The organism is Acidaminococcus sp. BV3L6 (genome assembly GCF_000468835.1).
Taxonomy (GTDB): domain Bacteria; phylum Bacillota; class Negativicutes; order Acidaminococcales; family Acidaminococcaceae; genus Acidaminococcus; species Acidaminococcus intestini.
The window spans coordinates 1-48,948 of the sequence record NZ_AWUR01000053.1 but is presented as its reverse complement, the minus strand read 5'-3'; the positions used below and the strand labels follow the sequence as shown (position 1 = coordinate 48,948).

The following is a 48,948-nucleotide window of genomic DNA, read 5'->3' as shown; positions in this document are numbered from 1 at the left end:
GAGTGCATATGCCTATTTTTTTATTGAAAAAAAGTAGGCGCTGAGAGGACACGCATCTGGACGGTCACTTTAGCGCCCCAAAATAAATTATAGAACCTTTTTTATGCTTTATACCATTTTCTTACCCCCATTCCCACCTTGGTCCGTCACCCCCTCAAAATATGCTACAATATGGGAAAAAGCTCCTTCAGGAACATAAGAAAAAGGAAGGTGATACTCCATGATCCTTGCAGCCTACGCGGTTCCCCATCCGCCCATCATTGTCCCTGAAATTGGAAAAGGGGAAGAAAAGAAGATTGCCCGCACGAGCGCCGCCTATGATGCGGTCATGGCGGAAGCCGCGGCCCTTCATGCCGATACACTCGTTATTACAAGTCCTCATGCTGATGCCTATGTGGACTACTTTGCCATTTCCCCAGGAACGGAGGCCGAAGGCAGCTTTGGACAGTTTGGTGCCCCTCAGGTACGCATCAAGGTAAGCTATGACAAAGCCCTGGCGGCTGCAATCAGTGAAAGGGCAGAGGATAAGGGCCTTGCAGCAGGGCTTCTGGGAACTCATCACCCAGAGCTTGATCATGGAACCCTCCTGCCGCTTTACTTTTACCAAAAGCATGGCGATGTAAACACCCTCAAGATTGTCCGTATCGGTCTATCCGGCCTTTCTCCGGAAGCCCACTATGCTCTGGGAAAGACCATCGCCGAAGCCGCGTCCTCCCTGAAACGCCGGATCATTTTCATTGCCAGCGGGGATTTATCCCACAAACTCCGGGAAGATGGCCCTTACGGCTATGCCCCTGAAGGTCCCCTTTGGGACAGGGACTGCTTGTCTTTTCTTGAAAGGGCGGATTTTGTCTCCCTACTCACCATGGACCCCACTTTTTCAAGGAAAGCCGCCGAATGCGGGCTCCATTCTTTTTGGATCATGGCAGGCGCCTTGGATGGCCTTACCGTTTCCACGACGCGCCGCTCCTACGAGGACATTTTTGGTGTCGGCTACGGCATTGTGAGCTTTTCCGTCACAGGGGCTAATCCCGAGCGCCAACTGGCAGGCGTCCTGCATCAGCAGCTTGCAGAAAAGCGAAAGACCCAAAAGCAGCAAGAAGACCCCTATGTGACCCTTGCCCGCAGAAGCGTTGAAACAATTGTCACAACGGGGCGCCCCCTGCCTTTGCCGGAGCATCTCCCAAAATCACTGACAGGAAGCCGTCACGGCGTTTTTGTGTCCCTCCACCTTTACGGAAATCTTAGGGGCTGCATTGGGACCATTGCCCCGACGAAGAAAAGCACGGCCCTTGAAATCATAGCCAATGGCATCAGCGCAGCCCTGCACGATTCCCGCTTTCCGGCAGTGCGCAAAGAGGAACTGCCGGACCTTGTCTATTCCGTCGATATTCTTGGCGTCCCAGAACGCATAGCAGATGAATCCAGCCTTGACCCCAAACGCTATGGCGTCATCACCGAAAGTCTAGATGGAACGCGGCGGGGGCTCCTCCTTCCCGATCTTGACGGTGTGGAAAGTGTGTCCCAGCAAATCCAGATTGCCCGTCAAAAAGGCGGCATCGGGGCCGATGAACCGATCTTACTCTACCGCTTCACAGTGACGCGCCACGCCTAGGCTCCCATCCTTCAGGGAAGGGAAGCCAGCCTTTTTCCCTACGCGTCCCGCCTTTCCAAATGGGTGCGCCGCTTTCCAAAAGGAACCCCCTAAGGACCCGGAACAAAAGGGGCCATCTTTCAGAAGCATTTTTCTGTTATGCCGTCCCTCAAAATGCTTTATAAGCTTTTTTTCTTTTTATGCGAACCATTTATCATATTTCTTCTTTGCACGCCTTAAAAATGAAATATGAGCCTTTAGGAGCCATTTCAAAGGAGGTGTGTTCGTGATGTCTCCCATCCTGACCTGCCTGCTTTGTCATCATCACTGCTGCCTTGCTGACGGTGAAATCGGCTTTTGCCGCGCACGGCAGCACCAACAGGGACGACTGGTAAGCCTGTCCTATGGAAAGCTCACCAGTCTTGCCCTTGACCCCATCGAGAAGAAACCCCTCTATCACTTCCACCCGGGAACGCACATCCTTTCTGCCGGCAGTTTTGGCTGCAATCTTGCCTGCCCGTTCTGCCAGAATCACGAAATTTCCCAACATGGCAGGGAAGCCACCCGCTTTGTCCTTCCCCCGGAAAAACTTGCTGCCCTTGCGGGAAAGATGCATAAAGAAACAGGCTGCATCGGCCTTGCTTTTACCTATAACGAACCCCTCATAAACATTGAATATGTGCTGGATACCTTTCGGCTCATCAAGGAAACAGGCCTTGCAACGGTCCTTGTTACCAATGGCAGCCTCGCCCCCGCTCGCTTCCATGATCTGCTGCCCCTTACAGACGCCATGAACATCGACCTCAAATGCTTTACTGAAAGGCTGCCGCAGCCTTTCAGTAAACCTTGCGGAAACGAAAGAAAACATCGTCCAAGCCGTCCGTTTCGGGACCCATGTGGAGCTGACGACCCTCATTGTTCCCGGGTTAAACGATCGTCTTCTTGAGATGCGAGACGAAGCCCAATGGATTGCTTCCCTTTCCCCAGAAATTCCCCTTCATCTGACCCGCTATTTTCCCCGCTATCACGCCTGCCGCCCAGAGACCTCCCTATCCTGTCTTGCGGCGCTTTCCCGTGAGGCCAAACAATACCTCACATGGGTCCACCTAGGAAATGTATAGCCGTCCCCAAAACCAAAAAGACTGCACAGGATCCTTCCTGTACAGTCTTTTTTACTGCCCTATCTCTTAAAAACAAGATAAAAGGTGCTTCCCACACCAGGCGTGCTTTCAGCATAGGCCCGGCAGTCCAGGAGCTTTGCCGCCGCAGCCACAAAGGATAAGCCAAGCCCCAATCCAGCATTCAACTTCCGGCTGCGCGACGCGTCCGCTTGATAGAGACGGTCCCAGATTTTTTTCAAGGTGGATTCATCCATCCCCGCCCCATCATCGGATACGGTCAAATAGACCTCGTTTCCCTTTCCATATAGGCAGACCTTAACCCGCGAACGGGTAAACTTCATGGCATTATCCAGATAATTGATAAAGATCCTCATGAAAAGTGATTGATCCGTAGGCACCGTAATATTCGGTTCAATCTGGATATCCCACGTAATGTCCCTGCTTTCCGGAAGTTTCTGGTAGTCCGTTACGATATCTGCCACATAGGCTGAGATATCAAGGGGCGAGAGGGGAACAGACCGCTTGTTGCCGAGTCGGGTCAGTTCGAGGAGCTGCCCAATCATGCGGTTCATGTGACGGGCCTGGTCAAAGATCCTGCCCATTTCCTTTTTCGCTTCTTCTACGTTTTCCGCGTAATCCTTACCGAATTCACTTTCTGCCATAATGACAGCAATGGGCGTCCTGAGCTCATGGGAAACATCGGAGGTGAAGCGTTTTTCACGGCCCATGAGATCCTCAATCTGATCAAGCATGTGGTTCATGGTGCGTCCCATCTGATGGATTTCATCACTTCCTTCGCCAACGGGAAGCCGCTGGGATAGGTCCCCCGTTTCCCCAATGGCCCGGGCTGCCTTGCTCATGGAGGCCACAGGTGCAAAAGAACGGCGGACAATCCGGTAGCCCCCGACGATAACAAGAATCAAAAAGAGAGGAAAGAACACCAGATAGGTCACAATCAGGGTCCGCCATCTGCTGGAAGCAGCTTCCCCGGACATAATGCCCCGAACCCACAGATGATGTCCATATTTTTCTCCCGACACAAACGGTCCCTGACGCGGCTGCTGGAGATCAAGCCCCATGCCCGTCAAGGAAGTATCCGTCCTATCACCCCGCAGCTCCCGCGGAGGCCGAACTGGAATATCCACATAGCGGTATTCCACACCTCCAACCTTAATAGATTGGGGGCCTTCCCCAAAATGGGGGCGCTCCTGAGGAAACCCTTCCGGCATGCCGCCGTAGACAATCTTATCTTCATGATTGTGGATGGAAAGATAGACATTTCGATCATAGACATCAAAAGCTTTTTCGTTGCGCGAGGCCCGGACCGTCACCTCTAGGAGCACTTTGTCCATTTCCTTGATTTCAAGGTACTTAGCCATTTGAAACCCGCTCATGGTCACAAGCAGAAGCAATAACCCCAAAAACAGGGTATAGTAGGCCGTGACCTTGATGGAAACGGGCATATCCTTCAAAAAATGCATGACAGAAGCAGAAAAGGAAACCAGCTTATTCCTTAAGGACATAACCGGCACCTCGTACGGTGTGAAGGAGCTTAGGCTCAAAATCATGGTCGATTTTCTTTCGTAAGGTCTTGATGTATACATCTACCATGTTAGAAGCTCCTTCATAGGAAAAATCCCAGGCATGTTCCAGGATCTTATCCCGGGACAGAACAATCCCTTGGTTCCGAAGCAGGTATTCGAGCACAGAAAATTCTTTGGGGGTCAACGCGATTGGCTTCCCGCCGCGGGTAACCGTATGGGCACTCTCCGACAGGACAAGATCGGACAGCTGCAATTCATTCTTGGGCACCGCCGTCCCCCCAGAGCGGCGCAAGAGGGCCCGAACCCGGGCAAGGAGCTCTGAAAATTCAAAGGGTTTGACCAAATAATCATCCCCTCCGGCATCAAGGCCCTTGACCTTATCTTCCGTCCCATCAAGGGCCGTAAGGAAAAGAACCGGTACGGTCACATTCTTTTCCCGCAGCGTGTGGACAAGGGTCAGACCATCCATTTCGGGCATAAGGATGTCCACGATGAGCAGGTCGTATTCGGCCAGCGCCACAAACTCCAAGGCATCACGGCCATTTTCTGCTTGATCGACGGAGTAGCCTTCGATCTTGAGCCTCTTGGCAATAATCTGGTTTAAGGAAGGTTCATCTTCTACAACGAGGATTTTCATGGAATTCCTCCTTTCCGATATAGGAAACCTGCAAAAAGAAATCTGTTATGATGGGATAAACCACTTGAGTGACGTCTTATTTTACACCTTTTTCGTGAAAAAAGAATGAAAATCATCGCGATGATATAAACCATCAAAAAAAAATGAGCCCCCAACATGGGGACTCCGGATATGGGGATGGTAATCCGAGCGGGGAAGCTCTGGACTACCTGGGGAAAAATAGAGGCTTGCATGACAAGAAAAGAAACGCCGGAGAGGAGTCACCAACGGATCCATGCTGCAGGGTCTGGAGTCACCCTGCTTTCTTGCCTTCCTCTAGGGCTTATTATAAAAAAAGAAAATGAAAGTTTCATGAATAAGTGGGTACAAACAGAAAAAATCATAAAATAGTATAAACAATCAGTATCATTTCCCTATGTGGGAAATCCCCAGCCAATGCACCTCCAGCGACTATTTTTCCGCAAATTGGGCCAGAACCTTTTCCCACTGCTCGTTGACCGCTTCTGCCATCAGTTTCTTACCGGGCGGATCGAGATGAATGCCATCAAGGCCGAGTTCCGTCGGAAGGTCCACCCCTTCGGGGATTTTTCCCGCAAGATCGATATGGATCTGGGTCCTGATATAAGCATTGACAGCAGCAAAGCGCTCCTTCCAATCCTCAGCCGTCGGTTCATTGAAGGCCCGGGCAATATTCTGGGGATTGATTGGTGGCAAGGTCATAAAAATTGGGCAGATCCCGTTTTGTTCACATTTTTCCTTGATGGCGGCAAGGTCGGAAATGACATCATCTGGATCCACGCCAGCCCGCAGACTGTTGGTTCCCGTCATGATGATGAGATAGTGGGGATGGAAAGGCAGGACATCATCATCAAAGCGGGCCAAGGTGGCCCCGCTCGTATCCCCGCTTTGGGCCAGGTTAATGGAATCAAACTTCAAATAGTGCTGGAAGCTGTATTCCCAATCACTCGGTGAATAGGAAAGGTTCCCGCCGCCATGGTAAATACTGTCGCCCAAAGTCGCAACCTCCCAGTGGTCAGATGGATTTATTACCATTTTCTGGGGCTCAGAAAATACGCCAATGGGCTGACCTTCGTCATCAAGGGCGCGGACCCGCCAATAAAGGGGATAAGAAGCCACGCGCTTTGTATCGTCATACCAATCAAAGCCAGTCGCCTTGCCCCGTCCTAGGGTAATCGCCGCGTCTGCCCGCTGATCTGGACGCTCCGGCAAGCGGCTGAGAATCTCCACTTCGTAGTTTCGGGCCCCGTGGACAGGAATCCAGTTATAAACAGGATAAAGAAGGGTCGTCCCTATGCCTTCATTGAAGCGGTTGGTCGGGACAGGACGCTGGAGGGAAGGCATTTGGGGATCTACATAGACCGTTTCCCACGCGGAAAAGGGAGTCATCGGGACACGGTCCAAATTAAGGGCGCGGACCCGGAATTCAAAATGGTCAGCCGCATAGTCGTCAGGAAGGACGGCATGATAGCCGTTAATAAAGACATAGCCATCAGTCTGAAATACAGTTCCATCCTTAGCAAGCTGGACCTCATAGACTACGGCATCATCCGCCTTTTCCCATCGCAGGACCGGTTTCAATGAACTGGGATGGTCCTTGGGAAAATGGCTCAGGATATGGGGGGCTTCGCCGTAGGGCGTAGTCACTTGGTTTGACACGGCAATCTCTCCTGTACCTGAGCTCCGGATGGTTTCCGGACTTGGCAGGACGACAAGTTTTGATGAGGCCTCACCGATGGCGCCTTTGGGTTCACTTCCGGCTTCTGCACAATTTTCATAAGGCTCCCTCCCAGAGATAAAAACCTCCTTGAAGCAAGGCAGATACCGGTAGACACCTGATACAGCGACAAACATCATGATGACGACTAGTAGGATCTGCTGGGTACGTTTCATCGCAAACGCGAGCTGGCATTCCTTTCATAGGGAAAAGATGGCTCGCCTCACCTCTCTTTCCAAAATGATTGTCAAGGTCAATCCGACCCACAGGCTGATTTACGTTCTTAGTCCAAGCCAAAAACCCCATTTCTGTCATGGTGAAGTGGCGTCAGCGAAAAAACGCTGATCTTTCAGGAAGGTAGAAAAAAGGGAATTGACAGATTGGGTAAAAAATCCCTGCCTGAAATCCTTAGGATACCGGCAAGAAGACTGGCAGCTGCCACTGTCTTTCAGCTTCCCTAGATTGGATAATTCCATTGTAGCGGGTTCCATAGGTTCCGTCCAATACTTCCTCCTGCCGGGTTTCCATACGGGTAAGGCATAAGAAAAGAAGGACCCCTGCTGCCTGCAGGGGTCCCTCCTTATTTGGCCATGATTTCCTTGGCTTTCATGAGGCGTACCGTACTGGCACGTTCATTTTCCGAAAGCTTCATGGTAATATACTTGATATTTTCCTGCATTTCCGGAATCATGACATATTCCAGGGCGTTGACGCGCCGCCGAGTCTTTTCGATTTCATCGGCGAGCATATTGCAGGTCTTTTCCACCTCAGCAAGCTCCAACAGATCGGGCAGGTACGAGGTAAGATTTACGACGGCATTATCAAGTTCTGCCGACGTAAAGGTAAAGGCATAGGGCACGCGGGTCTCATCATCCGTTGTCGCGCCCGTGTATTTGATGGTCGGGACGTCAACGCTCATGACGTTTTTCGTCCCTACTTCAAATTCAGCGCTCCGTGCCGGATAGAGAAGGGCTTCACTCATATAGAGGGACCCCATCTGAGCCTTTGCCTGGACAAAATGCTGGGATACATCGGACAGAGCTTTTTCCATCTTCTGTCTGAGTTCGTGGTTGCGCCGGATGTAAAGCATAAACTGGCGCACCATTTCATCCCGTTTGTCCTTTAGGAGCTTATGCCCCCGCACTGCCGTCGCGAGCCGCTTCTTGAGGCGGGTCAGCTCCATTCGTGTCGGGTTCACAGTTGTAGCCATGGGTTATTCCCCCTCAGAGCCATCCGCAGGTTTGTAGTACTTATCCAAGTATTCGTCACGGATACGTTTCAGTTCGCCCTTCGGCAGGATGCCCAAAAGCTTCCATCCGATGTCGAGGGTCTCCTCGATGGAGCGGTTGGTTTCATACCCCTGGGAAACATATTCCCGTTCAAAAGCGTCGGCAAATTTTGCATAAAGCTTATCTACGCGGCTCAGGGCAGAATCACCAAGGATCGTGGCCAATTCTTTTGCCGATTTCCCACGGGAATAGGCAGCAAAGAGCTGGTTCATCGTATCCGCATGATCTTCACGGGTCTTTCCCTTACCAACGCCCTTATCCTTCAGTCGGGACAGGGATGGCAGGACGTCAATCGGCGGTTTGAGTCCTTTCCGATACAGCTCGCGGGAAAGGATGATCTGACCTTCCGTAATATATCCCGTAAGGTCAGGGATTGGATGGGTCTTATCATCTTCCGGCATGGACAGGATTGGGATCATCGTAATGGAGCCCTTCTTGCCGCGGATCTTCCCTGCCCGTTCGTACATGGTGGCAAGGTCCGTATAAAGGTAGCCAGGGTAGCCGCGGCGGCCCGGAACTTCCTTACGGGCAGCAGAGACTTCACGCAGGGCATCGGCATAGTTGGTAATGTCCGTAATGATGACAAGCACATGCATGTCCATTTCAAAAGCCAGATATTCGGCTGCCGTAATGGCCATACGCGGCGTGGAAATACGTTCGACAGCCGGGTCATTGGCAAGGTTGATGAACATAACGGCACGGCTCAGGGCACCGGTACGGTTGAAGTCTTCCATGAAGAAGTTGGCTTCTTCGAAGGTAATCCCGACAGCCGCAAAGACAACGGCAAATTTTTCATCCTTGCCGAGGACCTTGGCCTGACGGGCAATTTGGGCAGCCAGCTGGGCATGGGGCAGACCGGAACCGGAGAAAACCGGCAGTTTTTGGCCGCGTACCAGCGTGTTCAGGCCATCGATGGCACTGACGCCGGTTTGGATAAATTCGGCAGGATAGTCACGGGCAGCCGGGTTCATCGGAGCCCCATTGATATCGAGATATTCCTGGGGAATGATCTTGGGCCCACCATCAATGGGGTTGCCCATACCGTCGAAGACGCGGCCCAGCATATCCGGAGAAACACCGAGCTGGATCCCGTGTCCTACGAAACGAGCCTTGGCCGTGGAAGCCTGCAGACCCTGAGAACTTTCAAACAGCTGGACCAAGGCACGGTCCCCATCAATCACAAGGACACGGCCGCTGCGGACTTCGCCGTTAGCCTGATGGATTTCCACCAGCTCGTCATATTTCACGCCAGCTACATGATCCACCGTCATCAGGGGGCCGACGACTTCCCGGATTGTCTTATAATCTTTACGCATTGTCGCCACCCTCTTCCGTCAGATCGGCAAAGGCCTGATCCAAATCTTTGAACAGCTGGGCAAACTTCTCATCCCGTTCACTTTCAGGAATATACTTGGCACGGCCAATCTGTTCCCGGACGGGCATATCGATGATACGGTCCAGCGCAATATGTTTGCCAGAAAGGTCCAAGGCCTTCTGGTACCACGTAATGATCAGTTTCAGCATATCGTACTGTTTTTCCAAGGAAGTGTAGGTATCCACTTCATGGAAAGAGTTCTGGTGAAGGAAATCTTCACGGATGGAACGCGCACATTCCATGGTGATGCGGTCCTTGAAGCCCAAGGCATCGATACCAACCAAGCGGACAATTTCATTGAGGTTGGCTTCTTCCTGAAGGATTTCCATGGTGGTTCCAACAAGCTTTGACCAGTCAGGAGCTACTTTGGCATCGTAATACTTACGCAGGCGGTCCGAATAAAGGGAATAGCTCTGCAGCCAGTCAATGGCCGGGAAGTGACGCGCATAGGCAAGGGCCGAAGACAGGCACCAGAAAACCTTGACAATGCGAAGCGTCGCCTGGGAAACCGGTTCAGAAATATCACCGCCCGGAGGAGATACAGCGCCAATGGCCGATACGGCCCCCACACGCTCATCCTTACCCATACATTCCACTTCACCTGCCCGTTCATAGAATTCAGCTAAACGGGAGGCAAGGTAAGCCGGGTAACCTTCTTCGCCCGGCATTTCTTCCAGACGGGAGGACATTTCGCGAAGAGCTTCTGCCCAACGGGACGTGGAGTCAGCCATAATGGCGACTTTATAGCCCATGTCACGGAAATATTCCGCCAGCGTAATGCCCGTGTAGATGGAAGCTTCACGCGCGGCAACAGGCATATCGGACGTATTGGCAATAAGGACCGTTCGCTTCATCAAGGGAAGGCCCGTTCTCGGGTCATTTAGTTCCGGGAATTCGTTCAGTACGTCCGTCATTTCGTTGCCTCGTTCACCGCAGCCGACGTAAATGATGATATCGGCATCAGCCCACTTGGCAAGCTGGTGCTGCGTAACGGTCTTGCCCGAACCAAAAGGCCCCGGAATGGCGGCCACACCGCCCTTTGCAATCGGGAACAGTGTATCGATGACGCGCTGGCCCGTGACCATCGGTTCATCAGGAGCCAGTTTCGACTTATAAGGGCGGGCCTTACGGACAGGCCAGGTCTGGAGCATAGGATATTCCTTGACAGTTCCATCTGCTTCCTTTAATTTATAGACCGGTTCCGTAATGGTAGCTTCACCGCTAAAGACCCATTCCACAACGCCGCTCTTACCAGGCGGCACCATGATCTTATGAAGGACGGCCGGGGTTTCCTGGACCGTACCGATGACATCACCGCCGGAAACTTCGTCGCCTACCTTGGCCACGGGGACAAAAGCCCATTTCTTTTCCCGGTTCAGTTTCGGCACATCAATGCCGCGGGTAATGCGGTCGCCTTCTGATTGATAAATGACTTCCAGCGGGCGCTGGATGCCGTCAAAAATACTTTCGATCAGGCCTGGGGCCAGTTCCACGGACAGCGGGGAACCTGTCGATTCCACCGGTTCGCCCGGACCAAGGCCGGCCGTTTCTTCATAGACTTCGATGGAAGCCTTATCGTCTCTTAATTCGATGACCTCGCCGATCAGTCGCTTTTCACTGACGCGGACCACATCATACAGTTCCACGTCCTTCATGCCTTCAGCAACGATCAACGGGCCGGATACTTTAACGATCCTTCCGCTCATCGGTTATCTCCCTACCCTTCTTTGAATAGAATATCGGCACCAACGGCTTTTTCCACATTTTCCTTGACCCGCTTCATCCCAAGTCCCAAGGACTTGCTGCCAGCAGGAATCGGAATAATAGCCGGGAAAGTCGCCGTCGCATATTCATCGATGACATCAGCCGCAAGACTTGCTGCCATTTCCGTAATGTAAATGACGACATACCCTTCATCAGCCAGTGTGTGGAGCCGTCGTTTGATCTGGTCCGGCTCTTGTTCATAAAATACATCAAAGCCTACTGCCTTGAAGATCATAACGGAGCTGGGATCACCGACAACAGCAATCTTATTCTTATCCATATCTTTCCTCCCAAGCTTCGCGATCTTATGTGTAGATTTCAGGCAGCTCTGCTTCAAAGCCGCCGGCAAGGGCCCCAAAAATCAGGCGCAGGGCCTCGGCTTCAACCTCGCGGGCATATAGGTACCCTACAATAGGCCCTAAGGAGTCCGTCTCCCATTTGGCAAGGCGGATGATCTGCATCTTGCCTTCCTGCATACGGCGGGCAATGATGCCGAGGTCTCCGGTCTGGGCAAATTCGTTGATAGCCTGGACGAGATCCGCACCATGGGCGCCCTGATTGAGGCGCGCCCCAAGCTGTTCAGGCGGCGTATCAAGGCATTCTTCAAAGACAGTCCGGGGAATCTCGCCGGCGTCGACGAGGACGAGGCGGAGCTGACTGAGCTCCCAATGGAGATTCTGGGCCCGGATCAGGCTCAGTGTATTTTGGAAATCGGCCCACAGGGAGAAATATGCTCGAATGAATCCTTTTTCGTGCTTTGCGTCCATGATTGCCTTGGCATGGCGGAACATCGCCCCATCCACCATAGCGCTGAAAACAAGGGGATCGGCCTCACGGCCGAGTTCCGACTCGATTTCATTCAGTGTATCGCGGTAGACTGGGGGCATGTCCTCGTAATACTTGGTCTGGATCATATCCTTTAGCGTATCAAGGGGGAAGTTTCCTCCATCACGAAGGATCTCGTCGGCACTTGTCCCCAAAAGGCGGGCCTTCAAAAGGGCCTTGATATTATGGGTATCGACGGGCAGGAGAAAAAGTCCTGTCAGTTCCGGATCGGGCGTCAGTTCCTTAATTCGTTTCCTCGTCAGCTGAAGCTGACCGCGGATGATGAGATCGATCTCGCCCGTGGCCAGTTCCTGCTCCGTTGCCGCATTTTCACCGTAACCGGTTTCCAAAAGCAGTTTCTGTGCTTCCTTAGTGGAACCGGCTTCGGCAATGCGGCGAAGCTGGGACGCCGATAACAAATGCGTGGAAAGGACGCTGATCCGGCCCAGGGCAAATTCAAAACTGGGCTGGGCCATGTTACTTCACCTCCGCGTCAAACAGGATCCCTGCTACGCGATATTCCTCCTCGCTGCGTACATCTCTCAGGAGCGTGGCGAAAGAGCCATCGTAGTCACAATCCTTCCCTCGGATGAGGATCCCTTCCTTGAAGGAAGCCGTCTCGCTGTCCAAGGTCATTTCACCTTTCTTTCCCTGGTCCACAAGGGTCTTGTTGATCTTAGAAAGAAAACCATTTTCATAGACTGCGCGGTCCTTAGCGGGTACAACCAGCGTTTCCGTCCCTTCCACATCACTTTGGGTGACGATGGCAAGGATCAGCTTTTCCCAGGTTTCTTGGGGAAGCTGGGACAAGCGGAGCGCTGCTTGGTCAAAGGCCTCCTGGATAACGGCCCGCTGAGCGGCAAGGCTGTCCTTGCGGCTCTTGAGGTCAGCAATCAGCATGAGACGGCCGGCCGCTTCCTTGGCATCTGCCTGGGCCTTTGCTTCAATCTCCGCTGCGGATTCCTTTGCTTTCCCGAGGATACGGCTCTTTTCCGCTTCCGCTTTTTGCTTTGCTTCCGCTTCAATCGCCGCCGCGCCCTGTCTAGCTTCTTCTTCTATCTTTTCAATGATTTTGTTGCCTGCCACGACGCGTCCACCTCTCTTTACAGTTTCACACCGTTGACCATGATGAAGGAAATCAGAAGGCTCAATACGGCGTACGTTTCAACCATAGCGGTCAAAATGATGCCTTTACCGGTTTCTTCCGGACGTTTTGCCGTCAGGTAGATACCGGAAGCAGCTACCTTGCCCTGATAGATACCAGAAAGCAGGCCGCCAATACCCATCGGCAGACCAGCAAAGAGAAGGGACAGGCCCTGATAAAGGGTGAGGTCCTTCGGAGCTCCGCTGACAAGACCAATATTCATGATGATGACAAACCCAATCAATAGACCGTAAATGCCCTGCGTACCAGGAAGGGCCTGAAGCACGAGAACCTTACCAAACTTATCCGGATCTTCACTGACAACGCCGCTGGCAGCCTGGCCGGCAATCCCGACACCCATGGCGCTGCCAACGCCGGCAAGGGCAGCCGCAATGGCGGCGCCGCAGATAGCAAGAGCTGTTCCTAAACTAATCATGATTCATATCCTCCTTAAATTGGCTTATTTCACGATATCCGTGTATTTGGTGCGAAGCGCCAGCGGAACAAACGCGCGGCCGCCTGCTTCATAGAACTTACCAAAGAATTCAATGTACTGCAGCCGGGAGCTGTGAACAAAAGCACCCAGGATGTTGATGATGATATTGAAGAAATGACCGCCTACAAGAACGACCACAGCGGCGGCTGTTCCCACAGGTCCAGCCGCAATGAGCATCTGGGCAACCGTATTGATGACCATGGCGATGACGCCCGTTGCTAGACCTAAGGCAAAGATACGGGAATAGCTCAAGAGGTCACTGAGGTAGCCACTGATGTTATAAAGGCTCAGGACACCGCCAATCAGGCGGCTCACGATTCCCTTCTTATCCCGTCCCCCAAATAGGACGATGATGGCAGCGCCCAAAAGGGCGATATCTTTTCCGATACTGCCTGGTACAAACGGCATGAGGAAAAGACCGGTAAAGAGGATGAGCCAGCTGAACTGGTCGCAGACAGCCCCCATGATGTCGCCATCGCGAATCAGGAGATAGGCCTTGGTCAGCATCCCCAGCGCCAGATGAAGGATGCCAAGGCCAAAGCAGAGGGCAAGCATCTTCAGTGGTTCATTCATAGGGACAAAAAGCAGCGGATGCCATTCCAGGCCAAACCAGCCGCCAAAAAGTGCCCCCCAGATAATGGTTGAGATACTGCCAAAGAGGCAGACCATAACGAGCTGACCGCCCAATCCCTGGGGTTTTACTTTCTTCATGACAAGATAAAGCAAGATCGTCAGGACAAGACCGTAGCCTGCATCAGAAAGCATCATTCCAAAGAAGATGAAATGGAACGGTGCCATTAAAAAATCAGGGTCGAGGGTCCCGGCCTTAGGAAGGGAGTAAAGCCCAATGACGGATTCATAAGGTGCCACAAGCTTGTTGTTTTCAAGGACCGTCGGTGGGATTTCCCCTTCGTTAGGATTCCGGAAGGTCAGCTGGTAAGCATCCGTTACCCCGCTGATGACCTGTTCCACATGTGACTGCCTATCCCCGCGGATCCAGCCTGTTAGGACAAAGGCACGTTCTGTTTCGATGCCGGCATCGGCAAGGCGGTCCTTTTCCGCACTTAGCTGATCATAATAGAGCTCAACGGAGGCTTTTTCCTTAGCCGCTTCCTTTGCTTCAAAGCGCAGTTTTTCGGCTTCGATTTCCCTGCCCTTCGCCTCTTCCGCCAGTTCTTTTGCCACGCACCGGGCAAGGCCGCTGCGCTTAGGAAGAACGGCTTCCGTAAATTCATGGTCCTTGAGGAGGTGTTTGACCCCTTCTTCCGCATCCTTGTGAGCAAGGACAACGAGGGCCTGTCCATCGGGAGCAAGGCCATAGGTCTTCATTTCCGCAAGAAGCGGTTCAAGGCCTTCCCGAACAGCGTCCACTTCCTTATCGGGCACAAAGCCTACAAACAGGCGGGTATCTTCCGTAAAACTCAGCTGTTCCAAGGGAATATCAAGGTCCAGCCAAGGATTCAGGCTCTCTATTTGGGTACGGAGGGCGGCTGCTTCACTGTCAAGAGAGGCCACCCGATTAGCCAAGGTATCCACCCGTTCCGTGACCTTCTCACCCGTTTGACTGGGCGTTAGGAAAGCATCATAGGACAGTTCCGTCCGCTTGGGAAAGAGACCTCCCTTGGCCCCGTTCTGCGCCATAAAACGCAGGACCTGACCGGTCTTTTCCAATTGGGCGCTCACTTCTTCCGCGCCTTCAAGGCCTTTTTTCTCCCCTTCGGATTCAATCATGACACTGCCATCTTTCTGCAGGGCCATGAGCAGGGCGTCGCGATCTTGCTTGAGCGCATAAAGCGTCCATTTTTTCATTTTGACTAGCATTCGATCACGACCTTTTCCATAATGTACTTCACCGCATTGTCAAGACGGGCGCGGGCGGCCTCCGCCTTTTGCCGGTCTTCTTCGGCCTTTCGGGCGACAAAGGCATCAGCTTCCTTATGGGCCTTTGCTTCTGCTTCCGAAACGGTCTTCTGCGCTGCCTCCCGGGCCTTTGCCACGAGGGCGTCCGCTTCCTTCCGGGCTTCTTCCTGGGCATCGCGCAAAAGCGTGCGGGCAGCTGCCGTCTTTTCTTTCTTCAGTTCATCAGCAGCCTTTTCTGCAGCTTTGATATCTTCTAACATGGACATGGTCTCACCACCTTTGCTCCATTAATGTGCAGCGTAAAACTGTACATTTTCCCCTACTTCCTCGCAAAAAGAAGATGAAAAACATAACAGCTTATTTCATTATACAATATTTCAGTCAAGAATTGTCAAAAATTCTTCGGATTTTTTAAAATAATTCTATTTTAAGAACTTATGTTATTTCCCTTTATGACCTGCCATCGCGATAAGGTCCGGAAAACAGTGGGAAAAGTGCTGAAACCCCGCATTCCTCCTTATTTTTTAAAGCGAATTGTTCACAAAAAATCCATAAAAAAACTGCCGCTTCACGCAGCAGTTTTTATCCACAAAGAAACGAACCCTGTTTTAGCAGAGGTCAAAGACCTACACGATGGCTCCACAGCGGATAAGCACACAGGAGCACGGTCACAAGGAGCATGAAATAATCCCACACGCCAAGTTTCATAGGCCGGCGATTGCGGTACGTATTGGGCCCAAAGCCCTTAAGTTCCATAGAAAGGGCAAGCGTGTCCGACTTGGCGACAGCCCGCATGACAAGGGGTTTGACAACAGCCAGATAGGCAAATAGACGTTTCAAGGCATTGCCGCGGTTGGAATACCCCCGACAGGACTGGGCGTCAAGGGTGATGGCGCTGTCTGACAGGAAATCCGGTACAAAGCGCAGGGCAGTCGTGAGCATAAAAGCATACTCATAGGGCATATGGAACTTTTCTACAAGAGCCTGGGCAATATCCTGGATCTTCGTCGATGCCAAAAGGCAGAGGAAGGCCGTTGTCATAACAAACATCCGCAGGCCGCCCGTCAGGGCCACTTCAAGACTCGAGCCAAAAAGCATCTGGAAGATGATCATGAGAGCCGTAAAGACCGTCAAGGTTCCGATGGCCGCCATGGTAGCGCGGTCCCGTTTAATATAAAGAAGGATGACAAGTTCCAAGGCAAGGATCATGGCAACAGCCGGGATGGGAAGCAAAAAGACCCAGGCTGTGACAGCAAGGACGAGGACAAGGCGCGTAAACGCGGTCAATTTCATTTTCCCTCGCCTCCTTTCAGCGCAAGCTTGCTGCAGAGCTCTTCCGGCGTCGTCACACCCGTTACTTTCATTTGCGCGCAGATGCGGGAAAGAATAGGCTGTTTCAGTCCCCACGCCTCAATGGGACGCTTGCCGTCAAAAAGCTCCGCTGTAGAGCCATCATAGACGAGGTCCCCATGGGACAGGACGAGGGCCCGTGTTGTATAAATCCGGGCAATATCCATATCATGGGTAATGAGGATGAGTGTCATATGGCGCTCCTGCTGAAGTCTGCCAAGATACGCCATCATATGACGCTTTTCCTGTTCATCCTGCCCGTTGGTGATTTCATCAAGAATCAAGGTCTTAGGCTGAAGCGCAAGGGCCGTCGCAACGCCAAGGCGGCGTTTCTGACCAAAGGAAAGGGCCCGCGGGTAACGGTCCAAAAAAGGCGTCAGTCCCATGGCCTCTACGGCATCCCGCACCTGACGGTCAATGGTGGATCGAGGAAGCTTCTTATTGGCGAGCCCATAGGCCACTTCTTCATAGACCGTATCCCCCAAGATCTGCAGGTCTGGATTCTGGAATACGTAGCCAATCTGATCGGCCAGGTCTGCCGGTTCAAAATTGACAATATCCCGGCCATCGATGAGGACTTGCCCGCTGCGGGGATGATTGAGGGCCATAAAAAGACGGCTCAGGGTTGTTTTGCCGCTTCCATTATGCCCCAAAAGGGCCACCGCCTCCCCATCATGGATGGTACAGCTGATATCGTTCAAGACGGGTATGCCCCGCCGATAGGCAAAGGTTACGGTTTTTGCTTCAATCATGGTCTTTCTCCTTTTCAAAGCGTTCCGCAAGTTCCTGCAGGGCTGCCGCTTCACTGCGCCAATCCTGCAGTGTTACGGGGTACTTTGCTTCAAGGCCCAGTTTGATGCGCCACAGTTCAGGGAGGTTGGCCCGGAGTGATTCCTGGGGAAAGGCCCGGCGGGCGGCTTCCTCAAAGGGACCTTGAACCTTGATCTTTCCTGTTTCCATAAGCACCATATGAGTCATGTAGGGCAGCAGATAATTAAGGTCATGTTCCACAACGACAACGGTCATTCCGTGGGCTTTATGGATCCGGTCCACAAGGGCATACAGGGAACGAGCCCCATCAGGGTCCATGGCCGAAACCGGTTCATCAAGAATAAGGATATCAGGACGTGTCGCAAGGACGGAGGCCAAAAGCAGGCGCTGCCGCTGTCCGCCCGACAGCTCATCAAGCTGGTAGTTTTCCCGGTCCGGCAATCCGACGTCATTTAAGGCCTCTTTGACGCGGGCGTCGACTTCATCAGGACTGAAACCGTGATTCAAAAGGCTGAAACTGATTTCCTCACCTGCCGTGAGGGAGACCATCTGGCTTTCGTAATCATCAAGCATAATGCCAACGCGCATGGCAAGATCCGAAATCTTTTTATCGCGGATATCTTCGCCGAGCACTTCTACCGCCCCGGCATAGCGGCCGCCATAGTAGGTCGGCACAATCCCCGTCATGGCCCGGCAGAGAGTCGTCTTGCCGGCGCCGCTGGGTCCTGCGATGGCCGTAAAGGAACCTTTTTCAACGGAAAGATTGATATCCTTCAAAAGAACATCGCTCTGGGGATAGGCGTAATAAAATCCCGAAAGACGGATGACACTGTCACTCATGGTCTTCACCTCCTGTCGTATGGAATACCTTTTCTACCGGCCTATAAAGGACCTGTGTAATGAGTGCATTGAGGACAGCAACGACAAGCACGACAGGCAGCATGACCTTGAGCCACGTGGAAAAGGGAAGACCCAGGACAATACAGAGGATGTTCGTGAAAACAGAACCACTCACAAGGGTGGCAAAAAAGCCGATGATAAGGGGGCCCAGACGAAATTTTCCCAGATGGAGGGAGACAAAAGCCTTCACAAGAAGGCAGGCTGTCAAGGACCCTGCAATTTCACTGGCAATGTTGCCCAAAGGAAATGCCGATTTGGAAGAAGGCACAATGGTAAGCCCTGCCACAAATCCCGTCCCCAGGGCGCGCAAAAGACCAGGATGAGTCAAATTGGTGGTTATGGAATACATGGCAATGGTCCAGTTGGGCGTCACCCCGCCCACATTGGGACTGATGGTATGCAAAATGACACCAATGGCAAGCAGCAGGGCTGTAATGGCCACCCAGCGGTGACTGTCCCTCGCAGCTTCCACGGTGATGAGTTCCGGTACTTCTTTTTCCATCTCCTATCCTTCCTTTCTTCCGTTGTAATGGATTATCTTCCTAGTGTATTTTTTTCAGATGGCAATGTCAATGGCATTTCCCCCAGATTGGCAAAAATCCACGCAAAAAGGAAGCTGTCTGAAAAAGACAGCCTCCCTTAGCCGCATAAACGGTCTTTCCTGAGTGTCCCGCTTATTATGCATATTTTCTTTTAAGGAACTCCCCACCCACTTGCGGAAAAAGAAGATACGTAAGGATATCTTCCTCACTTTTTGCAATGTCTCGGCTTGCGGAAACGCCCGCCTGCCAGCCCGGTGCAATCAGGTCAGCTGGGCGACAGGAAAGCGGTTCCAACTCCTTACGAAGGACGAGCTTCTTAAGAACTTCCGCAACAGGTCCAGGCGCTTTACCATATTTCCCGAGGACGTAATCCTTCACTTCCTTTAAAAGGACCTTGTAGCGGCCCCCGCTCATGACATTCATCGTAGCCTGGGCGCCGCACATTTGAGAAAAAGGTGTCCCCAACGGGGGATAGCCCAGATCACGGCGAACAGCGACCACTTCCTTAAGGACCTCCGGCAGGTGGGTTTCCGCATTGAGCTGGGCAAGCTGGAATTCCAGGTTGCTCCGCATCCCGCCAGGGATCTGATGACGCACTACGTTGATGTCAACCCCGCGCAGCTTTGATTCATATTCATGATGGGCCTGCCGCACCTTTTGGAGGTGAGCCGTAATGGGCGCTAGCTTCGTATAGTCAAGTCCTGTATCGCGTTCCGTGCCGGCAAGGACGGCAATCAAGCTTTCCGCGCAAGGATGCCCGGTTCCCAAGGCAAAAGCAGCTGTGTCCACATCTACCACATCGACACCGGCACGGATAACTTCCCAGTAGGTAATATCTGTCATCCCGCCTACACAGTGCGCATGATAGTGGACCGGCACATCAAAGGTTGCCTTCAAGGCCTTGACGGTCTCTACCGCTTCCCGGGGCGTCTTCATCCCGCCCATGTCTTCGAGATGAAGGGCCGTGGCACCAATGTCAAGATAGTCCCGCGCCGTCTTTATGAAAGATTCCACCGTGTGGACTGGACTTGACGTAAACTGAAGATTGGCTTCCACCTTCTTCCCGGCTTTAAGGGCAGCTTCGGCAGCGCGGCGCACATTGCGCACATCGTTGAGGCCGTCAAAGATGAGGAAAATGTCAATGCCGTCACGAGCTGCGGCGGCAACAAAATGATCGACCACATCATCCGGGTAAGGAGCATAGCCCAAAAGATTCTGTCCCCGCAGAAGCATACGCAGGGGCGTCTTCTTCACATGAGCCTTGATTATGCGCAGACGCTCCCAGGGATCTTCTCCCAAAAAGCGGATGCACGCGTCAAAGGTCGCACCGCCCCAGACTTCCAGGGCATCAAAGCCAAATTCATCAAGCGGCTTCAGAACGGGAAGCATTTCCTCCGTCGTCATGCGGGTCGCGATGGCGGCCTGCTGGCCATCACGAAGGTCACAGGACACAAGGCGTACAGGACATAACATGTTCATTCTCCTTTTTACATCAAAAGCTGCGCGGGCAGCCAGTTCAGTGGGCATAAGCAACGGCCTTTCTCCCAAGGCCGGCTGCGTTAGAGGGCAAAAGTCACGCAAACGGGACTATGCGTCTTAATGACATGTTCACCATCATGGAGGCGGCCCGTTTGGGGATCGACATCAAAGATACGGATAGACGCGCCCAGTTCATTGGCCGCAACGAGCATAGACCCATCAGGTACCATACCGATGAAGCGGGGCTGTTTGCCTTTTGTAGGGATCCACTGAACCAGGGAAAGTTTTCCCGTTGCAGGGTCTGCAGCAAAAACGCTCACCAAATCTGCCTTGCGATTCGACACATAGACAAAACGGCCGCCGGGAGCAGACACGATACCGCTTGCCCAGCCATCATCAGTGAAGGTATCAGGCAGGGTTGGCACAATCTGGAAGGGGGATAAGGTCCCTTTTTTTGTGTCAAAATGATAGGCCGTGACGGTGTAATCCTTTTCATTGGAACCATAGCAACAGCCCTTGGGACCAGCAAAGGTCAGATGGCGGGGTTCCGCAATCTCGCGGCTGGGCACCCGATCTGTCGGGGTCAGCGTGCCGTCGTGGTTGATCTTGAAAACGTCAACCTGTCCAAAGCCATGTTCCCGACCCTGGCATGAAACAAGCAGATATTCCCGGGACGGATCTTGAAGGACCTGATGGGGATGAGAAAAATAGTCTTTCTCTTTGCCAGGAAGGACATATTGATTGACACAGCTGCCCACCGTTCCATCTTCCCGGCGTTCAATGACAGAAACTGTGCCCGTTGCAAGGTTTGCCACATAGATCCACTTGTTGCAACGGTCCATGGACAGGTGGACCGGGTTCTTTCCTTCTGTACTTGCCGTATGGAGATAGGTCAGGCGCCCCGTCTTCCGGTCCCGTTTGAAAGCACTGATTTCGCTGAAGTCACCGTGGACGGAATAGAGGAAATTCCCGGTTTCGTCAAAGCATTGGAAAGAAGGGTTCACCAAATCCCCCACGACTTGGATGAGCTTCCAGTCATGACCATGTACTTCGTAAACGGAAATTCCTTTTCCCGTGGCATTGCGTTCCTTTGTCGTTCTCGATCCAACGTAAGCAAACATGAGCATTCTCCTTTTCAGCAGTAAATCAATACACAATCAGTTTGGTCCCACCTACAAGGGAAAAGACCACGACAAGCATAACAGCACAAAAAGACAGGAGGAAAAGTTTCAGGAACATCTTCGACAAATCTTCCGACGAAGCCACTTCGTTCTGGGCTACCGTCGCCATGATGAGGCTGCCGCCTGTGGAAAGAGGGCTGATGCCGGCTACCGTTGCGGCCCCGACCACGCTAACAAGCATATCGACAAGGCGTAGCTCGCCGCCTACCTTGGCAATGATTTCAGGCAGGGTCGGAATGAGGGTTGGAAAGACAACGCCGTTGGCCGAGCTGAACCAGCTCATAAAACCGGCCGTAGCAGCAATGAGCCCGGCCGCCGTGCCTTCCGTCATAAGGGAGGCCAAGAGGTCTGCCAAAAGTTTGATCCCGCCTGCTTTTTTGATGACGCTCATAAGAACGCTGATGCCGCAGATAAGAATCAGGACATTCCAAGGAACAAGCTTTACAGGACGCTTTTTGTCCGCCGCTCCGACAAGCATGAGAAGAAACGCAAGGAAGAAAGAGACAAACCCTACATCCATACGGAAGATGACAACCATGACAACAAGGGCAGCAAGGCCAGCAAGGCAGATCTTCTGTTCCCGCGTAAAGGCTTCACCGCCCACGTTCTGAAGATTCGCGTCAAGGGTCATCCGATAACCGCCCAAGACCACATAAAAGATAGCGGCAATAAAGACGTTTGCTGCCGTAACGCCGTAAAAGACAGGAACCGCAATGCCCGGCACATGGAGGGAAGCCGTGAGGTCTTTTACGATGATTCCCGTCAGGGCAATGGGGGATGCCGTCCCACCAACAGCCCCCAAGATGGCCATGACGGCCATAAGGATGGGGTTCGCCTTCATCTGGACTGCAAGGCTGACAGCAAAGATGACCATGACGGACTGGACAGAAATGGCGCCCGGCCCGGCGGCACTCATGACGTAGGAAACCACATAGATCACGACAGGCATGAGAAAGGGCCTCGTTTTAAATAAACTGATAATTTTTCTCGAAAGAAGTTCCAAGGTCTGGTTATCCTGCAGGAGGGCAAAAAAGTACATCGTTCCCAAAAGGGTCAGAAAAAGCTTGGTTGGAAAACCAGCGACAAGGACTTTGACGCTTATCCCCATTGCGGCCGTCAAGATAAAGCCCAGGGCCAGGGATACGATTCCTACATTGATGTTTTTCCAAAAGCCAATGGCGATGGCTACAATCAGGACCAGCAGTGAAATGGTTTGCATCAGTTCTCCTCTTTTCCATCAAATCATGAAGAAAGAGGAAACAGGACCTTTATCTGGCCTGTTCTGTCCTCGTTTCCTCTTGATAGCGCGTTTAAGGTTTCTTCCTGATAGCTGGGTTTATTTCCCCAGTTTGTAGAAGTTGATGAGACTACCGGCAAGAAGGACTTGCTTTTCTGCTTCCGTCACATCAGGAAGGTTCAGCTTCATCACTCTCGTCTTCCCATCTTCAGAAATGACCGTAGCCTCCACTTCTGTCAAACCTTTTTCCACAGAATTGCGTATGTTCGACAGGTAGATGTATTCACCGGGCTGAAGGTCGATAGGATCGGTTCCGTAGGTGAAAGGCAGGATGCCCCAGTTAACACAGTTGGAGCGATACCGTTTCGTTGCGTATTCGATACAGATATTGGCAAAGCCGCCTAGGACTTTTTGGCAGCTTGCTGCATATTCACGGGCACTGCCGTCACCAGGCCGTTTTGCATAAAGAACGCTGCCAATGCCCGTATGGTTCATGAGGCGGTCCTTAGGCACGAAAATACCGGCCTTTTCCAAGATGGAGAAGTATTCCATGGCCGTTTTCTCATCACCCTTAAGCCGAGCCCGTTCAAATTCGCGGACTGTCTTGGCACGGCCCACGTATTTCGGGTCCTTACGGATCAAGGTGAATGCGGAAATTTTTTCCGGATTGGAACGATAGGATGCCGTTTCACCGGAAGGAATGAGTTCATCCGTCGTCGTGACTTCATCATGGATGACGCTTGCCACCTTAAGCAGAAGGTCATCTGCCAGTTCCGTCATATCAGGCCAGTCGCGGATATCCGGACCATAGACCATTTCCACATCCTTTTCGGCTTTCTTGAAGCCGTTATAGACCGTATTTTCATAGATCTGGCTGTTGAAGTGGTACTTTGGATAGGTAATATCCTGCCATACGTCTTCCGCACTCGTCAGTTTACCGCCGTTAAAGCTCGTTGCAGCAATGCTGCGGGAATCCATGAGGGCAACACAGGAGAACTGGTTCATGGCTGGGTTAGAGCCTTCGCGGTTCGGGAAGTTGCGCGTTGTGTGGCGAATGGAGAATTCGTTGTTGGCAGGTGTATCGCCGGCGCCAAAGCAAGGTCCGCAAAAAGCACTCTTTACGCGGACCCCGTAGTCCATGAGGGTCTTGATGGTCCCGGCTTCCATGAGGGCTGTCATGATCGGCTGACTGGCAGGATAAACGTTGAAGTTGAAGCTACCGACGCCGTGATTCATATATTCAGCCATCTTGCCGACGGCATAGAGGTTTTCAAAAGAACCAGAACAGCAGCCTGCGATGACGCCCTGGTCAACATAGAGCTTGCCGTCGTCATGGATCTTTCCGGCAAGGTTCCAATGGACGTTAGGGTTATTTTCAAAGGTGCGCTTGGCATTTTTGTCGATGATGGAAAGGGCTTCCTTCGGATCGGCAATGATTTCCTTCAGGCTGTAGACATTGCTCGGATGGAACGGAAGGGCAATGACCGGTTCAATCGTATCGAGGTTGACTTCAATGACCTTGTCATAAAGTGCGGCATCGTCCGGTTTCATTTCCTTGTAATCTTCAGGACGGCCGTGGATGGCAAAGTATTCTTCCGTCTTTGCGTCCGTCGTCCACAGTGAGGACAGACACGTCGATTCCGTCGTCATCGTATCGATGCCATTGCGAAAATCCATGGACAGGTTCTCAACGCCAGGACCAACAAATTCGAGAACGCAGTTCTTGACAAAACCGTTCTTGAAGACTTCGCCGATGATGGAAAGGATAACGTCCATGGGACCAACCCAAGGTTTCGGCATTCCTGTCATGAATACGGCAACGACTTTCGGGTACTTCAGGGCATAGGACTTACCCAGCATGGCTTTGGCAAGTTCCGGCCCGCCTTCGCCAATGGACAGAGAGCCCAGGGATCCATACCGCGTATGGCTGTCGGAAACGATGGACATATCGCCGGCACTCACGATCATTTCCCGCATGTACTGATGGATGACCGCTTCATGGGGCGGGACAAAGATGCCTCCGTATTTCTTGCACGCCGAAAGGGCGTATTTATGAACGTCTTCGTTGATCGTACCGCCGACAGCGTTCAGACAATTGTGGCAGTTCGTGAAGACGCAGGGCATAGGAAATTCCTTGAGCCCGCTGGCAATGGCCGTCTGCAGGATGCCAACATAGGTGTTGTCATAGACCCCCATGGAATCAAACTTGATGCTGAGGTTTTCCCTATCGTTCGTCTGACAGTGGGCCTTCAGGACCTTGTAGGTCATGGTTCCCTTCCGCGCGGTTTCAGGGGTCGTGCCAACCTTCTCCTTCCCGCTGCGGATTACTTTATTTCTCATGACATAGGTCGGTTCGCCGTATAACTTGATCATGTTCCCTCTCCTTTTTTCAAGAATCTTTTTTAGCTATCCTTACCGGATGTAGACCGTACCATCCATGATGCGGCGGGCTGTCCGGAGAACGCCACCCTTGACGACGCGGTCACCGTCCATTTCCATATCCACATCCGTAACACCGCTGGCGTGTCCCAGCATGAACTGATGCTGGCCTTCCTTCGGCTTTACAATTTCGTTCACAAGAGTTCCCGGAATAAGTGCCGCAGCCCCCGTGCAGACCGTCACTGTCATGGGATAAGCCTTATGGAGAGCGCCGACAGAAATGCCGCGGACACATAGGTCCATAGATTCCTTCTTGACCGTCTCCCCATCCATGTTCACATAATCCTGTGGTTCGGATATGATGGAAACCTTCGGGATTGACGTGCATTTTGTGCGGGCGTCTTCCCAGTTGTCTACAAGACCGCAAGCCTTGGCAGCAAGGCAGCGAACGCGTTCAATATGTTCCATGACGGACTTATTGGCGTTTAGTTCCATAAGTTCCGTCCCTTTGATGCCGAGGTCCTTGGCCCGGATGAAGACAACTGGGTTGGAGCAATCCATGATGGTTACTTCGATAGGGCCATAGTCCGGCACATCAAGGGTATCCCTCTTACTGCCCGTGGGCAGGAGTTTTCCCGTTGCCGCACCGGCAGGATCCATGAAGTACATATCGATTGGGGATCCCGTTCCCGGAACCCCTTTGATGGTAGCGTCACCATAGACATCGGCGTGACCATCCTTGACGCGGACATGTTCTTCGATGATTTTTTTCGTGTTCGTGTTGTAGACCTTGACAACCGTAATCGGTTCGACCGCTTCCACAAGCCCTTCATCTATCGCATAGGGCCCTACCGCTGAGGATATATTGCCGCAGTTGGCATTCCAGCCCAACGTTGGCTGTTTAATATCAACCTGACAGAATGTATAATCTACGTCAGCATCGAGTCTTGTCGATTTGGCAATAATGGCGACCTTGCTCGTCGAAGATACAGTGCCTCCCATACCATCAATCTGTTTGACGTCCGGTGTGCCCATGACTTTCAAAAAAATTTCATCCCAGGCTTTGGGCTCTTCCGGAAGATCCTCTTTATGGAAGAACACCGCTTTGCTCGTCCCGCCCCGCATATAGACACAGGGGAATTTTCTTACCGCCATGATTTTTGCCTCCTTGGTACTTGCTTTGTGATACAATATTCTCTATACGACTTTATATAATAAATTTCCATTCCAGAAAGGAATTGAAAATGGATACGAAAAAACTCGCTTATTTTCTCCGCCTCCACGAAAACGGGAATATCACCCACACAGCCAAAGAAGCCTTTCTAACTCAATCGGCCCTGACGAAGATGATCCAAGGCTGGGAAGAGGAATTCCACTGCAAACTGCTTACCCGTTCCCGCAAAGGGGTCCGCTTTACACGGGAAGGAGAACTGTTTGTCACCTTGTGCCAGCAGGTCCTTGCTCTCGAAAAAACCTTCCGAGAAGATGTATCGTCAGCGGCCGATGAGCTCACAGGATCCATCACCATTGGGGTCTCCTTAAACTACATGAGCCGCCATTTTCCGACCATCCTGCGCCGCTTTACCCAGACGTATCCCCGCGTCCATCTGACCGTCATAGATTCCCACAGTGAAAAACTCTACAGCGATCTATTGAACCACAAACTAGATATTGCCATCGTCCGCGGCGATTACAAATGGTTCGATACGAAAATTCTCCTTGATTCAGAGCCCTTCTGCCTCGTGAGCTGCCACCCCCTCACGGAAGAAACCCTCTGCCAAGAACCCTATGTGGGACACCGAACAGATATGGACACCAAGTTCAGCATTGACCGCTGGTTCTTTGAAAAAAAACTCACCGTTCCTGACGCCGCTCTATGGCTTGGCAGTATCGATGCCTGCCGCGATGTCATCCAAGAAGGTTTTGGCTGGTCCATCCTGCCCAAGATTTGTCTCACGGAGTTCCAAGGAAACCTGGCACCCATGACCTTCCAAGATGGAACTCCATTCCTGCGCCACACCTATGCCCTCATCTCTCATGGAGAATCAACCGCACCCCATGTCCAGGCCTTTCTGGAAGCCTTGATGACTTATCACAAGATTCTGTAATTTTCTTCCTCTCGATTGTACTGCCCCATTTTCATTCTGTAAAATGATGGTTAATGATGATTAACATTCCTAATTAGAATTTTAATTTCAAAGGCACAACGCCTTGACAACCAGGATGGTCTCCCGTATAATAAATTCACTCATCAGAGGGTACGCTGTTCAAAAGAAACAGTACGCCGGATAAGATGACAGGCTGAAATGCCTGTTTTCTTATCCGGCGTTTTTTATTCCCGCTTTCTCTGCAGAAAGGAGCCTTTTCATGTCTTCACGAATCGATTTTACCTCGGGCAGCGTTCCCCGCGCCCTCATCCACTTTGCCCTTCCTGTCATGTTTGCTCTTTTTCTCCAAGCCATGTACGGCACCGTCGATCTTCTTATCGTCGGTCAGTTCGCTTCCAGCACGGACGTTTCCGCTGTGGCTACAGGATCCCAGATTATGCAGACTGTGACGAACCTCATCAGTTCCCTTGCCACGGGAACGACAGTCCTTTTGGGACAGAAGATCGGTCAAAAAAAGCCTTCAGAAGGCGGCAAAATTGCAGGAGCCTCCCTGATCCTTTTTGCCCTCATCGGCATTGCCTTCAGCCTCTTATTGACCCTGGGTGCGGCCCCCTTGAGCCGCGCCATGAATGCTCCGGAAGCCGCTTTTTTGAAGACGGTCCATTATCTATCCATCTGCGGCGGCGGCGCCCTCATCATGATCTTCTATAACCTCATTGGCGGACTCTTCCGCGGTATGGGGGATTCCCGCACCCCCTTTATTGCCGTAGCCATTGCCTGCGTGTCAAACATCGTTCTTGACCTCCTTATGGTCGCCGTCTTTTCTTTTGGTGCCGCCGGCGCGGCCTTGGCAACGGTCCTCTCCCAAGCCATCAGCGTCCTTGTTTCCTATCACCTCATCTCCAACCGGCCCCTGCCCTTTGCAATGACGCGGGCCCATGTCACCTTCCATAAGGAAACAATCAAACGGATCCTTTCCTTGGGAATCCCCCTTGCCGTGCAGGATCTTTTTGTCGGCCTGTCCTTCCTCATCATCCTCGCCATTGCCAACAGCCTCGGGGTTAATGCTTCGGCCGGCGTAGGGGTCTCAGAAAAAATCTGCGGCTTCATCATGCTGGTCTCTGCTGCCTTTATGCAATCCATGGCGGCCTTTACGGCACAAAACAAGGGGGCTGGCCGCATGGACCGTGCCATCAAGGGCCTTCAGTGTGCCATGGGCCTTTCCTGCGGCTGCGGCCTTATCATGGGCTTTTTCACCTTTTTTCACGGCGACATCCTGGCCGGCCTGTTTACCTCTTCCCCATCCGTTATGGCAGCGGCGGCAGACTACCTAAAAGCCTACGCTTTTGATGCTTTTCTTACAAGTTTTCTCTTCTGTTTCATTGGCTTTTACAATGGGCTGGGTCTCACCTCGTTTGTCATGGCTCAAGGGATATTGGGATCCTTTGGGGTCCGCGTTCCCCTTTCCTATCTCCTGAGCCAATTCCAACCGGTGTCCCTTTTCCATATTGGTCTGGCAACACCGTGCTCAACCCTCATCCAGATTGTTCTTTGCCTTGGCTGCTGGTCCTTGCTCAAAAAGCATCACCCGCACCTACAGTAAAAGGGTCTGTGAAGAAATGATTGGTTCTTCCTGCACAGACCCTTTTTCACGTATGATGGCGGAACAAATAGCCCGCAAGGATCAAGGTCACAATAGCGACGACGGTCAGGGGCAATAAATTCCAGGAAAGACTGGTAAGGGGCAGCCCCTCCAGGTAAATGCGCCGGATGAGTTCCAGGCCAAAGCGTAGGGGATCGATATAGGTCACGGTCTGTAGGAAGACCGGCATATTCTGGATTGGCGTAATGATTCCCGAGAGAAGGGCCATAGGGACCATCATGACAATGACGTAAACGAGTACCTGCTGCATATTCTTTGAAATGGCGGAAACGCAGAGCCCAATCCCGGTAGAGCTGAGGACATAGAAGAAAACCGCGGCATAAAAATCAAGAAAGGACCCTGCAAAAGGCACCTTGAACCAGAAAAGACTGATAAAAAGCAGGATCGTACACTGGATGATGCCGACAATCATGGGTGGAACGGCTTTGCCGATGAGGATAATGGGCTCTGAAATGGGCGCCACCAAGATCTGCTCGAACGTTCCTTCTTCCCGTTCCCGGGCGACGGAAAGGCCCGAGAGCAGAAAGACCTGGGAAAAACTCAAGAGTCCAATGATGCCTGGCAGAAAGAACCACCGTGTAATCTGGTTGGGATTGAACCAAGTCCGCATTTCCAAGGCCACGGGGCTTTTGCTTCCGCTCCTTTCCTGATTGTACCGACTGATGATCTGCCCCATATGGCCTATGACCTGGCCAGCAATCACCGTGTTGCGTCCATCGGCAATAACTTGTACGGGGGCTTCCTGAGCGTGGTTCAGTCGCCTGGAAAAATCAGGAGGAATGGAAACAGCCATGACAACCTCGCCCCGGTTGATATAGTCACTGATTTCCTCGGCATTTTGAAGCGTCACAGCCCGCTGGAAAAATCCCGTTCCATCAATACGGGAAATCAGCTCAGCCGATTCCTTGCTGTGACTTAGGTCGATCACAGCATAAGGGGCTTTCTCCAAATTGTAGTTGGCTGCATAGCCAAAGAGGAAACCCAGGATGATACAGGGCACGACAATGATGAGGCGTGTCGCCTTATCCTGCCAGATGGCCAGGATTTCCTTGCGGCAGATGACGGCCAGCTGTTCCAAATAAAGCTGTATGCCTTCCATCATTCCACCTTCTTTCTGGTCATCCCAAAGGCCGCGCCAATAAAGAAGATTCCATATAAGAGCAGCAGGCCGCCCTCCTTAAGGAGAATCCCCCAATGGGTGCCGGAAAGAAAAAGGGCCCGGATGCAGGTCAAATAGTGACTGAAGGGAAGGATGGCACCGATAAGCTGGACCCCTATCGGAGTGGACCGCAAATCAAAGATAAACCCTGAAAGGACAAAGCAGGGAAGGAAGCTGATCAAAAGGGAGGACTGGCAGGCAAGGAACTGATTCTTGGTCACTTCAGAGATGACAAGCCCGATGCCAAGGGCAACCATAAGATAAATCATGGAAATCAAGATCACCATCGCAAGAGAGCCCACAAGGGGCACCTCAAAGAGGAACCGCGAGAAAAAAAGACAAAGAAAAACCCCCACCATAGCCACACAAAAATAAGGGATAATCTTGGCAAGAATCAGTTCCAAAGGACGGACGGGCGTAACAAAAAGGGATTCAAAAGTGCCCCGTTCCCACTCCCGAGCCATGACGATAGCCGTCAACATGATGCCCACAAGGGTTACTATCAGCATAATCAGCCCTGGCAGGAAAAACCAGGTACTGGAATTGGCATCATTGAACCACATGCGGGGTTCAAGGACGACCTGTGCCGATCCTGCCACTCCCTTCTGCCGCCTCAAAAAAGAAGCTATCCCGCTTTCAATATAGGTCTGGGTCGTCATGGCCGTGGCTGTTTCCACCCCATCGAGAGCGACAAAGATTTTTGCCCGGCCCTGAGAAAGCCTGGATGTGAAATCCGGCGGAATATCGATAATGACACTGGCCTTTCGATCGAGCAAGAGGGCTTCGGCTTCCTTGAAAGAGGTGACGTAAGTAGGAGAAAAATAGCGGGATCCATTCAGGAAACTCACCGCATCCTGGGCTTTAGGAGAAGGATCTTCCAAAACAACTGCCGTGGAAATATCCCGGATATCAAGGGAAATGCCATACCCGATAATCAGGATCAACGCAATGGGAAGGACAATCCCCAGCAAAAGGGAACTGGAATCGCGGGAGAGCTGGAGAAACTCTTTTTTGATCAAAGCACCCATCCGCCGCAGGAATCCATTCATCACGAGTTCTCTCCTTTCCTTCGCGCCTGTTCAACAATCGTCATAAAGATTTCATCCATATCCGCCCCCTCCTTATGGAGGGTTTGCCGGATTTCCGCAGGACTTCCAATGGCCAATAGATGGCCATTGTCCTGAATCATGAAACGGTCACAGTATTCAGCCTCTTCCATGAAATGGGTCGTAATGATGATGGTGGTTCCTCGAGCCGCTAGGGCCGTGATCTGCCGCCAAAAATTGCGCCGCGTAAGTGGGTCGATTCCCGATGTCGGTTCATCGAGAAAAAGGATCTTGGGTTCATGAAGGAGTGCGCAAGCCATGGAAAGCCGCTGCTTATATCCGCCCGGGAGGTCACCAGCCTTACGGTCAAGACAATCGGACAAGTAAAATTCATGGGTAACAGCCTCAATCCGCTGAGCCAATTTTTTAGGGCCAAGTCCATAGACGCCCCCAAAAAAGAGCAGGTTTTCCTTGACGCTCATATGGCGATACAGCGAAAATTTCTGCGCGACATACCCAATATGGGCCCTTGCCTGTGTCCGGGCCTGCCGCAGATTGACGCCCGCCACAGAAAGAAAACCGCTTGTTGCTGGCAATAGCCCGCAAAGCATCTTGAAGGTCGTTGTCTTACCCGCCCCGTTCGGCCCCAAAAGTCCAAAGATTTCTCCTTCATGGACTTCAAAGGAAGTATTGGAAACCGCTGTAAAGTCCCCAAATTTGCGGACCAGATTCTTGACAATGATATTCACGTTCCGAGGGCTGGACAGCGCTTCCTGATCAAGGGATCCACCAGCTTGGGAAAGGGGAAGAGAATCTTCTTCCGCTTTTTTCAAAAGGATCATGAAGCCATCTTCCAGCGTGGAAGGAACCGGCTCTGCCTTGATCCCGCGTTTTTCGAGATAAGGAACACCAGTCACGCCTTCCTGGAGGATAAAATGAACCTTCCCGCCGCGGGGCACGGCATCGACCACATGGTCCCGGTCATCGATGAGCTGGGCCTGCAGGAGACGGGTCGGCTGCTTTTTAGGGGATTCAAGGGCATAGCAGCGGCCCCTAGCAACCTCCGCAAGACCGTCTGGAGTCCCGCTAAAAAGAAGCTGTCCCTTGTTAAGGACATAGACCTTTTGACACAGTGCCGCTTCATTCATATAAGCGGTACTGACAAGGACGGATAAATTTTCTTCATGGACAAATTCCTGAAGGATTTCCCACAATTCCCGCCGGCTGAGGGGATCGACACCGACCGTAGGTTCATCTAGGAGCAAAAGTTCCGGCGACCGAACCAAGGTGCAGGACAGACCAAGTTTTTGTTTCATTCCGCCTGACAGATTGCCTGCAAGACGATCGGTAAAACGTTCCAAGCCCATCATGGTCAGCAGTTTATGAAACCGTTCCGGCCTTTTTTCTTTGGGCACGCCATGAAGGTCGGCATAAAGTTCCATGTTTTCCTGTATGGTCAGGTCCTCATAAAGGCCAAATTTTTGCGGCATATAGGAAATGCGGCGCTGGATTGTTTGCGCCTCTTTGACGCTGTCCAGCCCCAATACGCACAGCTTTCCTTTTGTAGGATCCATCAATCCCGCTATAAGCCGCATAAAGGTGGTTTTCCCGGCTCCATCAGGACCAATAATGGCTGTCAGCTCCCCTTTTTTCACAGTAAGATCAAGATCCTTAAGGGCTTCCACACGTTTTCCCCGTTTAAGGGAAAACGTCTTATTCAGTTCTTGGGCACGGATTATGACCTCATCCATGACGCTTCACCCTTTACAGTTTGATTTTGACCGTAGCCGGCATTCCCATGCGAAGCAGATTATCAGGGTCTTCTACATAGACCCGGACTTCATAAAGAAGGGCCGAACGCAGGTCCTTTGTTTCCACATTTTTAGGCGTAAATTCGGCTGTTCCTGAAATATAGCCTACTTGTCCCTGAATCGCGTGATTGGGGAAACTATCGATATAGACGCTGGCCTGACTGCCTTCATGAAGTTTTCCTAAATCAGATTCCTTGACATAAACGCGGACCCATTTTTTTGTGTTGAGGGAAATTCGAAAGACCGGTTTCTGCGGGGAAGCCATATCCCCCACTTCAAGGAGCCGTGAACGGATCACCCCATCTTGAGGGGCCTTGAGTTCATATTGACCGAGGGTATACTGAAGTTCTTTCAATTCCTGGGTCAGACTCTCCAGTTTGGCTTCTCCCGACGCAATGTCCTCTTTTCGGGGACCGGCCAGAGCAAGCTCATAATTGGCCTGGGCCTCATTGGCGCGGGCCGTAGCCGCGTCAAGCTTGCTTTTTACATCATCGAGGGATTCATCACTGATTGAGCGGCCCTGGGACGCATCGTAAGCCGCTTGCTTGCGTTCATATTCACGTTGGAGAAAATCTCGATTCGCCGCTGTTTCCTGGGCTTTGGCAACAGCCTGATCAAGTTCCTGCCTGCGGGTCCCATTATGCAGCTTATCCACAACGGCCTGTTGGGCTGCCACTTGGGCTTCCGCAATTTTCACCTTATATTGGAGCGCATCCGAATCAAGACGGGCAAGGACCTGGTCTTTCTTGACCGCATCCCCTTCCTCGACCAGGATTTCAGCAATGCGGTCACTGTTCTTGAACGCAAGGGAAACTTCCCTCAGATCGACATTTCCATTGAGGGTCAGCGTCTGGGCAGCCAGTTTCGCTTCATGCCGCTCATATAAGGTCACACCGCCACCAATGATAAAAAGGGCAGCAAGGATTCCTATAGCGGCCTTTCCGGCCTTTTTCCCCCAAAGGCTATTGATGAATTCTTTCATGAGCCTCGTTTCCTTTCTCTTCATACGGTCCGCCGTCTGTCAGCGCCGACTGATGACGCTTGACAGCGCTCCCGTTTCCTTCCTCAAGCGGTCCCCAACCACCTCCAAGGGCCTTGAAAAGGGAAATCAAGGAAGACAGTTCCTTTCCCTTAGAGACCGTATATTTCTGGTCAGCCTGCAGATAGGCCCGCTGGGCATCCAGCACATCCAGATAGGTCCCCAGCCCGCTGTGATAGTTATGGCGGACCAGTTCATAGGCCTTATGGGAAGCGGCCCGTCCTTTCTGGAGTGTCAGGGCGGCAGCATGATCTTCAGCAATGGCAGCCATGGACGATCTGACTTCCCCCGCTGCTTTGAGGACCATCTTTTCATAAAGGGCTTTCTTTTCCTTTTCCGCGGCCTTTTGGACAGCTACATTCTTTTTGAGGGCTCCGCCATAAAACAGAGGATAGGAAATCTGGGGAACCAGGGAAAATCCCTGACTGCCGGCTGAGAAAAGCCCCCCGCCAAGGGTCGCAAAGCCAAGCAGCCCTAGGATGGAAAATTTAGGTTTCAGTGCGGCCCGTGCTTCATCAGTCCGGGCTATCTGAGCCGCCCAAGCGCGTTCAGCGGCATGGATATCCGGCCGCTGCCTCAACAGGTCCGCCGGAATGGCCCCATAAAGACGTGCATCAATATCGGGAAGCGGCTGAGGTGTCCGCAGCTTCTGGTCAAGAAAGCCCGGGACAGTGCCGGTCAAAAGGGCAATCCGCGAAAGGGTGCCGGCAATTTCCTTATCGAGGGCGGGCAATTGGGAACGGGTACTATAGAGGGTATATTCCGACTGCTGAAGGGGCACATCGGAAAGAAGCCCCGCCTTGCGGTTGACCTGCAGCAATTCCAAGGTTTCTTCCTCACTGGCAATGTGGGATGCCGTAACCATCCGCTCTGCCTGCAAAGTCCGCAGGGTGATGTAGTTTAAAGCCAGTTCAGCCGATAAACTGACCCACACTTCATATAGTTTGGCGTTTTGGGCCTGAAGGGTATCGGAAGCTGCCCGCACCTTGGCTTTTGTCCTTCCAAAAACGTCTAGTTCCCACGACGCGTCAATCCCGGCAAAGGATCCGTCTGTCTGCGGGTCAATCCCCATCTGGTCCCGTACAGGACCTTCGGGAAGCACCCCGTCAACCACGTGATCCGGCACGTTTCCCCGCATCCATCCCCCATTCAGATTAATCCAGGGAAGCCGGGCAGACTCTGCGATCCCAACTTGGGCCCGAGCTTCAGAAAGCCGGGAACGGGCGGCTTCAAGATCTTTATTGTTCTCAAGGGCCAAAGAAATGAGTTCTGTCAGCGTGTCATCATGGAAGAGTTCCCACCAGCTAGCCAGCTGTTGCTGCGATAGCGAAGCATCCACGTCATCCCGGACGTACGGGTTCCCATAAGACGTCGCCAAATCGATCCAAGAAGGATCCTTTTGCCCCGCCGCTCCAGAAAAAGTCTGCGGAGCGGATTTGGCCGCTGAGGCAAGGGCCGGAGCAAAGGACCCTACAAGCCAAAGAAAAGACAGGCCAAGGGATGTCTGTTGAAGGAAGTTCACCCCATCCACCTCCCACCAATTAAAAAAATGATATATTATCAACAATTATCTATTCAAAGTATAGGGTTTTATGTAAAGAAATTCAAGGTGGAGTCTCTTTTCTTCTTTCAGCCAAGGCATAGGCACAGAAAAAAGGGCTGTACAATGAAGCAACGCTTCATTGTACAGCCCTTTAAGCTCCTTATTCTGCCGTAAACGGCAGCAGAGCAACGTTTCTGGCGCGCTTGATAGCAATCGTCAGCTGACGCTGATGCTTTGCGCAGGTACCGGTAATGCGGCGCGGCAGGATCTTGCCACGTTCGGTGATGAACTTGCGCAGTTTTGCGACATCCTTGTAGTCGATTTCTTCGACTTTATCAACGCAGAAGGAGCAGACCTTTCTTCTCGGTCTTCTGTTTCCGCGGTCACGCTTGTTAATCATGTATTTCCCTCCTATCAGAATGGGATTTCTTCGTCAAAACCCATGGGAGAGCCAAAGCTTTCCATGCCCCCTTGGTTCTGGGCATTTCCGCTCTGGGAAGGCGCGCTGCCTTGAGAAGAAGGAGCCGGGGAACCCGAACCCTTTCTTTCAATGAATTCAACCCGATCTGCGATGACTTCCGTGACCCAATGACGGTTCCCGTCCTTGTCATCATAGGAACGGATCTGCAGGCGTCCTTCCACGAGGGCCCTTTGTCCCTTGAGTAAGCTGTTCCCACATAATTCAGCGGTTTTATTCCAAGTTACGATGTTGATAAAATCCGCTTCGCGCTGGCCGTTCTTCGCAGTAAAGGGACGGTCCACCGCCAGAGTAAAGGTGCAGACGGTACGTTCCGTAGGAGTTACCCGTACTTCCGGATCGCGTACGAGCCGGCCTAACAAAAATATCCTATTCATACACCAAATCCTCCTTGCTTACTCGCCCTTGCGGATGATCATGTGACGCAGAATTTCGTCGGTAATCTTCATCACGCGGTCCAATTCCTTAACGGCGGCAGGTTCAGCACTGAAAGTGGTCAATACATACAAGCCATCTTGGATGTCCTGGATGGGATAAGCCAGGTGCTTTTTGCCCCACTTATCGGTCTTTTCGATAGTGGCGCCGTTAGCCGTCAGAAGGTCGTCGAATTTCTTTACGACAGCGCTATAAGCTTCCTCTTCAACCGGCTTTACGATGTACATGACTTCGTAGTTATTCACGAAATCACCTCCTCCTTTGGATTTGCTTCCCTACGATGGGAGCAGAAGAAGTATATACTTTCATATATACAGCTTGACTATTTTACCATGCTTCATGAAACATTTCAAGAACTTTTCCATGGCATTTTTTCTAGGAAAATGGCCGTTTCTTGCCATCTGATTGTCCCTTTGGCAAAGGGGCAGTACCTAGAACAGCCACTTTGGTGTATAATAAGGAAACCAAAAACCGGGATCCTTCCCTTTCAAGGAAGTTTTTCCCCTGAAAAAAGGAGTTCCATCATGTTCTACTATTTGGATCAAGCGGCCACCACCGCCCTTTATCCCGAAGCCCTCAAGGCGATGATGCCCTATCTTACAGAAGCTTACGGCAATCCTTCAAGCCAGCATCCCAAGGGGCAGGAAGCGGCCCGCGCCCTTATTATGGCACGGGAACAGGCAGCCCGCGCCCTATCCGTCCACCCGTCAGAAATCACCTTTACGGGCGGCGGCAGCGAAAGCGACAACCAGGCCTTGATTACAGGGGCCCATATAGGCGCCCAAAAAGGAAAGCGTCATCTTATTTCCACCGTCATGGAGCATCATGCCGTGCTCCACAGTCTGAGGCGCCTCAAGGAAGAAGGCTTTGAGGTCACGCTGCTTCCCATTTCAAAAGATGGATTCGTCAGTCCCGAAAGTGTCAAAAAAGCCCTGCGCCCAGATACGGCCCTCGTCAGCGTCATGGCGGCCAATAACGAGATTGGCACCATCCAGCCCATCGAGGCCATAGGGACCCTGTGCCATGAAAAAGGCGTTCTCTTTCATACGGATGCCGTACAAGGGGCGGCCCATATGGACCTTGATTTTACAAAAGGGGTCATTGACATGGCGTCTTTTTCAGCCCATAAGTTCCATGGACCCAAAGGTGTTGGAATCTTATATGCAAGGCAGGGCATCGAGCTTGAAAGCCTCATCGAAGGCGGGGCCCAGGAACGGGGCAAACGGGCGGGAACAGAAAATATCCCGGCCATTGTCGGTATGGCCGCAGCCCTTGAAAAAGCCATGCAGGAAAAGGCTGCGGAAAGCGCTCGCATCCGGTCCCTCAAAGAGCGTCTGCGGAAAAAACTGCTGGCCCTTAAAGGCGTGCGGCAAAACGGCGCCCTTTCTCCCAGCCTTCCAGGAACGCTCAACATGACCTTTGACAGCGCCCCATCAGAAGCCCTCCTGCCCCTATTGGGCATGGACGGCATCTGTGTTTCGGCAGGCTCCGCCTGTGCTTCCGGCTCACCGGAACCTTCCCATGTGCTTCTTGCCTTGGGGCTTTCAGCCAAACAGGCCCGCTCGTCCATCCGGTTCAGTCTTGGTGCAGACCTTGACGAAAAAGACATCGATACCATTGCGGAAATTGTCATCGGTCACGTTACGGCCCTACGAAACCTGCACCATGCTGACCAATAAGGAAATACAAATCTATGGTCCCCTTCAAAAGCTAAAGATTCTCTATGAGGGTTTCCCTCATCCGCCCATCGTGACCCTTGACGAAGGCCTTGCCCTTGCGGAAACCATGAAGGCTGTGGCGGTAAAAGATCTTTTTGGGGAGGCACCCAAAAAGAAGCTGTTCTTCCTGTTTCTCCTTGCTGAAGGAGAGTTCTTTACAGGAAAAGCCCTTCAAGAAACGCTTGGAGCAGGACATCTTACTTTTGGAGATAAAAAGATAAAAAGGCTCTTTCCCGTCTCCTTTGCTGTGAAAAAGGGGCTGTATCGGCCTTGGAACTGCTTTTTGATACGAAACAAGCCGTAACACTTGCTCATTTCCCGTATCCTCTTATCGAAAAAGGACCTAATCTTCCATCCCTTCCGTAATGATAAGTCCCTCAAGATTGCCGCAAAGGACCTTATTAGCCGATTCTGGCCCACTATGGGTCACATTCCCCGCATCATCGATGCGTCAATTATAGATGCCAAGGAGGAATCCCTATGAAAGCACTCATCGCCATGAGCGGCGGCGTTGATTCATCCGTAGCCGCAAAACTTATGCTTGATCAAGGATATGAATGTGTAGGCTGCACCATGAAGCTCTACAACAACCCCGATGCCGGCTGCAGCAGCAAGACCTGCTGCAGCATCCGGGATGTGGAAGACGCCCGCAGCGTCGCTGTCCGTCTGGGCATGCCTTATTTTGTCTTTAACTACATGGACGAATTCCGCCGGGATGTCATGGAAACCTTCGCCCGTTCCTACACCCTCGGGAAAACACCAAATCCCTGCATTGACTGCAACAAGTTCCTGAAATTTGGCGCCCTATACGAACGGGCAAAGGAACTGGGCTGCGACACCATCGTCACCGGTCATTACGCCCGCATACGGAAACGCAATGGCTGCTATGAACTGCTCCGCGCCAAAGATCCAAAAAAAGACCAGAGCTATGTCCTGTATAACCTCACGCAGGAACAGCTCGCCCACACGCAGTTTCCTTTGGGCGACTATGAAAAGACCCATACCCGGGAAATTGCCGAAGAAAGCGGCTTCATCAATTCCCACAAGCCTGACAGCCAGGACATTTGCTTTGTGCCCAACGGAACTTATACAGAGGCCGTACAGCGCATCCTTTCCTATGAGCCCCAACCAGGTCCTTTCCTCACCTTGGACGGGAAGGAAATCGGCACACATAAAGGCATTATCTACTATACCATTGGACAGCACAAGAAGCTGGGACTTCCCCAACCCGATGGACCGCTTTATGTCATAGCCATCGATCCTAAGAAAAACGCGGTCATTGTAGGTCCTTCACAGGCTCTTTTCCGCCGCGATGCAGCCGTAAAGGAAGCCAACTGGATTTCCGGCAAGGTCCCGGACGCACCTTTTGCCTGCCTTGTCAAGGTCCGTTATCGACAGGAAGCGCAGCCGGCCATCGTCACCCCGACCGGATCCGATACCTTCTCCATCCTTTTTGACGAGCCCCAGCGCGCCATTACACCAGGGCAGTCCGCTGTCCTCTATGGCCTTGGTGATGAAACAGACGTCGTTATAGGCGGCGGGATTCTCCAATGAAACCCGTTTCTTCCAACAGACCACGCTGGATCATGCACGTTGATATGGACGCATTCTTTGCCTCCGTTGAGCAGCTGGATCATCCAGAATACCGCAACAGACCCGTCATCGTCGGCGGGCTTTCCGGAAGGGGCGTTGTCTCCACGGCCTCTTATGAAGCCCGGCGCTTTGGTGTCCACTCGGCCATGCCCATGAAGGAAGCCCTGGAGCGGTGCCCTAAGGGCATCTTTGTCGAAGGCCGCTATGGAAGATACTTGGAACTGTCCCAAAAGATCCGTCAAATCTTCCATGAATTTTCTCCCCTTGTGGAACCGCTTTCCATTGACGAGGCTTTTTTGGACCTAACAGGCATGGAACGCCTTGTAGGTGACATCCCCGCCCTTGGCCTCCGCATCAAGGAACGCATCAAAAAGGAAACGGGCCTTACAGCATCTGTTGGCCTTGCTCCCAATAAGTTCCTCGCAAAACTCGCCAGCGACCTCAAAAAACCCAATGGTCTTGTCATCATCCGGCAGAGCGAGGCAGCCTCACGCATCGCCCCTCTTCCGATTTCCCGCATCTTCGGCATTGGAGCAAGGTCCGCCTCCCTTTTAACGCGCTTTGGCATCAGGACCATCGGGGACCTTGCCGCCTGTGACGCGTCCTTTCTTTCCCCCCTTTTCGGGAAAAATACGGAAACCATCCTACGCTTTGCCCACGGTCTTGACAACCGTCCCGTCATTCCTGATGAAAAGCGTCAATCCCTTGGCCGGGAACTGACCTTTGAAAAAGACCTGCGAGATCATGCAGTCATCCTGGAAATCCTTTGGAACCTCTCCCAAGAAGTGGGCTTTCGTCTTCGAAGTGCTGGCCTTTCCGGATATACGGTCACGCTAAAGATGAAGACACAGGATTTCAAGGTCCATACGAGAAGCCTTTCCTCTGACCTGCCCCTGCAGCTGGATGAAGAAATCATGGAACGCGTCAAGATCCTGACCCGCAGGAACCCCCTACGGGATCCTGTAAGGCTCCTTGGCGTAACCGTGAGCCACTTGGTCCCACAGGAAAGTTCTGAGCAAAATCTCTTTTCCAAAAGCGACCGCAATACCCAGCGAAGCCTTGCTGTGGATGCCCTGAAGAAACGATTTGGGGAAACCATCATCAAAAAAGGGGCCCCTCCCATCCCCTATAAAAAAAGCCACGATCTTTGAACGCACTCAAGCGTCCAGATCGTGGTTTTTCAATCTCTCAAAAAAAGTAATGGCCAAGGAGACTCTTTATCCCTAAGCCGACAAGTACAAGGCCGCCCATCAATTCCGCTTTGGCTTTTCCTTTCATTCCAATATAGGATCCAAAAACACAGCCCATAAAGGATAAACAAAAGGTGATTGTCCCAATTTCAAGGACCGTAGGTCCAATGTCGAGCCCTTCAAAGGCAAAGCCCACACCGACGCCCAAGGCATCGATGCTGGTAGCAACCGCAAGGCCCAACATCGTCAAGGGTCCTGTAATGACCTTGCAGGAGACTTCTTCATGTGCCTCCTTAATCATTCCAATGCCAATCCAGGAAAGGATCAAGAAAATGATCCAGTGGGCATAGGCATCTACCCAAGCGGCAAAATACAGGCCCAAATGATAACCTAAAAAAGGCATCAAAGCCTGAAAGATACCAAACCAAGCCCCGTACTGAAGGCCGCCCCTAAATTTCCGATCCTCGGCAAGGCGCATGCCGCCGCAGACAGAAACTGCAAAAGCATCCATCGACAGGGATACAGCAATGAGAAAAATCGTCACTGCTGTCATCAGCGGCGTTTCCCGTAAAGGGCCTCATATACCACCATGGTCAGTGCCCGAAGGACCTTCAGTTCCTTTTCATTGTGGCGTTTATCCTCACTCATCTTGCCAAAGATAGGCAGGCTCACCTTCATCATCTGTTTGGTGATCCCGTGCTGCCGGACGCCGCCAGCCATGACGGATTGACCGATTCCGTCCAGGACGGTAAGGGCCATGCGTTTTTCCCGGCCTTCCAGTTTGGTGTTGCCCAGGATCTGTTTCTTAATGACTTCCTGTTGTTCCTGGAAATCCTCTTTTGTCAGGATATAGGTTTCTTCATCTGCCATAAGGCTCCCCCCTCAGGTTGGACTCATGCCCTATATTGTATCACGGAGTGTCCTTTTTGGCGAGTTCATTTGATGACAGCAAGGGGAACCGGGCCGCCCGTAAGGCAAATAGGCCCATCCTTCCCAATGAAATAGGTATTTTCCGTGCCCACCATGCCAATACCGGGAAGGCCAATCTTCGGTTCCACGGCAAGGACCATGTTCTCCTTGACCATATCCTTCACACCGTGAGTGATGACGGGGGTCTCATCCATAACAAGACCGATGCTGTGGCCCAAGAAACGGCCGCCATTCATGAAATACGGTTCGTAGGCTGGATCAAAATGTGCCATGACCGTATCATAGACATCGCCAAAAACAGCTCCGGGCTTCAAAAGGGAAACGGTTTCCTTTTCAAGGGCCAGACAGTAGGCATAGGCCTTCAGGATCTTTTCGCGGTCAGGATCCAGATTCAGGTCCCCATAGTAATAGACCACGGTCTTATCCGTATTGTAGCCATCGACCCCGCAGGAAATATCAAGATAGACAAGGCGACCCCGTTTAAAGAGACGGAAGGCCGACCCAATGCTCTGGACAGCCACGCAGGTTCCGCCCGTACCGCCGGGACCGTCAAAGGCCGTACGGACAAGGGCACTTTTCCCAAAAGAGGCCAGCCCAATGACATCTTCCCCGGTCGGTCGATTGGTCCGGGCCACACCATGGCTTCCCAGAAGGAGCATCTTGAGATAAAGACGGACGGCCAGTTCCGCCTCGCTGATGCCTTCGTGAAGGAAGGGGGCCACATCATGGATCAGAACCTGTTCGTGGATGCGTCCCGCCCGCGTCAAAAGTTCCAGTTCATAATCACTCTTGATGCTGCGCAGCTGCGCAAGGACAGGGGTCAGGTCCCGCTGCTGCTTCATGGGAAAATACTTCTGGAAGAATCCCAGCCATTCAAGGCTGGTATGCTTGTTATCCAAATAGATGACAGACGGTATATCTTTTCCGTAAAACTCTGCTGGCTGGCGAAAACTGTGCATGCGGCGAAGCATGGATTCCGGCAGGAGAGATTCATTTTTGGCCCGGGCAAGGCTCCGCCGAACCCAGAGGATGGCATCCTCCGGCCGGATGATGAAGGCCCCATCCTGCATGGTTCCCGCAAAATAATACATATCGATTTTATCCGTAATGACCGCCATTTTCCATGCCGGGTCGCGTTCTGTCATAACGCGGCGGAAAGAATCCAGACGGTTTGTCAGTTCCTTTAGGGGGACACGACGCAGCTCATCACTCATAAAGGCATCATGTTCAAGGATGGCCATTTTCCATCAGCTCCTTTTTTTACAAGGGTACGGCCCTTATTATAGGAGCTTGAGCCAAAGAGTGCAATGCCTCTTAAGAAAGGCTTTGGAGTACGTCTTCAAGGACATCCAGGGCAAAAGTCAGCTCTTCCCGGGAAATCGTAAGGGGCGGATTGAAATAGAGCACATCTCCCAAAGGCCGCAGCAAAAGCCCCTTGAAAAGCGCTTTCTGATAAAGTTCATAGCCCATGCGGCGGGAAGGATCATACGGCGTCTTCTTCTTTTTATCCGCCACCAGTTCCAAGGCATGGATCAGTCCGATATGCCGGATTTCCCCGACATGGGGATGTTCCCCTACGCGCTGGGTAAGCTGCTCCGTAAGCCAGGGAGCAAGGGTTTGGGCCTTTTTGAGGACACCATGGTCCATAAGTTCATCCAAGACGCCATGAGCCGCCGCGCAGCCCAAAGGATTTCCTGCATACGTGTGGCTGTGGACAAAAGCCTTGTGCTCGCTGTAATCCGCATAAAAAGCATTGTAGACAGCATCCGTCGTGAGCGTGATGGACATAGGCAGATAACCGCCGGTAAGTCCTTTGGAAACGGTCATGATATCCGGCGTGATTCCTGCATGGTCACAGGCAAATAGTTTTCCCGTCCGGCCAAATCCCGTGGCAATTTCATCACAGATAAGAAGCACATTATAGGCATCGCACAGCGCCCGCAGTTTTTTCAGATACACGGCCGGATAAACGCGCATACCGGCGCAGCCCTGCAGGAGTGGTTCCACGATGAGGGCACAGGTTTCCTTGGCAGATTGGGCAAAGGTTTCCTCCGCGTACTGGATGCAGTCTCCCTGGCAGTTTTCCCGCGTCTTATGAAAAGGACAGCGGTAGCAGTCCGGGGCCTTTACATGGATATTATCCATCATCATGGGCTGATAGAGCCTTGCAAATTGATCCATGCTCCCTACGGAAAGGGCCCCGATGGTCTCGCCGTGATACCCATCGGAAAGGCACATGAAGCGGGTCCGTTCACCGTGGCCTGTCTGGAGTTGATACTGGAAGGCAATCTTGAGGGCGGCCTCAACCGAGGAAGATCCATTATCGTTGAAATGGAATTTTGTCAGCCCCTTAGGCAAAAGGGGCAGGAGCCTTTCTGTAAGGGTAATGGCCGCTTCATGGGTGCAGCCGGCAAAGATCACATGTTCGAGCTTTTCCAGTTGGGCCTTGATGCGTTCATTGATGACGGGGTTGCCATGCCCCAGGAGATTGGCCCACCAGGAACTGATGATATCAAGATAGGCCTTCCCCTTTTCATCATAGAGCCAGGCCCCTTTTGCGTGATCCACAAAAAGGGGCGGCAGGCTTTCATAATCTTTCATTTGGGAGCAGGGATGCCAGATATGAGCAAGATCCCGCTGCTGATAATCATTCATGGAATAGCTCCTTTCTTATTCGTATAGGGCGGCAAGGCGGTCTGCAGACAAGGAAAGATCCCTATCGCCGTCCTTGATGCCGGCAAGGATGGGAAGCCCCGTGAGCGCCTCTGTCATGGCCCAATTATCTTGCTGCATGGGATCGGTCTCATCCCAATGGTTAAAGAAGAACCCTTTTGCACGGATTCCCCGTTCCTTCAGATAACGCGCCGTAAGAACCGACGCATTGATGGTTCCAAGACCTGCGTCCGCCACAATGACGCAAGGGAGCTTCAAGGCAAGGATTACATCTTCGAGCAGCAGCCGCTTTTCCGATTCCCAAGAAAGAGGGCAAATAATGCCGCCGCTGCCTTCCATAGTCAGATAGTCATGACGGGCCAAATGGCGGGCGTAATCTTCCTGGATCCTTGTAAGGTCAATGGAATCCTTATTCCAGCGGGAGGCCAAATGAGGTGATACGGCCTCTTTGTAGATATAGGTCACAAGATCCCCCGCCGCTTCGGAAAGCCCGGCCGCCATTTTCACAAACTGGGCATCGCCGGGAATCAGTCCCCCGTCTTTTCCTGTTTCGGCTCCGCTCAGGGCCGCTTTATAATAGCTTCCGTCATACCCATGCTCCCTCAGTTTCTTCACCATGAGGGCTGTGACGAAAGTTTTTCCCACATCCGTTCCTGTACCTGTAACAAACAATCCTCTTCCCATGTTCTTCCTTCTTTCTTTTCCTTTTTTACTTGATCCAAAGACCGATCCGGTAGGCCCGCTCCCCAATAAGGGCGGCCACGGCACAAATGACAAGGTCGGGGACAATCTGCAGCACCGCACAGTACCAAAGCATGACACCGAAAGTCATGGTGCTTTGCAGCAAATATCGGCTCACTGCATAAAAATAAGCGATGCCTACGGTGTAAACAATGACAAGGCCGATGAGATGCGCTGTCAGCTGCTTTTTGAACGTAATCGGGCCGCTGCGCCGGATGTACGTTCCCCCAACATAAGCCTGAAGCATGAAAGCCACAAGATAGCCGAAAGTCGGCTGCAGGATGTAGCTGGGGCCGCCCCCTGAAGCAAAGACTGGCAGACCAACAAGGCCCATCACCGTATAGGTCAGGACAGCAAGCGCCCCTAAGCGGCCGCCTAGCAAGGCGCCGGCAAGAAGGGTGGCTAAAAACTGTAGGGTATAGACCGTTGAGCCAAGAGGAATACGGATAATGGCACCGATGGCAATAAGCGCTACAAAGAGGCTCGAGAGGACGAGTTCACGTAGATTTCTTGTTTGCATGGTTTCACCTCGATTCGAAATCCTTTTTACTCTACGGCGCCGCCAGCCTTTAGTCAACCTAGCATTTTACTATGGTTAACGCATTAATTGATAGAGGGCCTGTCTAAAAAAATTCACGCTTCTTTTTTCCTGAAATCCAGCTCATCAATGATATAATGGGGACAGAAAAAAGTCCTTAAAAAGGAGTGATTCCCATGGACCTCAAAGCCTTTTTTGAGGCACATCCCCGAGTTGCCATTGCCTTTTCAGGCGGTGTGGACTCTACCTATCTTGTGACAGCCGCGGCCCAGTATGCCCAGTCTGTCCATGCCTATACGATTGATTCCGCTTTTGTCCCCCGCTTTGAGCTGGAAGGGGCCAAAGCGCTGACAAAAAAGATTGGCATTACTCACACGCTCCTTCCCATTGATGTCCTGCAAAATGAAACCGTTGTCCAAAATCCGAAAGACCGCTGTTACTTTTGCAAGAAAGCCGTTTTTTCCACCATTTGGAAAGCCGCCAAAAAAGACGGCTACAATCTTCTCCTTGACGGCACAAACGCCTCCGATGACGCTTCCGATCGGCCGGGCATGAAAGCCCTTGCAGAACTGGACGTCCTTTCACCCCTGCGCCTGTGCGGCCTTACCAAATCCTTGATCCGGGAAAGAAGCAGGGCCCTAGGGCTTCCCACCTGGAACAAGCCCTCCTATGCCTGCCTTGCCACGCGGATTCCCACAGGGGAACCCATTACGAAAGAAAAATTGGAACGGACTGAATGGGCGGAGACCTACCTCATGGGCCTTGGGCTTTCCGATTTTCGGGTCCGGCTCTTTGCTGACTGTGCCAAGCTGCAGGTAAAGGAAGCTCAGATCCCGCTGCTCTTACAGCACAGGGAGGATATCCTTGCCGTGCTCCGAACCCGCTATGACGGGGTCTTCCTGGATTTGGAGGTGCGCTGATGGCTGCCCTTGAAAAGATTCTTCAGCAAGTCAAGGAAGGAACCCTGTCCATTGAAGAGGCCTCCCTCAGCCTGCGCAAGGCACCCTTTGTCGATTTGGGCTATGCCCAAGTTGATACGCAGCGGGGCCAGCGACAAGGGATTCCGGAAGTCATCTACGGAGCCGGAAAAACCGCCGCGCAGATTGAAGGCATTGCCCAAGTCCTCAAAAAGGAAAGTGACAGTCCTGTCCTCATTACCCGCCTGTCCCAAGAAAAAGCCGAACAGATTCAAAAGACCCTGCCCCTCCATTACGAAGCGACGGGACGCATAGGCATCCTAGGTTCTTTTCCCGAGCCAACGGGGCATGGAACCATCCTGATCCTTTCAGCCGGAACCAGTGACCTTGCCGTAGCTGAAGAGGCACGCCTCACAGCCCTCGCGCTCGGAAACCGGGTCAAAGCCATCCAGGATGTGGGCGTTGCCGGTCTCCACCGCCTTCTTAGCCATCTCGATGACTTGATGGAAGCCTCCGTCATCATTGCCATTGCGGGCATGGAGGGCGCGCTTGCCAGCGTTGTCGGCGGCCTTGTCCGCTGTCCCGTCATTGCCGTCCCCACCAGCGTTGGCTATGGAGCTAACTTCAAGGGCGTCACGGCCCTTTGTGCCATGCTGACAAGCTGTGCCAGCGGCGTGTCCGTCGTCAATATCGACAATGGATTTGGTGCCGCCTACCAGGCCCACCTCATCAACCATGTGAAAGGAACAAACTCATGAAACTGCTCTATTTTGACTGCTCTATGGGAGCTGCCGGTGATATGATCACAGCTTCCCTCCTTTCCCTTTATCCCCATCCAGAGGAAATCCTTCCCCGCCTGAATGCCATAGGCATCCCCAACGTTACCTATACCCTTCTTCGAGGGGAAAACTGCGGAATTTCCGGACTCATGATGCGTGTCCTAATCGGTGGCAAGGAGGAAAAGACCCTCGATGTCCTGGACCATGAAGCCCTTGCGGGCCTTTCTCCTACGGGCCCTGTACCAACCGGGGACGCAGGGCATCACGAGCACCACCATGAACATACACACCATCATGAACACAGGGAACCTGGGCATCACGACCATCACCATTCCCATCATAACCTGTCCGATATCAAAGCCATTGTAAAGGACCTTCATTTGACAGATTCCGTCAAGGCCGATGTCCTTGCTGTCTATGATGCCCTTGCCGAAGCTGAAAGTCGGGCCCATCAAAAACCAGTCTCGGAGATTCATTTCCATGAAGTCGGAAACCTTGACGCCATTGCCGATATTGCGGCGGCCTGCTACCTCATCCATGATCTGGCGCCTGAAAAGATCATGGCCTCTCCCATCCACATTGGCTCTGGCTTCGTCCATTGCGCCCACGGCATCCTTCCCGTACCGGCGCCGGCCACGGGCTACCTGCTCGAAGGGATTCCCATCTACGGCGGGACCATTCAAGGGGAACTATGCACACCGACAGGAGCAGCCATCCTGAAGCATTTCGTTCAACACTTTGGTCCCCTTCCCGTCATGACCACAAAAGCCATTGGCTATGGACTCGGCCACAAGGTCTATCCCGTGGCCAATGTACTCCGTACCCTTTTGGGAGAAACGGGGGAAAAGGTCCGCAGCTTATGGCATCTTACCTGCCAAATTGATGATATGACAGGCGAGGAAGCTGCGTTTGCCATGGAAGCATGCCGCAAAAACGGGGCTCTTGACGCCTACATGACTCCCATCTACATGAAAAAATCCCGCCCCGCCCTTGCCCTGACGGTCCTTTGTGAAGAAACGGACAAGGCTGCCCTTGTTCGGACCCTCTTTGCCCACACCTCTACCTTGGGCGTCCGGGAATATCCTTTTTCCCGCTACGAAATGGAGCGTTCCACCTATTCTATTTCTGTTGAAGGAAAGCAAATTCATATCAAACGGGCTTCCGGCTACGGTATATCGCGAGAAAAGGCAGAATATGAGGACCTGTCACAGCTTGCCGCAACTGAGGGAATTTCTCTTCGGCAGGCCAGGGAACGGGTACAGCAGGCTTTATGGCTGGCGCGTCAAACAGCAAAATAACGGCTTGTACTAAAAAGCAAAAAAGCTGCGGAGCAAACGACTCCGCAGCTTTTTGTCAAGAATAAG

46 protein-coding genes and 1 pseudogene are annotated in these 48,948 nt (G+C 52.2%); 12 read left to right on the top strand and 35 right to left on the bottom strand.

Annotation, left to right across the window (positions count from 1 at the left end; genetic code table 11):
• The first annotated feature begins 220 nt into the window (after positions 1-220).
• Both amrA and HMPREF1246_RS09635 read left to right on the top strand, forming a co-directional pair.
• Positions 221-1,615: an AmmeMemoRadiSam system protein A gene (amrA, locus tag HMPREF1246_RS09640; protein WP_021737371.1), complete on the top strand. Its 1,395-nt coding sequence runs from the start codon at positions 221-223 to the stop codon at positions 1,613-1,615.
• Between the two features lie 268 nt (positions 1,616-1,883).
• Positions 1,884-2,715 (top strand): annotated as a pseudogene (locus HMPREF1246_RS09635) (radical SAM protein).
• 59 nt (positions 2,716-2,774) lie between these two features.
• On the opposite strand, the gene HMPREF1246_RS09630 reads toward HMPREF1246_RS09635, so the two are convergent.
• The 21 genes from HMPREF1246_RS09630 to HMPREF1246_RS09520 form a co-directional block, all read right to left on the bottom strand.
• Positions 2,775-4,238 (bottom strand): cell wall metabolism sensor histidine kinase WalK, encoded by a 1,464-nt coding sequence (locus HMPREF1246_RS09630; protein WP_016459841.1) that lies wholly within the window; start codon positions 4,236-4,238, stop codon positions 2,775-2,777.
• Positions 4,222-4,896 (bottom strand): response regulator transcription factor, encoded by a 675-nt coding sequence (locus tag HMPREF1246_RS09625; RefSeq protein ID WP_009015087.1) that lies wholly within the window; start codon positions 4,894-4,896, stop codon positions 4,222-4,224. The genes HMPREF1246_RS09630 and HMPREF1246_RS09625 overlap by 17 nt, the downstream gene beginning before the upstream one ends.
• A gap of 450 nt (positions 4,897-5,346) precedes the next feature.
• Positions 5,347-6,807, bottom strand: a complete 1,461-nt coding sequence (locus HMPREF1246_RS09615) for a GDSL-type esterase/lipase family protein (protein WP_009015088.1) — start codon at positions 6,805-6,807, stop codon at positions 5,347-5,349.
• A gap of 404 nt (positions 6,808-7,211) precedes the next feature.
• Entirely contained in the window at positions 7,212-7,841 is a 630-nt protein-coding gene (locus HMPREF1246_RS09605; RefSeq protein ID WP_009015089.1) for a V-type ATP synthase subunit D, read from the bottom strand.
• 3 nt (positions 7,842-7,844) lie between these two features.
• Positions 7,845-9,236: a V-type ATP synthase subunit B gene (locus HMPREF1246_RS09600; RefSeq protein WP_009015090.1), complete on the bottom strand. Its 1,392-nt coding sequence runs from the start codon at positions 9,234-9,236 to the stop codon at positions 7,845-7,847.
• Positions 9,229-11,001: a V-type ATP synthase subunit A gene (locus HMPREF1246_RS09595; protein WP_009015091.1), complete on the bottom strand. Its 1,773-nt coding sequence runs from the start codon at positions 10,999-11,001 to the stop codon at positions 9,229-9,231. Before HMPREF1246_RS09595 ends, HMPREF1246_RS09600 begins: the two co-directional genes overlap by 8 nt.
• Positions 11,002-11,012: 11 nt before the next feature.
• Positions 11,013-11,339, bottom strand: a complete 327-nt coding sequence (locus tag HMPREF1246_RS09590) for a V-type ATP synthase subunit F (RefSeq protein ID WP_009015092.1) — start codon at positions 11,337-11,339, stop codon at positions 11,013-11,015.
• 25 nt (positions 11,340-11,364) lie between these two features.
• Positions 11,365-12,360 carry a V-type ATPase subunit gene (locus HMPREF1246_RS09585; RefSeq protein ID WP_009015093.1) on the bottom strand — a complete coding sequence of 332 codons (996 nt, stop codon included), beginning with the start codon at positions 12,358-12,360 and terminating at the stop codon, positions 11,365-11,367.
• 1 nt (position 12,361) lies between these two features.
• Positions 12,362-12,970, bottom strand: coding sequence for a V-type ATP synthase subunit E (locus HMPREF1246_RS09580; protein ID WP_009015094.1), 609 nt, complete (start codon positions 12,968-12,970; stop codon positions 12,362-12,364).
• A 17-nt stretch (positions 12,971-12,987) separates the two neighbouring features.
• A complete protein-coding gene (locus HMPREF1246_RS09575; RefSeq protein WP_009015095.1) occupies positions 12,988-13,464 on the bottom strand; it encodes a V-type ATP synthase subunit K in 477 nt (158 codons plus the stop codon).
• A gap of 24 nt (positions 13,465-13,488) precedes the next feature.
• Positions 13,489-15,333, bottom strand: a complete 1,845-nt coding sequence (locus HMPREF1246_RS09570; protein ID WP_231368284.1) for a V-type ATP synthase subunit I — start codon at positions 15,331-15,333, stop codon at positions 13,489-13,491.
• Positions 15,334-15,338: 5 nt separating this feature from the next.
• Complete coding sequence (locus tag HMPREF1246_RS09565) at positions 15,339-15,650, bottom strand: hypothetical protein (protein WP_009015097.1); 312 nt, start codon at positions 15,648-15,650, stop codon at positions 15,339-15,341.
• Between the two features lie 352 nt (positions 15,651-16,002).
• Positions 16,003-16,677 carry an energy-coupling factor transporter transmembrane component T gene (locus HMPREF1246_RS09560; protein WP_021737382.1) on the bottom strand — a complete coding sequence of 225 codons (675 nt, stop codon included), beginning with the start codon at positions 16,675-16,677 and terminating at the stop codon, positions 16,003-16,005.
• Positions 16,674-17,486, bottom strand: coding sequence for an energy-coupling factor ABC transporter ATP-binding protein (locus HMPREF1246_RS09555; protein ID WP_035224771.1), 813 nt, complete (start codon positions 17,484-17,486; stop codon positions 16,674-16,676). The genes HMPREF1246_RS09560 and HMPREF1246_RS09555 overlap by 4 nt, the downstream gene beginning before the upstream one ends.
• The gene (locus HMPREF1246_RS09550) at positions 17,479-18,345 is read right to left on the bottom strand and encodes an energy-coupling factor ABC transporter ATP-binding protein (RefSeq protein WP_016459843.1); all 867 of its coding nucleotides are present in this window, start codon (positions 18,343-18,345) and stop codon (positions 17,479-17,481) included. The genes HMPREF1246_RS09555 and HMPREF1246_RS09550 overlap by 8 nt, the downstream gene beginning before the upstream one ends.
• Entirely contained in the window at positions 18,338-18,907 is a 570-nt protein-coding gene (locus HMPREF1246_RS09545) for a tryptophan transporter (protein WP_021737364.1), read from the bottom strand. The genes HMPREF1246_RS09550 and HMPREF1246_RS09545 overlap by 8 nt, the downstream gene beginning before the upstream one ends.
• 175 nt (positions 18,908-19,082) lie before the next feature.
• Positions 19,083-20,420, bottom strand: a complete 1,338-nt coding sequence (locus HMPREF1246_RS09540; RefSeq protein WP_016459844.1) for a pyruvate carboxylase subunit B — start codon at positions 20,418-20,420, stop codon at positions 19,083-19,085.
• 86 nt (positions 20,421-20,506) lie between these two features.
• Entirely contained in the window at positions 20,507-21,547 is a 1,041-nt protein-coding gene (locus HMPREF1246_RS09535) for a lactonase family protein (RefSeq protein WP_021737373.1), read from the bottom strand.
• Positions 21,548-21,572: 25 nt separating this feature from the next.
• A complete protein-coding gene (locus tag HMPREF1246_RS09530) occupies positions 21,573-22,826 on the bottom strand; it encodes an SLC13 family permease (protein ID WP_014128045.1) in 1,254 nt (417 codons plus the stop codon).
• 117 nt (positions 22,827-22,943) lie between these two features.
• The gene (locus tag HMPREF1246_RS09525) at positions 22,944-25,217 is read right to left on the bottom strand and encodes a hydratase (protein ID WP_014128044.1); all 2,274 of its coding nucleotides are present in this window, start codon (positions 25,215-25,217) and stop codon (positions 22,944-22,946) included.
• Positions 25,218-25,256: 39 nt separating this feature from the next.
• Positions 25,257-26,378 (bottom strand): 2-methylaconitate cis-trans isomerase PrpF family protein, encoded by a 1,122-nt coding sequence (locus HMPREF1246_RS09520; RefSeq protein WP_009015106.1) that lies wholly within the window; start codon positions 26,376-26,378, stop codon positions 25,257-25,259.
• 89 nt (positions 26,379-26,467) lie between these two features.
• On the opposite strand from HMPREF1246_RS09520, the gene HMPREF1246_RS09515 reads away from it, so the two are divergent.
• Both HMPREF1246_RS09515 and HMPREF1246_RS09510 read left to right on the top strand, forming a co-directional pair.
• On the top strand, positions 26,468-27,331 hold the full coding sequence (locus HMPREF1246_RS09515; RefSeq protein WP_009015107.1) for a LysR family transcriptional regulator: 864 nt from the start codon (positions 26,468-26,470) through the stop codon (positions 27,329-27,331).
• A gap of 259 nt (positions 27,332-27,590) precedes the next feature.
• Positions 27,591-28,934 (top strand): MATE family efflux transporter, encoded by a 1,344-nt coding sequence (locus HMPREF1246_RS09510; RefSeq protein ID WP_009015108.1) that lies wholly within the window; start codon positions 27,591-27,593, stop codon positions 28,932-28,934.
• 46 nt (positions 28,935-28,980) lie between these two features.
• Here HMPREF1246_RS09510 and HMPREF1246_RS09505 read toward each other — a convergent pair whose 3' ends face one another.
• From HMPREF1246_RS09505 to rpsF, 8 genes are all read right to left on the bottom strand, one after another.
• Entirely contained in the window at positions 28,981-30,096 is a 1,116-nt protein-coding gene (locus HMPREF1246_RS09505) for an ABC transporter permease (RefSeq protein ID WP_021737363.1), read from the bottom strand.
• Positions 30,093-31,202, bottom strand: a complete 1,110-nt coding sequence (locus HMPREF1246_RS09500; RefSeq protein ID WP_014128042.1) for an ABC transporter permease — start codon at positions 31,200-31,202, stop codon at positions 30,093-30,095. The genes HMPREF1246_RS09505 and HMPREF1246_RS09500 overlap by 4 nt, the downstream gene beginning before the upstream one ends.
• Entirely contained in the window at positions 31,202-32,950 is a 1,749-nt protein-coding gene (locus HMPREF1246_RS09495) for an ATP-binding cassette domain-containing protein (protein WP_021737372.1), read from the bottom strand. Before HMPREF1246_RS09495 ends, HMPREF1246_RS09500 begins: the two co-directional genes overlap by 1 nt.
• A 13-nt stretch (positions 32,951-32,963) precedes the next feature.
• A complete protein-coding gene (locus HMPREF1246_RS09490) occupies positions 32,964-33,992 on the bottom strand; it encodes an efflux RND transporter periplasmic adaptor subunit (protein ID WP_016459847.1) in 1,029 nt (342 codons plus the stop codon).
• Positions 33,973-35,571: an efflux transporter outer membrane subunit gene (locus HMPREF1246_RS09485; RefSeq protein WP_021737381.1), complete on the bottom strand. Its 1,599-nt coding sequence runs from the start codon at positions 35,569-35,571 to the stop codon at positions 33,973-33,975. The genes HMPREF1246_RS09490 and HMPREF1246_RS09485 overlap by 20 nt, the downstream gene beginning before the upstream one ends.
• Before the next feature lie 181 nt (positions 35,572-35,752).
• Positions 35,753-35,989 carry a 30S ribosomal protein S18 gene (rpsR, locus tag HMPREF1246_RS09480; protein ID WP_026385409.1) on the bottom strand — a complete coding sequence of 79 codons (237 nt, stop codon included), beginning with the start codon at positions 35,987-35,989 and terminating at the stop codon, positions 35,753-35,755.
• Between the two features lie 17 nt (positions 35,990-36,006).
• Positions 36,007-36,447, bottom strand: coding sequence for a single-stranded DNA-binding protein (locus HMPREF1246_RS09475; protein WP_035224766.1), 441 nt, complete (start codon positions 36,445-36,447; stop codon positions 36,007-36,009).
• A gap of 18 nt (positions 36,448-36,465) precedes the next feature.
• Entirely contained in the window at positions 36,466-36,750 is a 285-nt protein-coding gene (gene rpsF / locus HMPREF1246_RS09470) for a 30S ribosomal protein S6 (RefSeq protein WP_009015739.1), read from the bottom strand.
• Positions 36,751-37,029: 279 nt separating this feature from the next.
• On the opposite strand from rpsF, the gene HMPREF1246_RS09465 reads away from it, so the two are divergent.
• The 5 genes from HMPREF1246_RS09465 to HMPREF1246_RS09450 are packed head-to-tail and all read left to right on the top strand — an operon-like array spanning position 37,030 to position 40,967.
• A complete protein-coding gene (locus HMPREF1246_RS09465; RefSeq protein WP_035224763.1) occupies positions 37,030-38,184 on the top strand; it encodes a cysteine desulfurase family protein in 1,155 nt (384 codons plus the stop codon).
• Entirely contained in the window at positions 38,171-38,527 is a 357-nt protein-coding gene (locus tag HMPREF1246_RS09460) for a hypothetical protein (protein WP_021737375.1), read from the top strand. The genes HMPREF1246_RS09465 and HMPREF1246_RS09460 overlap by 14 nt, the downstream gene beginning before the upstream one ends.
• A 3-nt stretch (positions 38,528-38,530) precedes the next feature.
• On the top strand, positions 38,531-38,707 hold the full coding sequence (locus HMPREF1246_RS10625) for a hypothetical protein (RefSeq protein ID WP_014128038.1): 177 nt from the start codon (positions 38,531-38,533) through the stop codon (positions 38,705-38,707).
• Entirely contained in the window at positions 38,704-39,777 is a 1,074-nt protein-coding gene (mnmA, locus tag HMPREF1246_RS09455; RefSeq protein WP_009015736.1) for a tRNA 2-thiouridine(34) synthase MnmA, read from the top strand. Before HMPREF1246_RS10625 ends, mnmA begins: the two co-directional genes overlap by 4 nt.
• Complete coding sequence (locus tag HMPREF1246_RS09450) at positions 39,774-40,967, top strand: DNA polymerase IV (RefSeq protein ID WP_009015735.1); 1,194 nt, start codon at positions 39,774-39,776, stop codon at positions 40,965-40,967. The genes mnmA and HMPREF1246_RS09450 overlap by 4 nt, the downstream gene beginning before the upstream one ends.
• A 37-nt stretch (positions 40,968-41,004) precedes the next feature.
• On the opposite strand, the gene HMPREF1246_RS09445 is transcribed toward HMPREF1246_RS09450, so the two are convergent.
• From HMPREF1246_RS09445 to HMPREF1246_RS09420, 6 genes are all read right to left on the bottom strand, one after another.
• On the bottom strand, positions 41,005-41,559 hold the full coding sequence (locus tag HMPREF1246_RS09445) for a manganese efflux pump MntP family protein (RefSeq protein WP_021737369.1): 555 nt from the start codon (positions 41,557-41,559) through the stop codon (positions 41,005-41,007).
• Positions 41,559-41,876: a hypothetical protein gene (locus HMPREF1246_RS09440; RefSeq protein ID WP_009015733.1), complete on the bottom strand. Its 318-nt coding sequence runs from the start codon at positions 41,874-41,876 to the stop codon at positions 41,559-41,561. The genes HMPREF1246_RS09445 and HMPREF1246_RS09440 overlap by 1 nt, the downstream gene beginning before the upstream one ends.
• A 65-nt stretch (positions 41,877-41,941) precedes the next feature.
• Positions 41,942-43,177, bottom strand: coding sequence for a Xaa-Pro peptidase family protein (locus HMPREF1246_RS09435; protein ID WP_021737365.1), 1,236 nt, complete (start codon positions 43,175-43,177; stop codon positions 41,942-41,944).
• A 73-nt stretch (positions 43,178-43,250) separates the two neighbouring features.
• Complete coding sequence (gene bioA / locus HMPREF1246_RS09430) at positions 43,251-44,591, bottom strand: adenosylmethionine--8-amino-7-oxononanoate transaminase (RefSeq protein ID WP_021737366.1); 1,341 nt, start codon at positions 44,589-44,591, stop codon at positions 43,251-43,253.
• Positions 44,592-44,606: 15 nt separating this feature from the next.
• Positions 44,607-45,293: a dethiobiotin synthase gene (gene bioD / locus HMPREF1246_RS09425; RefSeq protein WP_009015730.1), complete on the bottom strand. Its 687-nt coding sequence runs from the start codon at positions 45,291-45,293 to the stop codon at positions 44,607-44,609.
• A 25-nt stretch (positions 45,294-45,318) separates the two neighbouring features.
• The gene (locus HMPREF1246_RS09420) at positions 45,319-45,870 is read right to left on the bottom strand and encodes a biotin transporter BioY (RefSeq protein WP_009015729.1); all 552 of its coding nucleotides are present in this window, start codon (positions 45,868-45,870) and stop codon (positions 45,319-45,321) included.
• A gap of 194 nt (positions 45,871-46,064) precedes the next feature.
• On the opposite strand from HMPREF1246_RS09420, the gene larE reads away from it, so the two are divergent.
• The 3 genes from larE to larC are packed head-to-tail and all read left to right on the top strand — an operon-like array spanning position 46,065 to position 48,882.
• The gene (larE, locus tag HMPREF1246_RS09415) at positions 46,065-46,808 is read left to right on the top strand and encodes an ATP-dependent sacrificial sulfur transferase LarE (protein WP_016459852.1); all 744 of its coding nucleotides are present in this window, start codon (positions 46,065-46,067) and stop codon (positions 46,806-46,808) included.
• On the top strand, positions 46,808-47,563 hold the full coding sequence (gene larB, locus HMPREF1246_RS09410; protein ID WP_009015727.1) for a nickel pincer cofactor biosynthesis protein LarB: 756 nt from the start codon (positions 46,808-46,810) through the stop codon (positions 47,561-47,563). The genes larE and larB overlap by 1 nt, the downstream gene beginning before the upstream one ends.
• Positions 47,560-48,882: a nickel pincer cofactor biosynthesis protein LarC gene (gene larC, locus HMPREF1246_RS09405; RefSeq protein WP_009015726.1), complete on the top strand. Its 1,323-nt coding sequence runs from the start codon at positions 47,560-47,562 to the stop codon at positions 48,880-48,882. Before larB ends, larC begins: the two co-directional genes overlap by 4 nt.
• Positions 48,883-48,948: the final 66 nt, after the last annotated feature.

Bases quoted from the DNA above. Each gene is read 5' to 3' on its own strand.
- amrA (WP_021737371.1), top strand. From the start codon at position 221: ATGATCCTTGCAGCCTACGCGGTTCCCCATCCGCCCATCATTGTCCCT.
- HMPREF1246_RS09630 (WP_016459841.1), bottom strand. From the start codon at position 4,238: ATGTCCTTAAGGAATAAGCTGGTTTCCTTTTCTGCTTCTGTCATGCAT.
- HMPREF1246_RS09625 (WP_009015087.1), bottom strand. From the start codon at position 4,896: ATGAAAATCCTCGTTGTAGAAGATGAACCTTCCTTAAACCAGATTATT.
- HMPREF1246_RS09615 (WP_009015088.1), bottom strand. From the start codon at position 6,807: ATGAAACGTACCCAGCAGATCCTACTAGTCGTCATCATGATGTTTGTC.
- HMPREF1246_RS09605 (WP_009015089.1), bottom strand. From the start codon at position 7,841: ATGGCTACAACTGTGAACCCGACACGAATGGAGCTGACCCGCCTCAAG.
- HMPREF1246_RS09600 (WP_009015090.1), bottom strand. From the start codon at position 9,236: ATGCGTAAAGATTATAAGACAATCCGGGAAGTCGTCGGCCCCCTGATG.
- HMPREF1246_RS09595 (WP_009015091.1), bottom strand. From the start codon at position 11,001: ATGAGCGGAAGGATCGTTAAAGTATCCGGCCCGTTGATCGTTGCTGAA.
- HMPREF1246_RS09590 (WP_009015092.1), bottom strand. From the start codon at position 11,339: ATGGATAAGAATAAGATTGCTGTTGTCGGTGATCCCAGCTCCGTTATG.
- HMPREF1246_RS09585 (WP_009015093.1), bottom strand. From the start codon at position 12,360: ATGGCCCAGCCCAGTTTTGAATTTGCCCTGGGCCGGATCAGCGTCCTT.
- HMPREF1246_RS09575 (WP_009015095.1), bottom strand. From the start codon at position 13,464: ATGATTAGTTTAGGAACAGCTCTTGCTATCTGCGGCGCCGCCATTGCG.
- HMPREF1246_RS09570 (WP_231368284.1), bottom strand. From the start codon at position 15,333: ATGAAAAAATGGACGCTTTATGCGCTCAAGCAAGATCGCGACGCCCTG.
- HMPREF1246_RS09565 (WP_009015097.1), bottom strand. From the start codon at position 15,650: ATGTCCATGTTAGAAGATATCAAAGCTGCAGAAAAGGCTGCTGATGAA.
- HMPREF1246_RS09560 (WP_021737382.1), bottom strand. From the start codon at position 16,677: ATGAAATTGACCGCGTTTACGCGCCTTGTCCTCGTCCTTGCTGTCACA.
- HMPREF1246_RS09555 (WP_035224771.1), bottom strand. From the start codon at position 17,486: ATGATTGAAGCAAAAACCGTAACCTTTGCCTATCGGCGGGGCATACCC.
- HMPREF1246_RS09550 (WP_016459843.1), bottom strand. From the start codon at position 18,345: ATGAGTGACAGTGTCATCCGTCTTTCGGGATTTTATTACGCCTATCCC.
- HMPREF1246_RS09545 (WP_021737364.1), bottom strand. From the start codon at position 18,907: ATGGAAAAAGAAGTACCGGAACTCATCACCGTGGAAGCTGCGAGGGAC.
- HMPREF1246_RS09540 (WP_016459844.1), bottom strand. From the start codon at position 20,420: ATGTTATGTCCTGTACGCCTTGTGTCCTGTGACCTTCGTGATGGCCAG.
- HMPREF1246_RS09535 (WP_021737373.1), bottom strand. From the start codon at position 21,547: ATGTTTGCTTACGTTGGATCGAGAACGACAAAGGAACGCAATGCCACG.
- HMPREF1246_RS09530 (WP_014128045.1), bottom strand. From the start codon at position 22,826: ATGCAAACCATTTCACTGCTGGTCCTGATTGTAGCCATCGCCATTGGC.
- HMPREF1246_RS09525 (WP_014128044.1), bottom strand. From the start codon at position 25,217: ATGATCAAGTTATACGGCGAACCGACCTATGTCATGAGAAATAAAGTA.
- HMPREF1246_RS09520 (WP_009015106.1), bottom strand. From the start codon at position 26,378: ATGGCGGTAAGAAAATTCCCCTGTGTCTATATGCGGGGCGGGACGAGC.
- HMPREF1246_RS09515 (WP_009015107.1), top strand. From the start codon at position 26,468: ATGGATACGAAAAAACTCGCTTATTTTCTCCGCCTCCACGAAAACGGG.
- HMPREF1246_RS09510 (WP_009015108.1), top strand. From the start codon at position 27,591: ATGTCTTCACGAATCGATTTTACCTCGGGCAGCGTTCCCCGCGCCCTC.
- HMPREF1246_RS09505 (WP_021737363.1), bottom strand. From the start codon at position 30,096: ATGATGGAAGGCATACAGCTTTATTTGGAACAGCTGGCCGTCATCTGC.
- HMPREF1246_RS09500 (WP_014128042.1), bottom strand. From the start codon at position 31,202: ATGAATGGATTCCTGCGGCGGATGGGTGCTTTGATCAAAAAAGAGTTT.
- HMPREF1246_RS09495 (WP_021737372.1), bottom strand. From the start codon at position 32,950: ATGGATGAGGTCATAATCCGTGCCCAAGAACTGAATAAGACGTTTTCC.
- HMPREF1246_RS09490 (WP_016459847.1), bottom strand. From the start codon at position 33,992: ATGAAAGAATTCATCAATAGCCTTTGGGGGAAAAAGGCCGGAAAGGCC.
- HMPREF1246_RS09475 (WP_035224766.1), bottom strand. From the start codon at position 36,447: ATGAATAGGATATTTTTGTTAGGCCGGCTCGTACGCGATCCGGAAGTA.
- HMPREF1246_RS09465 (WP_035224763.1), top strand. From the start codon at position 37,030: ATGTTCTACTATTTGGATCAAGCGGCCACCACCGCCCTTTATCCCGAA.
- HMPREF1246_RS09460 (WP_021737375.1), top strand. From the start codon at position 38,171: ATGCTGACCAATAAGGAAATACAAATCTATGGTCCCCTTCAAAAGCTA.
- mnmA (WP_009015736.1), top strand. From the start codon at position 38,704: ATGAAAGCACTCATCGCCATGAGCGGCGGCGTTGATTCATCCGTAGCC.
- HMPREF1246_RS09450 (WP_009015735.1), top strand. From the start codon at position 39,774: ATGAAACCCGTTTCTTCCAACAGACCACGCTGGATCATGCACGTTGAT.
- HMPREF1246_RS09445 (WP_021737369.1), bottom strand. From the start codon at position 41,559: ATGACAGCAGTGACGATTTTTCTCATTGCTGTATCCCTGTCGATGGAT.
- HMPREF1246_RS09440 (WP_009015733.1), bottom strand. From the start codon at position 41,876: ATGGCAGATGAAGAAACCTATATCCTGACAAAAGAGGATTTCCAGGAA.
- HMPREF1246_RS09435 (WP_021737365.1), bottom strand. From the start codon at position 43,177: ATGGCCATCCTTGAACATGATGCCTTTATGAGTGATGAGCTGCGTCGT.
- bioA (WP_021737366.1), bottom strand. From the start codon at position 44,591: ATGAATGATTATCAGCAGCGGGATCTTGCTCATATCTGGCATCCCTGC.
- bioD (WP_009015730.1), bottom strand. From the start codon at position 45,293: ATGGGAAGAGGATTGTTTGTTACAGGTACAGGAACGGATGTGGGAAAA.
- HMPREF1246_RS09420 (WP_009015729.1), bottom strand. From the start codon at position 45,870: ATGCAAACAAGAAATCTACGTGAACTCGTCCTCTCGAGCCTCTTTGTA.
- larE (WP_016459852.1), top strand. From the start codon at position 46,065: ATGGACCTCAAAGCCTTTTTTGAGGCACATCCCCGAGTTGCCATTGCC.
- larB (WP_009015727.1), top strand. From the start codon at position 46,808: ATGGCTGCCCTTGAAAAGATTCTTCAGCAAGTCAAGGAAGGAACCCTG.
- larC (WP_009015726.1), top strand. From the start codon at position 47,560: ATGAAACTGCTCTATTTTGACTGCTCTATGGGAGCTGCCGGTGATATG.